Here is a 57,671-nt window from a genome sequence, read left to right on the forward strand (position 1 = left end):
AGGCGCGGGTTTTTATCCTGGGGTTTTAAATACAAAAATTTATGATGAAATAATTACCGTTGCCAATGCAGATGCGGCTGATATGACAAGACAGCTTGCCGTGAAAGAAGGCATTCTTGCAGGCATTTCCTCAGGCGCGGCCTTATGGGCGGCGCTTAAAGTATCGCAGAAAATCGGAAAAGATAAAAAAATTGTCGTTGTCTTCCCGGACCGCGGAGACAGATATTTAAGCACGGGGCTTTTTAATCCGGCGGGCTGATGCGGCAGTTAAGCCGCCGCGCTTTCCAGTGTCCACTTGACGCCATAGTTAGGTCATATTAACTCTCACTTACTGCTTTTGCTATTTGAGACAAAACAGCATCTATATCTGTAACTTTACCAGCTATGGCTTTGTAGATTGGCAAGCTACCTATTAGTAGCAGCTGCACATACACCACGAGATAATACTCATCATTTATTTCTTCGAGATTGACAGTCAGTTGATTGACTATGCTACTGAGTTCAGATTCTTTAATTCCACCTATATAGTGTGATATATATTCGTTGTCACCGAGTATAACTTCTGGAAGTAAAGATAAATACCCATTACCCCTTAAGACAGCAAACACATAGCTATGCGCAATTTTAGCAATCAAACGACACAGATCACCCCACATTGCTACGCAATCAATTTTTACACATGGATATCCAGATTCAGCCATCAATTTATCTAAACTTTTTTTATCTCCTTTCAGCTCAACCTTCATTTCTGGATTTGAATTCGACAGTTCCCTCCCTGCAATGAGACATGGCTCAGGAAGCAATAGAGAAAGATAAAAGTTAGGGTGTTCCTCAACCGGCAATTTTACCTTAACCTCGTTTCCATCATGCTTGACAAAGGTTATAGGAAACTTATTAGGTCTATCTTTCTTGCGGCGCGTAGGAAAGTTATACTTCGCCCTATATGGCCAATACATGTTCCTGGCGACTCTTTGCTCAAATTTTTTGGTAATATCAGCACAACTATTACAGCTTGCTTTCTGCAATACTTCCCATCCATGGAGTGAAAGCGGAATAATGTGCTCATCAGAAAGAGGTCTTTCTGATGAGCCACAGTAAACGCAAATATTGGCTGGAGGGTATATAGCCATTTTGACAACCTAACGCACAACTCACTGATGCAGACCACCGAATGACTTAAACGTGCCAAAAGACAATCCGCTAACTACAAGTCACTGCAAGCCTGAAAAGCGTCCTGTGGTCTGCATTCAGCGCAGTGACTTATTGTGCATTCTGTTTAATTTATGATTAACTTTGTTTGACTTGATTTCGTGTTCCCAGACTCTAATCACTTGCCAGCCCTTTGCCCTCAATGTTCTTGTTATCTTCTTGTCTCTAATTTTATTTTTTTCAATCTTGTTGTTCCAGTAGTTTTCATTTGAAGCTGGCATTCGGCAATGCAAGGGGCAACTATGCCAAAAGCAACCATCAATAAACACAGCGGTTCTCTCTCTCAGAAAAACAAAATCTGGATTGCCGATCAAAGGATAATTACGACGCCATCCTGTGATGCCCTTGTCCTTGAGGATAGAAACAAACTGAAGCTCTGTGGATTTATTGCCTCGGGACTTCACGCTTGCCATTATTTTTGAGCGTTCAGATTTTGAAAAGGTATCCATATTGTCACTTAATGATTTCTATCCAAGAATCATCAAATTTGATTGCCTTGAGGATGTCGGCGCGGTCTACTTGTGGAGGTTGCTTAATTCGTATCGCAAGTATGTCGTCAGGCACGTCTTCTATGATGGTAAACTGGGAACCGTGAGGCTGCCATGTGAAGATGTGCTGCTTGCTGTCCTTGCCAAATCCCTCAAGATTGTTTCTCTCGTTCCACTGCCACCAGAAGTTCTCAACTCTGTACAAAATAGTTTCAAACTCAAAGACTGCCGCTTCCAGCAGGTCATCGGACTTAATCAAAACCACTGTCCTGACGTGTTTGTAGAGTTTGCGAATACTTGCTACCCGTTCGTTCCAGATGGAGAGAATCTTCTCTCCGAGTTCATTCGGGTCGCACTCGCTAATTTCGCGGTCGCCAAAAGAATAAACAGGAGAATTCCGGCCAGATATCAGGCGGATTTTAGAAACTGTTGAAGGTTTTCTGTTCTTAACTGTCTTAGCTCCCCATGCTGTTTGTTGGAGAACTACATCGTCTAAACCGACATTTGAGGGTTTCCATTTTGCGCCGACAAGTCGAGCAAATATTTCTTCCCAATCTGGACCTTCCAGTCTTGCCGTCCCACGCGATGCAAGTAAATACACAAGCTCGCGTCCCAAATTAAGTGCAAATTCTTTTGGGAATTTATTTAGCAGATATGGCGGCTTGTATTTCTCTACCGTTCTTAATTTTGGACTTTTTGCCATATTTTGCCCTTTCTTCGAGCATCGTTACCTGTCCATTAACTATTGGATATTGAAGATTGTAGTAATCATATTCGTTGTAGCTGTTATGCCAGCTATGCGCTATGAATAAATTTCTTAGAACCGCTTTGGCTACAGGCACTGGAAGGCTGTTACCCGCCTGCTTTCTGGTTTGACTATAATTACATATGATGTTAAAGCTATCTGGGAATCCTTGTAACCGTAACATTTCACGCAGAGTAAGCCTTCTCTCGCCGTTAACTAACAAATAGTTGTATGAAGCTCCAGCACGCAAAGCGCAGGAATATGGATATGCGCTGATATGTCCCGCTTTATTTTCATGCCAGATTGTCGGTTCTTTTGTGAGCTTATGTTTTTTTAGTCGGTTCTTTCTGATATGTTCTGAGGCATAGTATTGTTCAGGCACATAGTCTTCTAAAATCTCATGCAACGGGGTCATGGATATGCCGCCTTCCGGCCAATCAAATGAACAAGGTTTTTTAAATCCGATGATAAAAATACGCTCTCTCTTTTGGGGAAGTCCAAAATTCAGCGCGTTTAAAACACGAAAATCAGCATAATACCCTAACTCTCTTAATGCCTGCATAATCCGCTTGAGTGTCTTGCCGTTATTATGTCCTGCTAACAACTTAACGTTCTCTAGTAAAAATACAGATGGCTGCTTTGCTTTAAGTATGCGGGCAATATCAAAGAAAAGAGTGCCACGAGTGTCTTTAAATCCATGTCTGTGTCCAATAATGCTGAAAGGCTGACATGGAAAACCAGCAAGAAGAATGTCATGGTCTGGTATATCCTCGGCGTTGATTGCTGTAATATCTCCGATGGGTTTCTCTCCGAAGTTTGCTTCATAAGCTTTCTGGCAATCTTCGTCTATATCACTGGAAAACTTACATTTAATAGGTATTCCTAAATCAGCAGCAGCTTGCTCAATTGCCAAACGAAATCCACCAATGCCACAGAATAAATCAATGAATCTAATTGCCTTGCCGTTTTTCTTAATCAAATTTGACATGCTATAAGTTACCATTATCAGCGTAAGTTGTTCAATTACTTAAATGCATAACGCCTTGATGACTGACGAGTGCCACTGTATGACGTTGAAAAGCAAAAAACGATTTGCAAACCTAAAACTACCACTGGCTAAAAAAGGGACCTGTGGCATTCGTTTAGCTGCACAACCTATTAAGCGTTCACTGAACATTACTGTGTAAATGTAAATGTAGACATAGAGTTAAATATAAAAGGAATAACACTTTGTCTTTGTGAATCATACATTCCAGTTTTAGCAAAATAATCTTTTGGCTCTATTTTCTTTAAATCCTCGTCACTCATCAAACAATATCTAAGAAGCCAAGTTAGCGGGTGTTTTTCATTTTTGCCTTCAAACCAATCGGTTACTAAATATTGCAAGTCAAAACTATCATATAGTTCTTCATACGTACACTTGCTTTCTCTTAATTTTTGGTAAATCCCTGGATTAGCAACCTTAACGATGGCAAGAAATGGGATAAGGATTTCATGATAGTTGTTTAGTGAGTACATGGTAGTTTTTACTAATATTATGTTGACTACTATTTGCTCCAGTTCTCTCAATGATAATGAGCAATGTCCTATATAATCTTTCATGAAATCGTTAAGATTTTCATCATGTTGTGAAGTAATTTGATAGTTGTGTAATTTCATTAAATGATGGTAGTACGTCCATAAATCACTTCCATATTTTGACGCATTTTTAGGAAGAGAGCACCAAATATTTACAAATTTTTGAAGATATTGATTAGCCTTAATGCCAGAACCATATTGACATCTTACTGATTCTTCAATTTGTTCACGATTCATTACTAGAACAAAAACAATCTTTTGTACGGAGAAGACATGTTTTATTTTTTCAAGGAGTTCAAGCGCAAATGTTGGCTTACACCTATCAAGTTCATCAATTATAAAAACTACCGGTTTACCATCGCTCGACACAGCACCAGCCAGCTCCTGTAAAGTCAAACGAAAATTATTAAGACATGCCTTATCTTCTTTGTAGTTATCAAAAACGTGTGATAAATATTGTTCGGTTGTTTTTGCTGCTTCGTCAGCAATATCTTTATCAGCGCCTAAGTTTTCCAATTCCGTTCCATCAAGTACACCTATCGTTAATGCTTTTATTCCTATTTTCATACCTGACTTTAGCAACACTTTGCTGGCTTGAACGGCTTTATCTTTATATTTCTTTATCTTTTCTTCTGGCACCTTCAGAGCTTTTGCCAAATCGTAAATCTCACCAGAAAGTGCGGTAAAGGGGTCATCCATGTAATCATTTGAGAAAGCGTCAAAATATATGCTTTTAATGTTGTTTTCAGTTAGGTAGCCTCTCCACATTTTTATGAATGTAGTTTTCCCCTCTCCCCATTTAGCGTCTAATGCAATAATTAGTTCATCCTCAATATTTGATATTAATTTATATAAGGCTTCTCCAAAAGGTTTTCGTTTAAAAATATCCTTTCCATTGGCAAAGCCCTCAGTTTCAGAAATTTCAAGAGGAGGTATTGAAAGTTTCATAAGCTTATATCTTTCTTTGCTTTGTACGCATAACATTTACATTTAAACTTATCCTATATTTAGCAGCATTATATGGCGAAAAAAGGGAGATGTCAAGCAAATAGCCTACACATTGAGTAATTTATTATTGGTCTCTATTGGGGAGTTCTGCATTTACAGCCGGCGGGTTAAAAAACCTCTTGTCAATAAAGTAATTCATAGCTATAATGTCAACATCTGACAACAGTCGGGAGTTAAGAGTTAGGAGTCAGGAGTAAAGAGTTAAGAATTGCGAAGAATATACGGAGGACAATAAATGATTAAGAAAGTGGAAATGGAAAATCTCTACAAATGCTGCGAACCGTCAGAACTGCCGTTTAATTCAACCGATGATATCCCTTCATTAAAAGAAACCATTGTACAGGAGCGGGCCTTAAAAGCGCTGGATTTCGGTCTGGGAATTGACAGCCACGGATTTAACATTTATATCTTAGGCGAGAGCGGCACAGGCAAAATGACTACGATTAAAGCCATCCTCTCTGAAAAGGCAAAGGACGAGCATGTGCCTGACGACTGGTGCTATGTCTATAATTTTAAAAATCCCGATGTGCCGAACTCACTGAGCCTTCCGCCAGGAAAAGGCATGTCCTTTCAGAAGGATATGGATGAATTGGTAAATATCCTGAAACAGGAAATACCAAAGGTCTTTGAATCAAAAGAGTATGAAAAGCAGAGAACCAAGACCTTTGAGGAATTCCAGCAAAAGCAAAAGGTGCTTTTTTCAGAGCTTGAGCAGGAGGTTAAGGAAAAAGATTTTTCATTACGCAAGACCGTAAGCGGTCTTGCGCTGGTCCCGGTAAAAAAGACAGGTGAATCTCTGAGCGAGGAAGAATACGAAAGCCTTGAACCAAAAGTAAGGAAAAAGGTAGAGGAGATCGGAAGACAGCTTCAGGAAAAGCTTGATGATGTCGTAAGGCTGGTAAGAGAAGCGGAAAAAAAGGTTAAAGAGAAGATAGTCCAACTGGAAAGACAGGCTGCGCTGTCGGCAGTCGGTCATTTAATTGATGAAATTAAAAATAAATATAAAGAAACCCCTAAGGTGTCCGGCTTTCTTGACGATGTAAAGGAAGATATTCTTGAACATCTTGATGATTTCAAGCCTCAGGAAGAACAGCCTGCGGTGCTGCCATTTATGAAGCCCGTAAAAACAGAGCCGTCATTCATAAGATACTCGGTAAATGTACTTATAAACAACAGCGGTCAGAAAGGCGCGCCCGTTGTAATTGAAAGCAACCCTACGTATTACAATCTCTTTGGAAGGATTGAACATAAACTCCAATACGGCATGGCTATAACCGACTTCAGTATGATAAAGGCAGGCTCCCTGCACAAGGCAAACGGAGGCTATCTTGTCATTGACGCCATGGACCTTCTCAAAAATATTTTTGCCTATGATGCTCTGAAAAGAACAATCAAGGACAGGGAAATACGGATTGAAGACGTCTGGGAGCAATACCGGCTTATCTCAACCGTAACATTAAGGCCTGAGGCAGTACCCTTCAACGTAAAGGTCGTGCTGGTCGGAAACCCATGGCTTTACTACATGCTTTATAACCTTGATGAAGAATACAGCGAGCTCTTTAAGGTTAAGGCTGATTTTGAAAACCGCATGAACAGGAATAATGAAAACATGCTGAAATACGCAGGCTTTATGCGGACAAAGTGTGCGGAAAAAGGGCTGCTGCCGTTTGACCGCAGCGGCATTGCAAAAATAGTTGAATACGGCTCAAGGCTTGCAGAACACCAGGGAAAGCTTTCAGTAAAATTTAGCGAGATCGTCGACATATTAAAGGAAGCAGACCACTGGGCAAAAAAAGAGAAAAGCACTATTGTAAATGCTTCCCATGTAAAGCAGGCGTTTGACGAAAAGGCCTACCGCCACAACAAGGTTGAGAAAAAAATACAGGAGGCTATTCAGGAAGGCACAATACTTATGGCTACAAGCGGCTCTGTAATCGGGCAGATTAACGGGCTTTCGGTCATTGACCTCGGAGACTACAGGTTCGGCGTCCCGTCAAGAATCACCGCAAAGACTTACATCGGCAAGGCAGGCATAGTAAATATTGAGAGGGAAACAAAAATGAGCGGGAAAATTCATGAAAAGGCAATAATGATCCTTATTGCCTACCTTGGCGGAAAATATGCAAAAAAACAATCGCTCACCCTTTCGGCGTCACTTACGTTTGAACAGCTCTACGGCGGGGTTGAAGGCGACAGCGCAACCTGCGCTGAAGTCTACGCTCTTTTAAGCAGCATCTCGGGAATCCCGGTAAAACAGTCGGTTGCCATAACCGGCTCTATGAATCAGCACGGAGAGGTTCAGCCGATAGGCGGTGTCAACGAAAAAATTGAAGGGTTTTTTGAAGTCTGCAAAATCTCCGGGCTTGACGGAATGCACGCTGTAATTATCCCGGGCAGGAATATTAAAAACCTGATGCTCAAAAAAGAGGTGATTGATGCTGTCAGGAACGGAAAATTCAGCATATACGCAATTGATAATATAGAAGACGGCATAGAGTACCTCACAGGTATCAAGCCGGGAGAACTGCAGCCCGACGGGAACTACCCTGAGGGTACGATGAATTCCCTCGTTGCAAAAAAACTCCAGGAGTTCTCTGAGGCCATGAAGGAGAAAAAAGAATCAGAGAATAGCAACGAGGCAGGAAAAGAAAAAAACAATAAGTAATGCAAAAGTCCCTCCGGAGGCAAACTATCCTGCGGCTTATTGAAGCCGCTTTATGCATTTTCATCATGCTGATTTTCGGAAGCCTCCCAAAGAGGCTGTCGCTTATGGCAGGTGAATTCCTCGGGCTTTGCTTGTTTTTTCTGCTGGGTAAACGGAGAAGAATTGCCCTTAAAAATATTGAGATAGCGCAAAACGGAGGATTAACGCTTTCAGCCTCCCCGTCAAAGACAGTGCGCAGTCATTTCATATCCCTCGGCAGGTCCTTTTCAGAACTTTCATTGATTTCATTCGGAAGGGATTCTCTTATGAAAGACATCACCTTTGAAGGCATCGCACACTATAAAAAAGCAAAAGAAAAAGGGCGGGGAGTCCTCATAATTACAGGGCATTGCGGGAACTGGGAATTATTGTCGCTTGCATGTTCACGGAATGGATTTCCGCTCTCTGTAGTTGCAAGACAGATGAATAATCCTTATCTGAACAGGTTTTTAGAAAGGCTCAGGACAAAATTCGGGAATAAAGTTGTTTACAAATCAGGCGCCCTTAAAGAGGTGCTCGGTATACTGAAAAAAGGCGGGACTGCCGGCATTCTCATGGACCAGAGCGTAACAGAAAACGAGGCCGTGATAACAGAATTTTTGGGAGAAAAGGTCTATGCTATGAAAATACCCGCACTGCTTGCAATAAAGACAGGCGCCGCAGTTGTGCCTATATTTATCAAATATCTCGGAGGAGGCAGGCACCGCGCATGGTATGAAGAAGAAATAACAATCATGGAAACCGGAAACATAGAGCATGATACTGTTTCCAACACAAGGCTTTTTTTAAGCAGTATAGAAAAATATATAAAGGAAACTCCGGCGGAATGGTTATGGATTCACAGGCGCTGGAAATTAAGTCATGGCAGACTGTACTAAAAAAATTCTCATAAGAGGAGTCAACTGGATCGGCGACGCCGTCCTTACTCTACCGGCAGTCCGCGCAGTCAGGGTGGCATATCCCGACGCCTACATCAGCCTGCTCGTAAAACCGTGGGGTTCAGGGATATTTGAAGAAAGCCCGGACATAAACGAAATCATCATCTATGAGGACAGGTTTAATACGGCTGCCGGGAAATTCAAACTTGCAAAGATACTGCGCGCAAAAAAATTTGATATGGCAATACTTCTTCAAAATGCCTTTGACGCCGCTCTTGTTGCATGGCTTTCAGGAATACCGGCAAGAATAGGCTACGGCACAGACTGCAGAAGTTTATTGCTTACAAAGATAGTGACCGTTCAGCGTTCAGCGTTCAGCGTTCAGCGTAAAAACGGTAAAAAAATTACTCGCCTGCATCAGGTTTATTATTATCTGAACCTGCTGAAAGAGGCATTAAACATTGAACCCTGCGGCATAGAACCCTATATTTATCTAAAAAAAGACGAAGCATACGAGGCAAGAAACCTTCTTAATTCATCCTTCATCCTTCATCCTTCATCCCTTATTATCGGCATCAACCCCGGCGCGGCTTACGGCTCTGCAAAGAGATGGGTGCCTAAGAAATTTGCCGGATTAATCCGCAGGATAATAGTTGAGTTAAATGGAAATGTAATACTTTTCGGGAGTAAATCTGAACTTGAAATCACAGACGAGATAATCAGACTGGTTAACGGTGAACAATCAGCCCCAGGTAAAAAACTAACAGTTAACAGCCCTCTACCATTCTCTAACCCATTACGCATTACGCATTACGCATCACGCATACTTAATCTTGCGGGAAAGACCAGCCTTAGACAGCTTGCGGCATTAATTTCAGAGTGTGATGCATTTATTACAAACGATTCAGGACCCATGCACATTGCATCTGCAATGTCTGTACCTCTGGTTGCAATCTTCGGTTCAACAGACCCGAATGCAACAGGACCACTCGGGGCAAGGCACAAAGTTATCAGCAAGGAACTTTCATGCAGTCCTTGTTTAAAAAGAAAATGCCCTGAAGGACATCTTAACTGCATGGAAGCTGTCAATGTTGACGACGTGTTTAACGCATTAACAGAAGTCCTGCCGAAAGAAAGGGCGGTATTCCTTGACAGAGACGGAACAATTATAGAAGATGCAAATTATCTGAATTCATTTGACAGGCTGAAAATACTACCGGATATCCCTGAAAGTTTAATGAAATTAAAATCAGCGGGGTTTAAACTTATCGGCATAACAAACCAGTCCGGAATTGCAAGGGGGATTGTGAGCAAAAAATTTGTAAAGGAGTCAAATGCCTACCTGCAGAAAACGCTCGGCATTGACGCATTTTACTACTGTCCCCATCATCCTGACGACAACTGTATCTGCAGAAAGCCGGAAACGAGGCTCTTAAGGAAAGCCCGCTCTGAACACGGAGTAAATCTGAAAGCATCTTATATGATAGGTGATAAACCGCTGGATGCGCTTGCCGCCAGACAGGCAGGCGCAAAAGGGATACTTCTTTTAAAAGGGTCCGAAGACTCAAGGGGTCAAGTGATTAAGGGGTCAAGCACAACAGCACAAGATGAAGAAACTGCGGATTATGTTGCAGTGAATTTTAAAGAGGCGGTAAAGTGGATTCTGGAACAGAAAGACTAAGAGAACTATTTCTCACGTGATTCTCAAAAACCTTTCTGAAATGAAAGCCGTAAATTGCCAGAGTGACCGACAGAGGGAAAAGTTTAGGCCGCCTGTACATAGTCCAGAGGAGAAGCTTCCAATATTGAAATCTCTCTTTCCCTACCACACCCAGAATCAAAATGGATTTGAAAAATGCGTTGAAATGATCAAGGCGCAATTGAAAAACCGCCCTGTTATCCAGAGGCCTGTACTCTCTTAAAAACGTCCTGACGCGCTCATAATAATGATTCGGCGAATAGATTTTATTGATGATTTTCTTATACCCGTCAACAAGAGTCTCATGCTGCATTTTGGGGATGAAATTTATTGAACAGTCCGTATTATCCCCGGTGACATCCTTTAATAAACGGTTTTCATCCTTAAGCCGGTGGTACAGCCTGGTGCCGCGGAGCGCATTTAACAAACCAACCATAGCAGTAGCAATCCCGCTTTCCTGAATGAATTTAATCTGTGTATGAAATATTGAGAGCGGGTCATTATCAAAACCAACGATAAACCCGGCCTGAACCTGAAGCCCGAAGTTCTGGATTTTTTTGACGCAGGATATAAGGTCGCGCATTTTGTTCTGTGACTTACTGCATTCAGACAGGCTTTCTTCATTAGGAGTTTCAATGCCGATGAATACAGTATCAAAACCTGCCTGCACCATCAACTGCATAAGATCTTCATCATCAGACAGGTTTATGGACAACTGTGTAATAAAGGTAAACGGATGCCTTCTTATTGCCATCCATTCTATAATGGCAGGCAGGATTTCTGTTTTTAATTTTCTCTTATTGCCGATAAAATTATCATCAACAAAAAATACTCCGCTCCTCCAGCCCATTGAATATATTGCCTCCAGTTCCGCTATAACCTGGTACTTGTCCTTGGTCCTCGGCGCATGTCCGTAGAGCATTGTAATATCGCAAAATTCACAATTAAAAGGACAGCCCCGCGAATACTGAAGATTCATAGACGCGTATTTTTTTATATCGGCAAGTCTCCAGAGCGGGATAGGCGTCTCCAAAACACTCGCCTTTATATCACCGGCGATGTAAATACGCTTGGCGCACCCGTTTTTCAAATCCTCCAAAAATTGCGGCAGTGTGATTTCAGCCTCATTCAAAACCAGATAATCCGCCTCAGGAAATTCATCATGACTGCTCGTGAAAAGAGGACCGCCCGCCACTGTCTTAACGCCTAATTTTTTACAGCGGGAGATAACCTCCCGTGCAGTATTTTTCTGTATTGACATACCGCTGATAAAAACATAATCAGCCCAATTAATTTCTTCATCATGCAGGTCTGAAATATTCATATCCACAAGCTTTTTCTCCCATTCCTCAGGCAGCATTGCGGCAACAGTCAGTAAACCGAGAGGAGGAAGGCTTGCCTTTTTAGAGATAAATTTTAAGGCGTGCTTAAAACTCCAGAAAGTATCAGGGGTCTTGGGATATACAAGAAGTATCTTCATATCGGACGGCTTATTCAATTTAGGGACCACTTAGCTTGCGGCGTCAAAGTAAGTAATATTACCACGTTGATTGAATCCCTGTCAATGCGTCCTGTTTAATTGGTCCCGATTTCTTCTGACAGGTCTGATATAAAAGCTATGGTTTCCTCCACGGCCTCTCTTACAAGCGGATTTTCATCATTGACAGCTTTTGACAAATAAGGCAATGCATTTTTATGGTTAATTACTCCTAAAAGATATGCGGCATCAGCCCTGATAATCGGGTTTACGGCATTAAGACTTTCCGCTATGTCAGGGATGGCTCTGGCAATTTCATTAATGTACATTTCCCGCAGTTCCTCAACAAGAGCAACAGTGCCGAGCCTCACTCTGCTTCTTTCATCTGCAATCAAACCGCCTAAAAATGTGAACAGTCTCCTGTCGTTCTTAAACATATCTATTATGTCGTTCAGAAAACCGTTTTCCATATAATCGGCAATCATCTCTTTAGTTTCAGTAGACTGTCCCATGAATCTATAATATCACAGGCCTGCCGGATTATGCCCCATTTCTCTCTCTTTTTGGTAAAATGATTACTAATTATGACTAAAGAATTCTTCATGAAAAAAGCCTTAGCCCTTGCCGCAAAAGGGACCGGCATGACAAGCCCTAATCCCATGGTAGGCGCGGTCATCGTCAGGGGCAATAAGATAATTGCGGCAGACTACCACAGGAAGGCAGGCATGCCTCATGCAGAGATTCTTGCCCTGAAAAAGGCAGGAACAAGGGCCAGGGGAGCAACGCTTTTTATAACGCTTGAACCCTGCTGTCATACCGACAAGAGAACCCCCCCATGCACTAAATCAATCATCAATTCGGAAATTAAAAAAGTAGTAGTGGCAATGAAAGACCCAAACCCTAAAGTCAACGGCAGAGGCATTAAAGAGCTTGCGAACGCAGGCATCAAAACAGAATACGGGATTATGGAAAAAGAGGCAAAAAAACTGAATGAGGCGTTTATTAAATTCATCACTAAAAAAGAGCCTTTTGTAATATTAAAAATCGCCCAGAGTATTGACGGCAAAATCGCAACGTCAAAGGGCCGGTCCAAATGGATTACAGGCGAAAATTCAAGGAGGTATGTCCACAAACTCCGCAGTAGCGTGGATGCTGTGCTCACAGGCATCGGAACTGTTTTAAAAGACAACCCATCGCTGACGTCCAGAATCAGGGGCGGTAAAAATCCTTACAGAGTAATAGTTGACACAAGTCTCAGGATACCGCTTAATGCAAAAGTAATAAAACATAAAGACCTGAAAACAATCATTGCTGCAATCCCCCCTCACCCCTGCCTACCGGACAGGCAGGCCCCTTTGTCAAAGGGGGGAATAAAGGGGAGATATCAGAAAAAAGTTGACATACTAAAGAACCTTGGCGCTCAGGTACTGATAGTCAAGGCAAAAAACGGGAAGGTTGATTTGAAAGCGCTTATGAAAGAACTTGGTAAATTAAATATTATGAGTCTGATGATTGAGGGCGGCTCATCAATAAACGCCTCTGCCCTTTCAGATAAAGTCGTGGACAAGGTTATGTTTTTCATTGCGCCCAAGATAATGGGCGGCTCAGACTCTATTTCATCTGTCGGCGGAAAATCGCCTGCCCTGCTAAAAAATGCGTTCAGGATAAAGAATCTACAGATAAAAAAAATGGGGGAGGATTTGCTTTTGGAAGGCAGCCTTTAAAAAACCGTAATTCGTAATGCGTTATGCGTCACGAATTTTGAACCCTATTTATACCACTCTGCTTTATTCTTAGGAACATACCAGTTCAGATGCCAGTCGTGCGCAATGCCGAGCGCGGTCTTTTGCACACCTTTAAACCGCTTATGCAGTATCGGCAATGCATCAGGCACATAAAGAAAAGTATAAGGCTGGTCCTCTGCCAGCATCTCATGTATTTTGAAATAAATCTTTTTTCTTGCTTCAATATCAAACGTCCTTCTTCCCTCAAGCAGGAGCCTGTCAACCTCGGGGTTTTTGTATGAAATAAAATTAAACTCCCCTTCCTTTGTCTTTGCGGAATGCCAGATATCATACATATCAGGGTCCCTTGAAAGCGCCCAGCCCAGGATAACCGCCTCAAACTTTTTCTTGTCTATAAACTCATGCAGCATAGTCTGCCATTCAAGCACTGAAATCTTCACGTCTATCCCGACCTTTTTAAAGTCCTGCTGTATTATCTGGGCGGACTTAAGTCTTACGTCATTGCCCTGATTTACAAGGATGGTGAATGAAAACGGCTGGTTGTCTTTTTCCAGAAACCCGCTTTTGCCTGCAATCCAGCCTGACTCTTTAAGCAGCGCCTTTGCAAGTTCAGGATTATAATCAAATGTCTTAACCTTAGGATTGTATGCCCATGATTCAGGAGGAAAAGGCCCGGTGCAGGGGGTGCCGTATCCGAAAAGCACTCCGTTGATTATCGCCTCCTTGTTGATGGCATGTGACAATGCCTGTCTTACTTTTTTATCCGCAAAACGGGGGTCCAGAAGGTTATATCCGAGGTAAGTGTAAGAAAATGCCGGATAGTTAAACTTTTGAAAAAATTTTTTTATAAGCGTCTTCTCGGACTGAACTTTAAACTGAGTAGGCGTCAGGCTCATAAAGTCTATAATGCCGGCCTGAAGCTCAAGAAACATTGCCGACTGGTCAGTGGTTATTTTGGCGGTATACTGGTCAATCTTAGGCCTGCCTTCAAAATAATTGTCATTTGCATCAAGGACAATCTTCTGACCCGTTACCCACCCCTTCAGTTTATAAGGCCCGGTGCCCACAGGATTGCGGTTAAATTCATCGGTATTAATGTCTTTGCCCTGAAGAAGATGCCTTGGGATTATGCCCATGCCCCATGATTCAAGCGCAGGCGCATAAGGCTCGGAATACGTTACCCGCACTGTATATTTATCAAGCGCCTCAACTTTTTTTACGGGTCCGTAGTTACTGCTGTAAGGTGTGGCAACTTTTGGGTCTGTAACCTTTTGATAGGTAAACAGGACATCATCAGCGGTAAACTCAACCCCGTCCTGCCACTTTACTCCCTTTTTTAAATTAAATGTGATAATAAGCCCGTCAGGTGAAATGGTCCACGAATCAGCGAGGTCTCCGGTTATTTTGATGTCTTTGTCGTACTTGGTCAGGCCATTAAATATAAGCCCGCTGATTTCACCCGATGCGCTGTCAGAGGCAAGCACAGGCAAAAGCCTTTTTGCATCAGCCAGAAAGCCGGTAGTAAGGCTCTGGGTTTTTTTTACAGGAGGCTCTTTAACGCAGGCGGCAAACAACAAGGCAAAAGTTATCAGGGCAAAAGCATAAAGAGTTAGAGGCCTCAGGGATAGAATATTACGATACAAGATGCAAGATGCAAGATGCAGGGGAAAAGACGATTTTTTTATATCATGACTCATGTATCAATTTTTTCTCACTTGACCCCTTGACCCCTTAAACACTTACTTTGCCGGTTGCGCCGGTATCCCTTGTGCAGGAGACTGCTGAGCAGGTGCGGTTTCCTGAATAGGTCCTCCGGTTGTCCCTGAAGGTTTTGCAGGGGAGGTCTTAGAAGGCTGTTGATCTTTTATAACCGACCCGCTTTTTGCAGATACTATTGTCAGGGACAAAGATGTAAGCATAAAGAGTATTGCCGCCGCAGTCGTGAGCTTGCTCAAAAATGTGGCAGCGCCCCTGCTTCCAAAAAGGGTCTGCGTAGAGCCGCCGAAGGCAGCGCCCATTTCAGCGCCCTTGCCGCTCTGAATCAGGACTATAAAAATCAAAAACAGTGAGGCAATCAGATGAATTACTACCACTAATGTAAACACTTAAATCCTCCTATTGATAATTGAGAACCGGGAAATACGAGCTTAAAAAATTAAGTTCTCACTTCTTACTTCTTAGTTTTATTTTTGCGCCTTCTACTATTTTACCAAAACTGTCGGGTTTTAGGCTTGCCCCTCCGACAAGTGCGCCATCCACCTCGGGCTCTAACATTAGGGAATCAATATTTTCAGGGGTCACGCTCCCTCCGTAAAGGATCCTGATATTATCAGCAGCCTCGCCATATTGTTTTTTGAGCCTCTGCCTGATAAAGGCATGCGCCTCATTTGCCTGAGCAGGCGTGGCAGTCTTTCCCGTGCCGATTGCCCAGACCGGCTCATAAGCAATTGTCATCCCCTCAAGAGACACATCTTTTAAAGAGCCTGAAATCTGCCTTTCAAGGACTTCAAATGTCTTGTTTTCCTCCCTTTCCTTAAGCAGTTCGCCTATGCAAAGGATGACCTCAAGACCGTTCTTTCTGGCAGTTTTAATCTTCTTATTCACAATTTCATCGGTTTCAGAAAAATACTGTCTTCTTTCTGAATGCCCTATGATTACTAAACTGCATCCTGCATCAATCAGCATGGAAGAGGATATCTCGCCGGTAAAAGCCCCTTTCTCTTCATAAAATACGTTCTGGGCTGCGAGCTTGACAGCAGACGTCTTTAAAAGCCGGGATGCACTTGCCAGAAACGTAAACGGCGGAGCAATGATAACATCCACGCTTGAGGCTTCTCTGACTGACGGCAGAAACGCAAGAATAAAAGCCTCTGTCTCTCCGGCGGTCTTGTTCATCTTCCAGTTTGCTGCTATAAGCGGTTTGCGCATGAGATGTAATTTAGTGGAATTTGCCTAAGAAAGTCAAGGCGGGACTGTGAGGGAAAATATAAATATGCCCTTATGGTGATTTGCATCACTTTCATTCTGCCCTTTCTGTCGCTACGGTGATTTGCATCACTTATATTTCACTTTTCCTGCAATATTCTAAAGTCGTAACAAGGAGGATACTAAAAATGAACAAGCCAATAATTAAAATTTTTTTAATGCTAATCATTGCTGTCGTCATTAGCGGGTCTTTTGTTTTGCAAAAAACCGTTTACCCGGCATCCGTAGCGGAAACGCCTGCCGCAGAAAATATTTCTCCATTCGGCATAATGGCAGCTTTTAGCGGGTCAACTCTTTTGAACATAAGCGCCTTAGATAAAACTGCATGGGCAGGTGAAAAATTCAGGAGTCTTGGCGCTAAATGGTCCAGGGCAAACGGAGATAATATCATGTGGTATACTGCGGAACCTCAACTTGGAGGTGGTTATAACTGGTCACAGACAGACGCAGCGTTAAAAGGAATTTATCAAAACGGCGGTGAGGGGTTTAATACAGTTTTGATAGTGTCTTCTTCAAGAGCAAAAGGGACAAATTATAATATTGCTCAAGAAAACGAGACCTATTTTAAAAACTTTGTAAAGGCCCTCGTTGAAAGGTATAACGGCGACGGAATTAACGACTGTAATCCAAATGATTGCGGTTCAAATGTAAAAGTAAAATACTGGCAGGCAGAAAATGAGCCGTTTCCAAATGCGTGGTTAAAATCAGGAGGAACACTTGATGGATATGTAAGATTTGTAGAATTACTTTCTCAATCGGCAAAAGAAGCAGACCCGGATGCAAAAATTGTCTTGGGCGCTTTTTCAATGCTAAATGGAATCAGTGTTCCGGATTTTTCTTATGTTGTCTCATCTCTGAAAGCTAAAAACATTTCATTTGAAGCAGTGGATACTCATCATTGGCAGTACGGAAAAAACTATCAAATACCAGTCAGCAGCATGAGAAGCATTCTAAATTCAAACGGCTATAATAATGTTAAAATATTTTCATTGGAATATGGTTCGCACGCAGGCGACCCGACAGTACCTGACTGGCCGCCTCAAACAGAAAGAGACCAGACAAAATTTCTTATTGAAGGATATGTCTACAATATTGCCAATGGCGTTTCTCTGATAAATTGGAATAACCTCGTTGAATGGAGCAATTTTGGAAATGTTCCGGGCAGTATGTATAACTTCATGGGTCTTATTGCCGATGGGCAAAACGGAGATGCAACAGGGGCCGGGGTGCCGAGACTGTCCTATTATACGTACAAAAAAATGGCGGATGTTCTGGGGGGCAGCGACTGGAACAACATACAGATTATCAATGAAACAAACAATATTTATATCTATAAGTTCACTAAAAACAATAAACCGGTCTACGTTGCATGGTGGGAATATCTTAATGAGCCGGCATATAATTACGGTAATCTAAAGACCGTTACATTTGCTGTTGATTTTACGGGAAATGTCACGGTCACAAAGGCCGTTCCAAATACAGACACAGGGGCATATTTAAATGAGAACGACTACCCGAATTTTTTTGAAACCGGAACAACCGCTGTGGCCTACGGGGAGATTACTTTAAGTTTAGGCGAAAGTCCGGTGTTTCTGGAAGGTTCTATATGCTCTGATAATGACGGTGACGGGTATGGTACACCGGGCGATTCCTCATGTCCCAACGGTGGGACAACTGACTGCAATGACAATAATCCCCAGGAGCATCCTAATCAGATATGGTATCAGGATATAGACGGGGACGGCTATTCAAACGGTAATATTATTGTGCAATGTTCAGTTCCAGCAGGTTATAAAACATTGTCTGAATTGACAGCCGTTTCAGGTGATTGCGATGATTATTCTGCATTAAAATATCCGGAAGCATCAGATGTAATTTGTGACGGTGTTGATAATAACTGCGATGGAATCCCGGATGACGGCTATGTGCCTGTGCCGACAACCTGCGGCATCGGCGCATGCGCTGCAGCAGGTACATCAAGCTGTCAGGGTGGAGTAATGGTAAACACCTGCACCCCGGGCGCGCCATCTGCCGAGTTATGTGACGGGATAGACAATAACTGTAATGGTCAGGTAGACGACGGCTTAGCATCAATACCAACCACCTGCGGCATCGGCGCATGCGCTGCAGCAGGTACATCAAGCTGTCAAGGTGGAGTAATGGTAAACACCTGCACCCCGGGCGCGCCGGGAACAGAGGGCCCGTTTGCTAATTCTACATGCAGTGACTTAATAGACAATAATTGTGACGGATTAACTGATGCATCCGATTCAAACTGTCAGCCGGCGCCTGCTGATTTGATCATCACTTATCTATTTGTTCCCTCAACTGCGCGGTCCGGTTTAACTATTACTGTAAAAGATACTACCAAAAACAATGGTACAAACCCGGCAGGGGCTTCATATACTAAATTTTATTTATCTGCTAATGCAGTATATGATGTCGGGGCAGATACCTATTTAGGAAAGAGGTCTGTAGCATCACTTGCCGCCGGAGCATCAACCACAGGAAATACTTACATAACCATCCCGACGGGATTGCAATCAGGCACATATTATATTATTGCCGTAGCAGATGCCGATGAAGTTATCATTGAGGTAAATGAAACAAATAATAACAAGTTTAAGTCAGTAAATATAACTAAATAACAATTGTATTTTCAGATTTGGTATTACAGGCAGGTCTGACAGTTTATGGAGGCAGCCGTAAAAATTAAATTTTATGAAGGTGGTATATCTTCTTTCTTACAGGGCAATTGCAGACAACAGATTCCCCGAAGTGCATGCTGTAATCACAATGCCTGCGGGTGTCAGGCCTCCTGATAAACAGGACATTCCCGTACATGTCTTCAACATCGCAAAGGCAGTCCTTTGAGTTCGCCAGACATGAAAAATTATCACTGCATTTAGTAGCGCTCTTCTTAATATTTTCCGTTATATCAATCATTAACAACATCTCCTTATTTCATAAGTATTTACTGACATAATAAAATCAGCATTAAATACATAGCAATTTTTGCGCTAAATTTATGTAATATCTCAAAAATAGTTTTATCTCCCCCAAAATCAAGTGGTTATATGATCACTGTCATTCAGCAAGGTTTTCAATATAGGTGCGACAAATTTTTACATCAAAACCGCTAATGATTCTATATTTAGCTTTAAATACAAGTAGTTATACGACTAATTAGTCGGTTGCAATTATCAAAAAATGTCGCACCTATATTTTAGCCGGCTCTTCAGCCATTCCTGTGGATACCCCTTATGTTTCCCTCCCCCTTGACGGGGGAGGGATAGGGTGGGGGTGTTTATATATTTTCACCCTCTCCTTAATCCCCTCCCGTCAAGGTAGGGGAGATTGTGGTTGTTGATTTTGAAAATGAATTTCATTTTCCTTGACAGTAGCATCTCTGATATGTTAAAAAACAAACAGGCATTGCAAGCCTGAGACCCCAATAAACTGCGGGCGTTAAATTTGTTACAGTGGGCTAACACATGAAAAATTTTAAAAAAAATGATATCAGCAACCCCCATGTATCCGGGAAAAAAGAGCGCCTGCGGGCTTTTATTAAAAAAATGGGGTTTAAAGCCACAAGGCAAAGGGACCTCATTGCAACAGAATTCCTTAAAACAGCAGGGCATATAACAGCTGAAGACCTTTATAAAAAAATCAGCAGGAGACATAAGGAAATCGGTTTTACGACTGTTTACAGGACACTTAAGCTCCTCTCAAAATCAGGGCTTGCAACTGAACGCGTATTCGCCGACAACCTGACCCGCTATGAGCCTGTTTCCGCCGGCGAGCATCACGACCACCTCATATGCATGGGCTGCGGCGGGATTACGGAATTTGAAGACATACAGATAGAAAAACTGCAGGATGCAATAGCATCTGAGCTCGGTTTTACAATCATAACTCATAAGATGGAGATTTACGGCTACTGCAAGGAATGTAAGGCTGGTCATGCAGACGGCGGAATAGAGGACAAAAATGCACGCGCATAATCATAAAACCAATGAACAGGAAAAATCAGTGAAGGTTTGCCTCGTGGGCAACCCGAATGTAGGCAAGAGCGCCATCTTCGGACTGCTCACGGGACGCTATGTAACGGTCTCAAATTATCCCGGCACAACAGTGGAAGTGACAAAAGGCGGCATGACCATAGACAAGAAAAGTTTTTTGATAGTTGATACACCGGGCGTAAACAGCATCATGCCCATGAGTGAAGATGAAAAGGTCACAAGAGACATACTCCTTGATGAAAAGGCTGCGGCAGTTATCCACGTAGCCGATGCGAAAAACATGAAACGCTCTCTGTCCCTCACCCTTCAGATTATAGAGACCGGACTGCCGGTGGTACTTGATTTGAATATGAAGGATGAGGCGCACAGCAGGGGTATCGGCATCAACGAGGCTGAACTTAGAAAAATCTTAGGCATTGAAACTGTATCAACAATCGCAGTTGAGAAAAAGGGCATAGGCACCCTTAAAAAAGCCATGACCGCCCCTAAAATTTCAACCTTTAATTTCTCCTATGACAATACCATTGAGGAGTATATTAAAAAAATTGAGCTTCTGCTCCCTGATGCAAATATTTCAAAACGGTCCATATCGCTTATGCTGCTTTCAGGGGATGAGACCTTAAAAAACTGGCTGCACAAAAATATTACTCCTGAAAACATACGGATTATTGAATCTCTGAGAAATAATGCCGCAGTCCTGTATTCAATGCCTTTAAGCTATGTTATCAACCAACAGCGTCTGGCGGTTATTGATAATATGCTGCAGAAAATATTAACTAAAAGCGAATCGCCGGCAAAGGGTTTTTCAGTTATTTTAAGCGAAGCGGCAACCCATCCTTTCATGGGATTTATTTATTTGCTCCTTGTCCTTTACGGACTGTATTTATTTGTCGGAAAGTTAGGCGCCGGAGTTCTGGTGGACCTGATTGAACACGGCGTCTTTGGTCAATATCTAAACCCGTGGGCGGAAAAGATTGTAACGGCAGTCATACCGGTAAAATTTATTCAGGAACTTTTAATCGGACCCTACGGCGTAATTACTATGGCGCTTACCTATGCAATAGCAATAATACTCCCGATAACTGCGACTTTTTTCATTGCATTTGCAATGCTTGAGGACAGCGGATACCTGCCGAGGCTTGCCGCAATGCTGAATAAAATATTTACGTCCATAGGATTAAACGGCAAGGCAGTCCTGCCTCTCATACTCGGGCTCGGCTGCGGCACAATGGCAACCATGACGGCAAGAATCCTTGACACGCCCAAGGAGAGGATTATCGTCACCCTGCTTATTGCGCTGGGCATTCCGTGTTCGGCACAGCTCGGTGTAATCTTAGGCATGTTCGGCAAACAGCCGGCAGCGGCGTTCATCGTGTGGCTGTCAGTAATAAGCGCCGTAATAATACTTGTCGGTTTTCTTGCGGCAAGAATCATCCCCGGTCAAAGGGCTGATTTCATCCTTGAAATACCTCCCATGAGACTGCCTAAATTTTCAAACATAGCGATAAAAACACTGGGGCGCATTGAATGGTATCTCAAGGAGGCAGTGCCACTTTTTATCCTCGGCACCCTGATACTTTTTACGGCAGACAAAACAGGCATCCTGCCGTTGGTTGAAAAAGTCACTTCTCCTGTGGTAGTCAACATCTTAGGACTGCCCTCTGTAACTGCCGCGTCTTTCATCATGGGGTTCCTCAGGAGGGATTACGGCGCCGCAGGACTTTTTGCATTACAGGAGCAGGGGCTTCTAAACACAGAGCAGGTTGTCGTGAGCCTTGTGACCATTACGCTTTTCATCCCGTGCATTGCAAATTTCTTTATGATAGTTAAAGAGCGCGGGGTGAAGACGGCTGTAGCCATGGCCGCATTTGTGTTTCCGTTTGCCTTTTTCGCAGGCGGATTACTGCACAAAGCGCTTACGGCATTAAGGGTTTTTTGATTAAATTTGTATTTTCCTGTCATTCCTGCGAAAGCAGGAATCCAGTTCCTTGTAAAAAGACCCTGGATTCCGCATCAAGTGCGGAATGACAATATCTTTTACCCGTTAACTTTCCTTGCCCCACTCGGTCATTGCGAGGAGTCCCGAAAAGTCGGGACGACGAAGCAATCTCAGCAAAACCGGACATTTCTATTGTGGCTTGACAGTATAGTTGTTTTTCCTTGACAGAAGATTTATTAATAGTATATTTTGCAAATATTAATAACATCCTTTAATCGTTATTGAAATCTAAAAATATGCAATGCCGTAGATAAATGTTAGACGTAGGAGATTAATGCATAAACGATACGACTATTGACTTATTAATAAAGCGTGAAGCATCTGCATCTGTTGGAAATTCAACCTTAAGAAGTCAAGGAGCAAAAGACGTAGTTGAATCAGCGAGAAAATCACTTGCAAAAATAAAGATTGAAAAATATTCTACAACATCAACGCAAAATGAGTTTATTGAAATTTTAGATAAAGATACTCAAAAAATTATGAGGTCTTTACCATCGGGAGCGCAGAATTGGGGAGCGGCCAGAAAGGTAATAAATATATTTCTCCGAAATTTAATCTACAACAAACATATTTGTCAGAAACATAAAATTGATCATATTGAAAGTTGGCTTGAAATCCCTCTTGATAGCCATGTTGCAGAAGGATTGAGTGAAACAGATTCTGGACGCAATCTTCCTCGCTGGAATTCTATAAAGAGATTAACTAAAGCTGATAGTGATCAATATCAGTTTGTAGCTTATACAATTGCTAAGAAGTTGAAGATAAACAGAATATATCTTGACATCTATCTATGGCGTAAAATTGGAATTGCATTATTAAAAAACGTCTAAATGAAGGGGCAATGCGGGTTGTTTTTATCCGCGCTGTTGGAATCAAAGAGAGGAATAATGTTAAAATTGGTAAAGAGGTGATAAAATTATGAAAACTGTTGAAGCCGCAAAAGCAACGCTGCCGCTTTCTGATTACGCAAAAAGAATTAAAAAAGAACCGGTGATTATTACAAAAGAAGGCAGGCCTGTCGCTGCCTTGGTAAGTATAATCAATGCAGATATTGAAACTGTCTCTTTAGGCAATAATCCAAAATTTATTGCCCTTATAGAGCGGTCACGGTCAAGGCAAAAATCTGAAGGCGGGATTTCATCGGAAGAAATGCGTCAGCGGCTCAACAGGCCAAAATGTACAGCAAGTGCCCGGTAATATCAGGCATTGAGACACTCCGTAGAAGCAAGGAAAAGGATACTCCACATAACGCTGCAAAAGACTTACGCTCAATCCTTTAATGAAAATTAAAAACTCCAAACAAATTCTTAGCTGGTGTTTTTTTGATTTTGCGAATTCCGCTTATTCCGCCGTTATCTCGGCAGTTATTTTCCCTGTCTACTATGTATCTGTAATCGTCGGAAATGAAGCGGGACAGGGGGATTTATGGTGGGGGCGCGCCGTATCCGCAAGCATGGCTTTTGTGGCGCTTACGTCCCCGTTCTTAGGCGGCATTGCGGATTACAGCGGAAAAAGGAAACGCCTGCTTTTTATCTACACCCTGCTCTGCGTTTTATCTGTGGCGTGTTTTTCTTTTTTAAGAAAGGGAATGCTTATTGAAGGTTTTTTCCTTGTCATGCTTGCAAACATCGGCATGGAGGGCGGGCTTGTTTTTTACAACTCATTTTTGCCTGAGATAGCGGACAAAGAACACCAGGGAAGGGTGTCTGCATGGGGATATGCCGTGGGTTATGCAGGCTCTATTTTGTCATTGCTGATTGCCCTTCCGCTTGTTAGCAAAGGGAATTATAGCGGAACCTGGTTTATGACTGCAATGTTTTTTGCATTATTTTCTTTGCCTGCGTTTATTTTCCTGCCGCATGATAAAAAAACTTCGGCAGGCCTGATGCCTTCAGCAGTAAGCGGAGGCAGATATTCATGGCTTACTTTAAAGGATATGTGGAAGCAGGCTGAACTGCGGAAATTTCTCCTTTCATTTCTCATCTATGAAGACGGTGTTAATACAGTTATCGTATTTTCAGGCATCTTTGCCGCAACCACACTCGGCTTTAATGTAAAAGAGATGATAGGTCTGTACCTTATCGTGCAGATTACAGCGCTTGCAGGGGCCTTTATCATGGCCAAGCCCATTGATTTATGGGGACCTAAAAAAGTACTGATGCCCTCGCTTTTAATGTGGTTTTTTGTAGCTGCCGCCGCATATTGTATAACTTCAAAATCTCATTTCTTTCTGCTCGCAAGCTTTGCAGGATTAGGGCTTGGTATAATTCAGGCGGCAAGCCGGGCCTTTTTTGCGCAGTTTATCCCGCATGATAAAGAGAGCGAATATTTCGGAGTATATTCGCTTGTGGGGAAATCATCGGCTGTAGCAGTGCCTATCATGTTCGGATACATCTCCTCGGCATTTGGAAGCCAGCGTCCCGCAATACTTGCAATTTCGGTTTTTTTTGCGGCAGGGCTTGTTTTAATAGGGCGTGTGAAAGGCGGGGGAACTAATATTAACAACCGAGTGAATAAAGGCATGAATGCCTGAGAAATCTTTAGTGCAACACCCTAAACATGCCATGCTGGAGTACCCAGCTTTTAAATAAACGATAAATACCTAAAATCACAGCATAGCATCTGATAATCATTGCCTGCCGGCAAGTTGCTTTCTAAAGATTTTGAAGGCGTTTATGCCTTTGTAAGACGATTCCGGATCCCGAAGCATCGGGAGAATGACAATAATACACACCCCTTAGTCCCCTCTTATTGGAGGGGAAAAGACTGCTTCCTTAAATTTTTGTTATTTTAACCTTTTCAATTTTCTTTTCTTCCATTTCAAGTATCAGAAATCTCAGGTTATGATAGCGAAGCTGTTCGCCGGCCTTCGGAAGCCTGCCGAACAAACCGAATAAAAACCCGCCGATTGTATGAAAGTCTTCACTTTTAAGCTCAGTCCCCACAAGGTCATTTATCTCGTTAAGCCCTGTGGAGCCGGAGACTACAAATGTGCTTTCATCAACAACCTCAACCTCTTTTTCAGCTTCAATCGCCTCAAATTCATCCTGAAGCCCGCCGACAATCTCCTCAATTATATCCTCAAGTGTTATAAGCCCAGCGGTCCCGCCGTGCTCATCAACGACAATCGCTATCTGGAATTTGTTTTTCTGCATTTCATCAAGCAGTCCGGTCACCATCTTGCTTTCCGGAATATAGTAGGCCTCTCTTATAAAACTTGTAATAGACATCTGATGAACAACCTCCTCCTCCGCCATCTTCCTCAAAATGTCTTTTACATAGAGAATGCCGGTAATGTTGTCCACCGTCTCCTTTATGACCGGGTAGCGCGAATATCCCTCTTTTGATACAAGCTCAAGAACATCGGCAACAACGGCATCCTCAGGGATTGCCACTATCTCGGTTCTCGGCACCATTGCCTCAGACACTCTCTTATCGCCGAATTCAAACACCTTGTGAAGCATCTCTTTTTCTTCTTCCTCAAGCGTGCCTTCCTCTTCGCCCATGCTTATCATTGTCTTCATTTCTTCCTCTGTCAGAAACTGCGGGATGGGCTTTGCTTCACCGCCGAAAAGACGTATTATAAGGTTTGATGATGTGTGAAACACCCAGACGAGCGGTGAAATAACCTTGATGAATATTTCAACGGGTCTTGCCAGAAACAGCGAAACACCCTCTGCATGCGTAACGGCAAATGTCTTAGGGGCCAGCTCTCCAAATACCACCGTAAGGTAGGTCATGACGGCAGTTGCAATTATAACGCCGCTTTCCTCTCCAAAGAATTTTAACGCAACTGCAGTCCCGATAGATGTGGCAAGGACTGTAAATAAATTCCCTGACAATATTACTGCACTGAAAAGCCTGTCGTGCTGGTCCCTGATCTTCTGCACAATCATGGCATTTCTGTCGCCCTTTTCAATTAAGTGCCTCAGCCTGATTCTGTTAACGGCAATAAAGGCTGCCTCTGAACTTGATAGCATTGCAATCAAGATAAGGCAGAAAATAATGATTATGAGGCTTATAAGGTTGGATTCCATAGTATTGTTAAGTGAGTTTTGCAATGATTGCGTCTGCAGCCTCTGACGTAGTTGCGGCAGAAGGGTCGTCAGGCGCGGGTTTCATGTCATACGTTACATACTTCCCTTCCCTGATTACTCCGGCAACAGCACTATCCAGTTTCTCAGCCGCCTGCGCCTCGCCGAGATGCCTCAGCATCAGGACGCCGCTTAGAATCATTGCCATGGGGTTTACCTTGTTGAGTCCATTATATTTAGGCGCACTGCCGTGGGTAGGTTCAAAAACTGCATATTCATTCCCGATATTTGCTCCGGGCGCAAGACCAAGTCCGCCGATAAGACCTGCCGCAAGGTCTGAGACTATATCACCGTAGAGATTGGGCAGGACCAGCACATCATAAAGGCCCGGTTTCTGGACAAGCTGCATACACATATTATCAATGATTTTGTCCTCAAATTTAATATCAGGGTAACCCTTGGCGACTTCCCTTGCCGTTTCAAGAAACAAGCCGTCAGAATATTTCATGATATTTGCCTTGTGCACGGCAGTTACTTTGCGTCTCTTGTTTTTCCTTGCATATTCAAATGCAAAGCGGACAATCCGCTCAGTGCCGAAAACAGATATGGGCTTTATGCTGATGCCGGAATCACTCCGTATAGTCTTTTTAGTGGTGTCGTGTATCAGCTTGATAATGGATTTGGCGCCGTCCGAGTCCTTCTGGTATTCAATGCCTGCATAAAGGTCTTCGGTGTTCTCTCTTACAATGACAAGGTCTATGTCTTCATATTTTGTCTTTGCGCCAGGGTAACTCCTGCAGGGCCTCAGACAGCAGTAAAGCTCAAGGGTCTGCCTTAAAAGGACATTAACGCTGCGGAAACCCGTGCCAACGGGAGTTGTGATCGGACCCTTAAGGGCCACCTTGTTTTTCCTGATAGATTCAAGCGCCCTGTCAGGAAGGGGTGTGCCTTCTTTATTAAAAACCTCTGTGCCTGCATTCTGGATATCCCACTGGAAGGGGACTCCGGTGGCTTCAAGGACTTTCCTTGTCGCTTCTGTTATTTCCGGCCCTACGCCGTCACCCGGGATAAGAGTTATTTTATACATTATTCTGAAATTTGAGGTATAAGCGTGAGAATTTTACGGACTATTTCAGGATGCCCCGCTATTAACTTGAGTTCATCATCCGTAAGAGGCTTCTGGGTATGGAGGTTTGCATACTGGACCAGCTCCAGGATTTTTCTTGCCTCTTTATCATTGTCAAAGTGAATGCCGAGATTATCATACACATGCATAAAGCCTTTAAGCCCGCCGTATTCGCCGGTTGTTATTATTCTTCCTGTCTCACATAATTCAGGCTCTCCCCTGCCTACCTCTTCAGGGTCATAAAGCTCATAGTTGCGCCGGTCCTTAAGCGCTCCGTCTGCGTGTATGCCTGACTCATGCGCAAAGGCATTGGCGCCTACGCCTGCCTGATTTATGGGTATCGGCAGACCAAATGCGTATGAGGCATACCGGGCGAGCCTCCATGCCTTTTTCAGGTCCACGTGCTCATCAAGGTTTATCTTGTCGCCAAAGCCGTGAGAGAATTTAAGCGCCAGAATCGTAGAAACGAGATCGCAGTTCCCGGCCCGTTCACCGTAGCCGTTTATCGTTGTATTTATATATGCGTCAACACCGCTTTCAATGGCCCCCTGCGCTCCTGTAAGAGACACTGCCTCAGCCATGCCGAGGTCATTATGGCAATGTGTCTCTACCGGAAATTTTGTTACTTCCGCAATGTGCTTTATCCTCTGATAAATCGTTATCGGGTCGTCTGCGCCGAGCGTATCGCAGTAACGGAACCTGTCAGCCCCGTTTTCCCTGCCTGCCTGCGCAAATTCAATTAGTCTCTCAACATCTGTCCTTGAGGCGTCCTCGGCATTTATTCCCACGGTCTCAGCACCAAGCGTCTTTGCCGTCTTTAAAGCCTCTATCATTGAATTCAGCACATCTTTCCAAACCTTTCTTCCCTGAAACTTGCCCTGAATCATTATCTCGGATGTTGAGATGGATATATTAAGGTGTTTTATATTCGGGCAGTTTTTAAAAGTCAGTTCCACGTCATCCTTCACTGCCCTGCACCACCCTTCAAGGTGCATTCTTTTTATTACGCCTGCCTTTGCAAGCTCAAGGTTTGCGTTTATGTAATTTACCTCGTGCCTGATGGTAGGAAATCCCACCTCGCTTTGAAACAGCCCCATTTCATCAAGATAGATATTGAGCATTGTCTTGGCAAGCTTGCTCAAAAGGATGCGCGAGGTCTGTACCCCGTCCCTGTTTGTAACGTCTATCAGATAAATCTTTTTCATAGTCTAATATATAAACATATTTTATGGGGATTTACAACACCTTACCTCATTCTTGAAGCATGGGTATTCTAAGTGTTATATTATCTCAATGAAAAACATACAAGGAGCAGATAAGGTTAATGCGCCTTATAAAATAAGTCTCCTGCATAAACCAATAGTCCATCTTTTGTTAATTTTTATAGTTGGTTTGATTGTATACTCCAACACCTTCCATGTGCCGTTTCAGTTTGATGACATATCCAATATTGTAGAAAATCCCATTATCAAAGACCTTCAATATTTTTCAGAACCTTCAAATGCAAAAGCATTCCCCTTATACAACACTTTTAAAAATCGGTTTATAGGCTATCTTACTTTTGCACTTAATTATAAACTGCATGGTCTTGATGTCACAGGTTATCATGCGGTCAATCTCGCAATCCATATCATAAACGCACTGCTTGTCTACTGGCTTGTCCTTCTGACATTTAAAGCCCATAGCTCATGGCTCATGGCTCATAGTAAAAAAATAAATAACCATGGACTATCAACTATGAGCTATGACCTATCAGCTATCATTGCTTTCTTCTCCGCACTGCTCTTTGTCTCCCACCCTATTCAGACGCAGGCAGTCACTTACATTGTCCAGAGGTTTACATCACTTGCAACTCTCTTTTATCTACTGAGTTTGGTGATGTATGTGAAATTCAGAACACAGAACCTGCCTACCGGACAGGCAGGCACAGAGCACAGAGCCTGCCTACCGGACAGGCAGGCACAGAACACTGACAAGAGGCAAAAAATCTTTAGTCTGTCATCTGTGTTCTGGTATCTGACATCTGTATTCTCTGCTGTCCTTGCCATGAAGACTAAGGAAATTGCCTTCACCCTCCCAGTTATCATTGTACTTTATGAATTTTTCTTTTTCAGCAAGTCTCAAATTCAACCTTCATCCTCACGCCTCACACTTTACGCCTTACGTTTTCTCTATCTAACCCCCTTTCTCCTAACCCTGCTCATCATCCCTGTTTCCTATATCGGGGCTGACACATCTGCCGGAGATTTGCTAAGCGATGTATCTGAGACAGCAAGGCTTCAGACTGATATGTCAAGGCTGGACTATCTCTTTACCCAGTTCAGGGTAATTGTGACTTATATCAGATTATTGTTTCTGCCAATAAACCAGAATCTTGATTATGCCTATCCAATATCTAACTCTTTTCTAAATCCAAACGTGTTCCTGTCGTTTCTGTTTCTTTTGGTTGTTTTTTGCCTTGGTATTTATTTTCTTTACGCATCACGCATCACGCGTTACGCATTGCGAATAATGGCTTTCGGCATTTTCTGGTTCTTCATAACCCTGTTTGTTGAGTCAAGTGTTATCCCCATTATAGATGTGATATTTGAACACAGACTTTACCTGCCAGGCATAGGTTTAATAATTGCCTTTGTTTGTTTTGTTTTTTTTCTTTCGTCACGTTTTAAACATCGTCTTCCCCTTGCTACTTGCTACTTGCTACTAACTACTATCCTTGTTGTTCTCTCCATCGCCTCTTATCAAAGAAACGCTGTCTGGCAGGATGCAGTGACCTTGTGGGAGGATGTGGTAAGAAAGTCACCATTACTATCCAGACCCCACATACACTTAGGGCAGGCATTAGCCGAGAAGGGACGCTGGGATAATGCCGAATATCATTTTGCCAGAGCAATGGAATTTAAAAAATCAGGGGGGTTAAAAAAACATATGACTATTGATTTACTTTCTCTTAATAAAGAAGACATTTTGAATTTTCAGATAGCCAGAGCAAAAAAGGATGTAGAAAATCAGCCAAGTGATAAATCATTTACTCATTTAGGATTCCTCTACTTAGATGCAAGACAGTATGAACAGGCAATGGGACAGTTTGAAAAAGCGATTGAGTTAAATCCAACTTACATTGAAGCCCATGAAGGCATGTATGTGAGTAAGGGTATGGTGTACACTGCTAAGGGTATGATTAAAGAAGCTATAAACGCATACAGGAATGCTATTATGCATAACCCTAAAGATTATAGAGTTTATATCTTTTTAGGAATCCTTTATGCTAAAAATGGTCAGATAGATGAGGCTATTGAGATGTTCGAACAGGCATTAATTGCTAATCCTTCTTCTTTTGAGGCCCACAAAAATATAGGTGTCGCTTACAATAATAAGGGATGGACTCATAAAGCTGAAGAGCATTTTCGTCGGGCCAAACAGTTGAATCCCGCGTTAGAATAAAGGAAGAAAGGGGAAGGAGGTATTTATCCTTCCCCTTATATCACTTTTTACACAATTATACAGTTTTTAGGCTATTGAGTAGGACAAGTGTTTGGATAAAATGCATAGTTTTCATCATATACTCCTGCACATGTAACATTACCTGTCACCTGTCCATCAAGCATCGTGCTACCGACATAAGCGGTTGCGCCTGCCCCGCTGTTTATCGCAAACGAACTCCCTTTTATCATAGAATTGTTTATCTTTGCAGTACTCCCACTAAAATTCTCAACACCAGCATATGTAGCATCTATTGCTACATTTCTCATTATAAGAGTACCATAGTTATATATGCCAGTATGACCACCACTAATTATTATATTTTCCATTACAGGGGAACATTCCTGCTGAATAGCCACGCCTACAGCAGCATTAATAGTTAAGTTCCTCATTATTGGAGAACCCGAGTACATATTGAATACACCGGTTGATGTGCCAATGCCTTCAATTGTTACATTTGTTAAAATGGCATTAGAATAGGAATTCAAAATACCAAACTGTGCGGTAGTAATAACTGTAACATTACTAATCCGTGGGGACGTCTGGTAGTTGACTATTGCTGCATTTTGACCTGTGCCGAGGTTGACAACCTGAATAGTCAGAAACCTTAATTCTGCATTTGAAGAACCCATTACAGGAGCAGGAGATGAACTACCTATTATTTTAGTTGTATTCTCTCCAGACCCTTCTATATCAACATAAGACTTCATCTGCACACTACTTGTGTCTATGTTATAAACGCCCGGCATGATCTTTACCAGATAGGGATTAGTTGCTGAGGCATCTGTAATAGAATTCACAGCATCTACTGGATTGGTAAAATCACCGCCGCTTGGAGCTACTATAATCACATTATTATAAAACCCAATTTTAGACGGCGTCACCGCTCCGTCAGCAAGCTTAGATGTCGTAACTGTCCCATCACTAATATCTGCCCCGGAATGGCTATGGCTTCCAAGTTTTGACCCCGATATTGGACCTGTTATTTTCGTATCCGTCACTGCGCCGTCTGCTATTTTGTTTGTTGTTACTGCTCCATCAGCAATCTTAGAGGTTGATACTGCACTATCCTGAATTTTAGCACCGGTAACTGCACCATCTGTTATTTTGGGCGTAGTCACTGCTCTGTCCTGAATATGTCCTGTCTTTATTCCGCTTCCGCTGTTTGTATTCTGCCCACTTGTTCAGTCTGCTTCTTTAATATGCTGGGATATAACAGAATCGTCTTGCAGTGCAAAAGCATTTATACTAAATAACACACATACAAACATTACAATTAACAATAAACTCATTTCTCTTTTTTCTATGGGAAATTTCTCCTTTATTTTTGATTGTTATCTAAAACCCAAAAGATCACATGTATCCCTTGGCCGCTTCAAGGCGGAACTCCAGAGTAAATACGAAGGGTTTTATTAAACGACTTCAAGACAAGCCCCCCGAGAATGGATTTTTGAACAAAAATTCTTTTATAAAAGATGACTGACTGAGCAATATTGGGGCGGGGTTAATTAAGATGAACGGTTTGATATAACATAAGATAATGCACCTTCTCAATAGTTCTCCCCTTATTGGATGTTAGAAAAACATACATTTTTTAGCATACAGAAAGTTACTGTGTCAAGGGGAATATTAAGGGTGTGATGTTACTATTTAAAAATGTCACACACCAACAACGGTGTCAAGCTAATAAATGGTTTTACCCCACTACATCCAGCCTTCTTACCCGTAACTCCACTCCAAGCTCCTCTGCAATAGCCCTGCATTTCTCAAGATTTATTTCAGGCAAATCAACAACTGTGATTTTGACTTCAGGTATATATTTTTTTGCCTCTCTGATAAAAGCAATGACTGCATCAAATGCGCCTTTAAACTCGGGCTTGCAGACTTTTTCATATTTATCTTTGTCTTCAGCGTCAAGACTCACTGAAACGCAGTCCGCAAGACCCTGAAGTTCAGGAAGTATGTCTCTTCCATGAATTAAACTGCCGTGTCCGTTGGTGTTTATCCTGACCTTGCCGCCTTTTTGTTTTACCCATGCGGATACCTTCTTAACAACATCAAGCCTGAGGAGAGGCTCACCGAGCCCGCAGAAGACAACCTCTTTATAATTTTTAGGCTCGCCGACTGTTTTGATTAATTCCTCTGCAGAAGGCTCACTTTCAAGTTTCAGGTTATGCCCCTTGACATAGCGCGCCTGAAACCTTATACAGAATCCGCACCTGTTTGTGCACCTGTTTGTGATATTCAGATAAAGTGAATCCCTTATCTGATAGGCAATCTCGCCTTTTGCAGGCAATTCGCCTATCTTAAAAAGTCTCATGGCATTGAGTGTCGTAATCCTTGATATGTCTGACAGGGTTATACCCCTTATGCCTGCAATGGCTTCTGCGGTATATTTTAAATAAGCAGGCTCATTTCTTTTCCCCCTTACCGGCACAGGGCTTAAGTAAGGCGCGTCGGTTTCTATCAGGAGGCGTTCATCAGGGATTAATCTTGCAATTTCCTTCAACTGAATTGCCTTTTTAAAAGTCACAGGGCCTGCGATTGATATATAAAAACCCATGTCCATTGCCTGCCTTGCCATATTCATATCGCCTGAATAACAGTGGAGGACTCCCCTATGCGGAGCGGTCTTTTTGAGGATTCTGGTGGTGTCTTCCTCTGCCTCCCTGCTGTGGACTATGACCGGGAGATTAAGACTTTTTGCAATGACAAGCTGTCTCTTGAAGGCCTCAATTTGAAGGTCTTTCGGAGAATGAAGGTAATGATAATCAAGCCCTATCTCTCCTATTGCCGCTACCTTCGGCTTCCCCGCCCATTCTTTAATTTCCTGATAAAGTTTTTCATTAAGGGTCTTTGCGTCATGGGGATGAATGCCGACGGAAAGATACACCTGAGGAAAATCAGCGGACAGTTTAAGCCCTTTTACATTGCTCTCCCTGTCAGAGCCGATGTTGACAATGTATTCAACGCCGGCATCTTTGGCGCGTTTAAGCGCCTCTTCCCTGTCCCTGTCAAAATCCGCCATCTCAAGATGGCAATGCGTGTCAATAAGCATTTATTCTCCAATTCTAATTATGAATAAGGCCGGTTGAAAAAAACTAAAGACCTAATCTCTCCCTAAAAAACTTTCGCACCTTTCGCATGGTTTTCAGCGCCAGTCTTGAATCTTCTATTATTGCGGTTTCTCCGGGATAACGAAACTGCACTGAGAATGGGTTCAGAATTCTTAGGTCAGGACGATAAATATCCATTAACGGTTCTTTTACAATCGCTATCTCAAGAAGTTTAATGAGGTCGTGTGTCTTAGGGAACTCTATTCTCTTTGCAACAAGATATGCTTTTAAATATTTTTCTATGCACTGCTGGCTATGGAAGCCCACAACATCCGGCGCTGGTTTTTTCCGTTTTCGCGCCATGGTCTCGGCAGTTTGGCAATCCTGTTCTGCCTTTGAAATCCATTCAAATACATCAAGCCGGTTTTTCATAAAGAACTTTTCCGGCTTTTAGGATGTTTCTTATAAATGGGTCAAACATTCTGGTTCTTTTTTTTATTTCTTCAGGGGTTTTGACAATTATATCCATTGGCATAGTTCTTGGTTCTAACAGCTCGCTTACCATGGCATAACGCTTCAATCCCTTTTCCTTGGTATTTACAATTACAAGAAGGTCAAGGTCGCTGTCTTTATTAGGCTTGCCGGACGCGTAAGACCCAAAGAGGATAATCTTCACGACATCAAGATTATTAACCAAGCGCTTTATTAATGCATTGCTCAAAGATTTTTTTGATGGTAGCTGTAATATCTCTTTCATTTTAGAACCCATGTAATTATAAAAGTAGGATAATGTTAATAGTTTAATATTTCAAGGAAAAAATTGAAACATCGCCGAAGCTCAGGGCGGAATTTCAGCAATTGGGGTTGTTATTCCCCCTTAGAAAAGGGGGCGCAGGGGGTTGTTATCAATCCATTTCTCAATAGCACCTACTACCCCACATATATTCTTCTTAACATCTAAATCATAAAATCTTAAAACACTTCTGTGGGTTCAATTTTGCAAATTGAACCCTGATATCCGGGCAGGTAGCTAATAACTTATATGAATATTAGGTTCTAGTTACAAACCTGAACCCGCTTGAGATTCCCCTCTAATAAGAGGGGTGCAGGTGTGTGTTTATCGTGAATTTATAACATCCCCCTGTATCCCCCTTTGCTAAGGGGGAATTTGTTGAGATTTTTTATAAACTCCTGAATATCATTCCAGCTTACCTGTTCCACAGGGCAGTTGTCCCCGCAATTTTTAAATTTTGATGGATTATTGCCCATCACACTTTCCCACTGCCCTTGTGTAACCTCATACTTCCCTATATAAAAATCATCCACGCAGACTTCATGCACGGGCTTCGAATCAGCGTATGAATACCCATCACCGAATGTATCACCCATCTGATAGCATCCGCCTTTGACAATGATAAACTCCATGCCAGTAACAGGGTCTTTGATTGCACCCTCATTGTCAAGGGTAGAAACAGAGGGCACGGTGTCTGTTGTCTCTATTTCTTCTTCAATTATTTCTTTACTGTTGCTTTGAAATATAAAATCCCCGCCTTCATGCCCTGAGTTTCTTATATCGCTATACTCAGGCACCTGCTCTGATTTGCCTGCTACCATCTGTTTTATCCGTCCATGAAAAATCTCTTCTGCCGTAAATACGCCTTTGTCAGTCTCACTAAGCGCTGTCAGAAACGCCCTTGCAAAGACAGAATGTCCGCTTCCTCCTGCATCTGATACAGGCTCATTGCCTCCGCTTGCCATCAAGGTCCTTGAAGGTCGCCCCATCATCTTTTTAAGAAACTCTGTCCTGCTGCCTTTTGATGAGGTGTCTATTGACGCCCCTCTTGTGAGCGTGCCTGAATAACAACTGTCTGCCACTACCAGTATGTGTCTTGATGTAATCCGCTTAATGTTTGTTGTTATATCATCCGCCATTATCCAATCCACAGGGTTGTCCCTCTGTGCGTCCACAGGAAGCCAGTAGGCTTTATCCGCTGTCTTGTCAAATTCCCCATGCCCTGCATAGTAGATTAGAAGGCTGTCGTTTTGTCCTAATTTCTTCCTGAATTCATTGATACCTGAGAGGATGTCTTTGCGGGTTGCATCAAGAAGTAACTTTGTCTTAAAGCCGTATTTGTTCTTTAATATCTTTTCAACATCAACTGCATCAGCGGCAGGGGTTTTTAATTTCGGGAAATATTTGTAGTTATTGTTCCCGATGATAATGGCATAGTAGTTTGTATTAAGCTGAATTGCGGCTTCGCCACTGTTTTTAGGCTTGACTGTAACGCTTCTGTCGGCAGGATACGCATTTCCAGTAATTAGGAAGATTGATAAGAACAGGAAAAACAGTTTTGTCTTCATGTACCCCCCTGCTGCGTACTATTAAGCAAGCCTTGATTAAGATTATCCTGATATTGGTCTGATTTTGCAAATTTATTTAATGATTTTGAAAAAATTATATCAGCTTGCAAGCATTTTTAAAAGGTAATTTTCACAACTGCAAATATAAGCATATTTTGGTATAATTATCCTGTTAATCAAAAACAATTCACCACTGAGGGCACAGAGGGAATCTTTATTCATTTTAAATTGCAAAATTATCAATTATCATTTCAAATTTAAACAGGAGGGATACAACTATGGAATGGCTTAAAGGCGTTGCGGAAATTAAAGACGGTTCTGTTTCAATAAAAGACAAGGCAGGCGTCAGAAATAAGATGGACAGTCTTATTTATGACGCTGTTTTTGAGGCTGACGACGAAAAAAGAAAGGCGCGTTTTCTGATTGTCAAAGAAATTGCAAAGGCATGCGGTGCAGTACCCGCCTCCATACAGGGGCTTTACGAAGAACTTGGAAAGGGTTACCGCGGCTTTACCGTGCCTGCCATGAATATCAGGGGGCTTACCTATGACACTGCTAAGGCAATCTTCAGAAAGGCGCTGAAGATGAATGCAGGCGCAATGATTTTTGAAATCGCCAGGTCAGAGATAGGCTATACAAAGCAAAGGCCGCTTGAATATTCCACAGTCGTCCTTGCTGCAGCGGTAAAAGAAGGATACGAAGGCCCTGTCTTTATTCAGGGCGACCATTTTCAGTTTGTGAGGAAAAATTATCTCAGTGATGCCAATGCCGAAACAACTTATGTACGGGGGCTTATTTCAGAGGCGGTAGAGGCTGAATTTTACAACATAGACATAGACGCCTCAACCCTTGTGGACCTGTCAAAAGGGCCGCTGAAAGAACAGCAGTCGCCCAACTATACAGTCACGGCAGACATGACCTCCCACATCAGGAGCCTTGAGCCTAAGGGCGTTACTATATCAATCGGCGGCGAGATAGGCGAAATCGGAGGCAAAAACAGCACGGTTGAGGAGATGAGCGCATTTTTAAGCGGCTTCAGGGAGACACTTGATAAAAAGCTCATAGGTATCAGCAAAATAAGCGTGCAAAGCGGTACTACTCACGGCGGGGTCGTACTCCCGGACGGCACCCTTGCCAAAGTAAAGATAGACTTTGATACCCTCACTGCGCTTTCAGATGCGGCGCGCAAGGAATACGGGCTTTCAGGCGCCGTACAGCACGGCGCATCCACACTTCCCGAGGAAGCATTCGTTAAGTTTCCTGAGACAGGAACCGCGGAGGTGCATCTTGCAACAGGATTCCAAAATATAATCTATGACAACCCATCCATGCCGTCTGCATTAAAGTCAGAGGTTTATGATTACCTCCATAAAGAATGTGCAAAGGAAAAGAAAGAAGGACAGACCGAAGAGCAGTTTATTTACAGCGTTAGAAAAAAGGGCTTCGGCCCGTTTAAGAAAAAGTGGTGGGACATGCCCGCAGAAGCCAAAAAGCCCATTGTGGTTGAGCTTGAGGACAAATTCGGACTGCTCTTTGACAGGCTGAAGGTCGTAAACACCATGGATATCGTCAAAAAAACAGTTAAGCCGGTCAGCGTCAGAAAAGACCTGGCAGACTCACTAAAAAAGCTCTCATGAAAAAAAGGCTTGCCATCCTGGTCGGCGGCGGTCCTGCGCCCGGCATAAACGGCGTGATAAGCGCTGCAACAGTTGAAGCCGTAAGCAAAGGCCTGCAAGTCATAGGCATTATGGACGGCTTTAAGTGGCTTTTCCGGGGAGATGTAAGCAAGACAATCCATTTAACTGAAAAAAATTCATGGCATATACATAACCGCGGCGGCTCCATACTAAGAACCTCAAGAGATTTTCCTGATAATCCGGAAAAACAATTCAAAAACATGGTAAACGCATTGAAGAAATTGAACATCAAATTCCTTATCACAATCGGCGGTGACGGCACGGCATATATGGCCAGAGAGATAGAAAGAAGAACCATAGGGCTGATTTCTGTTGTTCATGTGCCAAAGACCATAGATAATGACCTTCCCCTGCCGGGAGGAAATCCGACCTTCGGATTTGAGACAGCAAGGCACTGGGGGACTGAAATAGTTGAAAATATTATAGAAGACGCCCGTACAACAGGCCGGTGGTATTTTGTGACAACAATGGGCCGATATACAGGGCATCTGGCGCTCGGTATAGGGAAAGCTTCAGGAGCAACAATTACACTTATCCCTGAAGAGTTCAAAGAAAAAAGACTGAAATTCACAAAAGTGGCTGATTTGCTTGAAGGCTCTATCATAAAACGGCTTTCCCATGGACATCTTCACGGCATTGCAATACTCGCAGAGGGAGTTGCAGGCAAGATTAATGTTAAAGAACTTTCCCGGTATGAGCATGTTGGGAAAGACGATAAAGGAGATTTGCATCTCTCAGATATCCAATTTGGAAGAATCATGGAGCAATTTGTAAGTAAAAGCATGGAGTCGCGCGGAATAAAAGTCAAAATTATCCATAAAAACATCGGATATGAGTTAAGGGCTGCTGACCCAATTCCCTTTGATGCGGCATATACGAGGAATCTCGGATACAGCGCCGTGAAGTTTCTTCTGAATGGCGGGAAAGGCGCAATGATTACGTTTTTTGAAGACAGATTAATCCCTATTCTTTTCAGAAAAATGATTGATCCTGTCACTAAGAAGACACGGCTCAGATATGTTGACATTAAGTCAGAGCCGTATCTGGTCGGCAGGGAGTACATGATAAGGCTTGAAAAGGAAGATTTCACTCCCCGGAAACTCGCAAGGCTTGCAAAGGCAGGCTGCATGAGCGCCACTGAATTCAGGGAAAGGTTCTCTTATCTGGTATAACCTCTGTTCAGATTACAGATGCCGCTCTATTGGCATCTTGGCCTCTTCAAATTCATAGCTGAATTTCTGAGGTTTTCTTCCGAAACATGTGCCAAGGTTTTCAAAAAGTGCAATCTCGTTAACATCAACTCCCCTTCGTTTTATTGCCTCTGATGTCGGCATATAAAATATCTTACTGCCCTGTACATTGACTACTGTATTCCCTGTCCTGCCTGAGAGCAGGAGAAGTACTGCTGCCGCTCCGGCCCTCTGACCAAAATTGACATCAAATGCTGATGACTGCCCTGAACGTACAAGATGACCCGGTGTTACTTCCCTTGCCTCCGGAATCTCATAAATACTGGGGATATACATGCCGACCCTCTTCATAAATTCCTTTACATCAGGGTCCGCCTTTAACCTTTTCTCAAGCTGCTGTCTCACATATTTGCCGGCTCCTGCAAGTTTTTTATGCCCGAATGCGTCAATGCCTGCAGATTCATCATAAAGCATTTCTCCGCTTGCGGTCTTAATCCCTTCGGCAACAACAATAATGTATGTACCCGCTTTCACATCGCTTCTGTCTACCCTCGCAAAATAAGTTGCCTTCATGTGTTCATATACAACATCAAAGTCTACAAGCACCTCAGGGAGCAGAATACAGTCGGCTTCTGCGCCTATTCCGCCGCATAAGGCTGTATGCCCTACATATCTTCCAAAGACCTCAATTACAAGAATGCGGTTATGGCTCATGCCTGTAGTTTTAAGGTCTCTTGTAAAAACAGCTATCCTGTTGATTGCAGAATCGCCTCCTACACTGTAAGGTTGAAGGTCAAGGTCCATGGTTTTAGGGACATGAATGCATGGAATCCCCTGAGAAGACAGGTCCACAACAACACTTCCGGTATCATCGCCGCCGCTTATAATCAAGGCGTCTATAGCAAATTTCTTGAGTCCGTTTTTTATGCGTTCATATTTGTCAGGGTCGGCAATCTTGCTTATTTTTACCCGTGAATGACCTGCTTCAGAACCTGCAAGCGATGCCTCTATGCGGCTCACTCTCTCCGCATTAAGAATAACAACTTCTTTTAAATCAGCAAGATTATAAAGACCTGCATATCCATTGGGGATTACAACTGATTCTATGCCGTGAGCATATGCTTCCCGCGCAACACTTTTTATAACTGCATTGAGACCGCCGCAGTCTCCTCCGCTGGTGATAATGCCTATTCTTTTAATTCCCATATCAATACACCATCCTTTCAGTTTTTTATATGTTTGATAGTTCGTTAATTTATAATTATACCTCAATTCCGGCAAAAATTGGCAGTGACAAATATTTAAATAAAATATATAATTCAGGCAGACGGCGCGGGAGAAAAAGTTAAATAGTAAAGAACTTTAATATTGCTGATTCTGAATAAAAGGCTTTTTTTGACTTAAAATTTTATAATTAAATTATGCGCAGGCGGCTGTATCTTAAGCTGGGCGATAAGGTAAGGCATCTGAAATATGATATATGGGGCACAGGAGAAGTCATTGAAGAAAAACATTCCGACCTTTCCGGCGGCTTTTGCATGGTGAAGGTGCTTTTTGAAGACGGCAATGAGCGGTCCTTTATCAATGATCTGGACCACGAACACTGCTGCTGCTATGCAGGGCTTAAACTGATTCCCTGAATCAATGGCAAACACCCTTATAAATCATTCCAGCCTTCTTTTAATATAACCATGCACTACGTCATTCTCGGCACAGCAGGACACATTGACCACGGCAAAAGCTCGCTTGTAAAAGCCCTCACAGGCATTGACCCGGACAGGCTGAAGGAAGAGAAAGAGCGCGGCATCACCATTGACCTCGGCTTTGCGTACCTCTCATACCCTGACGGGATTAAAGTCGGCATAGTAGATGTGCCGGGTCATGAAAAATTAATAAAAAACATGCTTGCAGGCGTAGGCGGGATTGACATTATGCTTATGGTTATTGCCGCTGATGAAGGCATTATGCCCCAGAGCAGGGAACACCTTGCAATATGCGACATGTTAAAGGTTAAAAAGGGACTGATTGCGCTTACCAAGTCAGACATCGTTGAAAAGGACTGGCTCAATCTCGTCGCCGGTGAAATAAAAAATTTTGTAAAAGGCAGTTTTCTTGACGGCGCTGAAATAATTCCGGTCTCTGCAAAAACAGGGGATAATATTGATCTGCTGAAGGAAAAAATCAGGAAGGCGGCAGGGAATATTGATGCAAAGCCTGCAAATGGTCTGTTCAGGCTCCCGATAGATAGGGTATTTACGCTCAAAGGGTTCGGCACTGTTGTAACAGGGACGGCAGTCTCGGGAAGCCTCTCTGCGGATGCGGCTGTTGAAATCCTGCCAAAGGGCATAAAGACAAAGGTCCGGGGGCTTCAGAGCCACGGTGAAATGTTAAAGACAATATATGCGGGACAGAGGGCTGCGGTAAACCTGCAGGGAGTTTCAAAGGAAGAAATCCGGAGGGGAGACGTGCTTACCCTGCCCGACATGATAAAGCCTGCATCAGTTATAGATGCCTGGCTTGAGATTCTGGGGGAAGCCCCGGCTGTCAAAAGCAGGAGCCTCGTGCATATTCATACAGGGACTTCAGAAATCATGGCAAGAGTTATAATTTATGACAAAGAGAAGCTTAATCCCGGAGATAAGGCATACTGCCAGTTCAGGCTTCAAAGTCCTGCAGTGGTCCTGTCTGGAGACCGATATATCATCAGGCAGTTCTCGCCTCTTCTTACCATCGGGGGCGGTGAAGTGCTGGACCCTTCTCCGAAACGAAGAAAAAGAAAAGAAGGCATTGAAGACCTCAATATCCTCAGGTGCGGGACGCTTGAGGAAAAGCTCCTGTCAAAAATCCTTCAATCAGGCATTAACGGCATAGCTCCCCTGAGCCTTCACGGCTGGATTAAGGCAGAAATACCGGAAATAAAAAATGCGCTCAATTCACTTGTCAAAAAAGGCGCAGCGGTCAATTCAGGCGGGAGGCTTTTTCATAAAAGCTCCTGTGAGGGTTTTACAAAAAAAGTCCTTTACGCCGTAAGCGATTTTCACAAGAAAAATCCTCTGAAGGCAGGCATGCCCAAAGAAAATTTAAAGACGCTCTTTAAAGGGCTGTGCCAGAAAACCATAGATGAACTCATGGCTTTAATCAAAGACCTTGCGGTTGAAAAGGAATTCCTGAGATTAAAAACATTTAACGTCTCCTTAAGCGATGACAAGAAATTTTTAAAAAACAAAATACTGCGCGCGCTTGAAAGCGCCGCCTTTCAGCCCCCCATGAAGGATGAGCTTGCGAGAGCCGTTGCCGCCGGTGAAAAAGAAGTAAATGAATTGTTAAAAATCATGGCGGCTGAGAAAAGCCTTGTGCGGATAAACGACTCGCTCTACATCCCCTTGTCAAGCTATGAAAAAATGCTTAGCAGTCTCGGAGATTTCTTTAAGAAAAAACAGGAATTGACCGTTGCGGAATTCCGCGACATCCTCGGCACCACAAGGAAATACGCCCTTCCATTTCTTGAATTCCTTGACAGCAGCAGGGTCACCCTGCGGGTCGGCGACGTCAGAAAATTTATCCTGAAAGGCTGACAGTAAAAAAAACTGTTGAAAAATTTCTTAAAAACGTGCACAATCTTACATAGCGTTATTAACCAATAACCTTTTTTAAAAAGGAGGAGGCAGATATGCCAACCAAAAAAGCGGCAAAGAAGTCTGTGAAGAAGAAGGCGGCAAAGAAGGCAGTAAAGAAAAAAAGGACTCCGAATGCAGCGTTCATGAAGCCGATGAAGATCAGCGATGCGCTGTCAAGCGTTGTAGGCAGCAAACCGCTCCCGAGGACAGAGGTAACAAAGAAACTCTGGCAGTATATCAAGAAAAACAAGCTTCAGGACAGCGTCAATAGGAGAATGATCAATGCTGACGCAAATCTGAAGGCGGTGTTCAGGGGTGCAGGCAAGGTCTCAATGTTTGAGATGACCAAACTGGTCAATAAGCATCTTAGTTAAAAAGTTTTTAGCAGTCTGACAGAAAGCAGACACAACCCTGTGTGACGGTTATGTCTGCTTTCTGTTTTGGTCCGGTGTTTAAATGAATATATCATATGTGTATAGACATTTAAGGCAATAAAGATTTCACTCCCTCTTCCCATGCCTTGAGCATACCCTTGCCGACCGGAGAAAATTCAGAATGATCTTTTATATATCTCTTAAGTTCGGGTTTTATGTCCTGAACCGCATCACCTGATTCACTTATCAACTCGGCAGCCCGGGATGCAGAAAGACCGCAATGCGCTGTAGCAAATTTCTCAAGCGTTTTCCTGTCCCACCACTTTTTCGTACCGCCAATAGTCAGCGCAGGAACGTCCCTGCTGATATACGCAGTTGTCGTCACGATATCATACACCGGTGCAAGCTTTGTTCCCCCCCTTGTCGGGTCCGCATACAGCACGCCGAAATTTTTCAGATGGGCGTCGCCGTTCCGCAGCATTACCGTAAGCGCCAATGCCGCAAAAAACTGCTCACGCGCTATCTGCCGGTATCTGGGTGACACATAGTCGTTGATTGTTCTAACCACGCGCTCATAACTGCCGGTGTACTTGTCTTCAGTCCCAAGCCCCTGCAGCGCGCACATATCTTCAAATCCAACGTATTCTCCGGCATCCGTCATATCAAACCGTTTCATCACAAACAGCTTTCCATTATCGGAAAGAAAATTTTCTGGCGTAGGCAGACCTGCCCTCCGTACTGCTTTCATGCAGAAATACTCGTTTGCGGCGAGATAAGGATAATCCGAGCCCCATGATTTGACAATATAGGATAAAACATGCACAGTGGCGCGGTCTTTAGCGTCAAGCAGCACCTTTGGCTGAATTCCTGAAATACCTGAATGCATGGCATACTTTTGCAGCAATTCATTAAAAAGTTCTCCTGTATCAGGATAATGAAGAATGTCCTCAAGCGACTCCGGCGATAATTTAAAAGCCGGAGATTGTTCTTCAGTCAGGGTAAAACGGTTGCGGCCAATCTGATTCGTACCCACTACACTGAGCAATGTCAGATCATCCACACGGGCGATTTTTGCAAGCGCATTTTTGATGGCGGCTAACAGCGCCCCTTCAGGCAGATTCATCTGAAAAACCGGATGCAGGGTCTTATGAGTCCAGCTTTGCAGACGCACCGGCATGGTCAGGGATACAGCATACCTGTCTGACACATCCGGGAGATAATTAAAAACGTATTCCTCGTCCTGTTCAATGATGCCGCTTCTTTGTCCCGCTGTCCACACAGCCAGAGTGTTTTTCATGAACGCCTCTTTTCTGCTTCCATCTCTTTCTTTAGTTCATCCAGGGTAGGAGGCGCCCCTGCCGGACGGACTGTCAATTCCAATCCGAGATATTCAAGAATTCTCATGACCTTCCGTATGCCGATATCTGTAATTGCACCGCTTTCAAGCTGGCTGAGCGAAGTCCGGCTGATGCCGGTCTTTTGGGCAAGCTCTGCCTGTGAAAGTTTATAACGTTTTCTTTGACCTTGAATTTTTTCACCTAATTGTTTCATATATTTAACATTTTGCCATTTTTAAGCATTAATGTCAAGTATATTTAACATAAATTGGGATGAATTTAGTTTAACGCATCGTATTAAAAATTAGAAATTCGGCTGAATAGAGATAAAACTGAGGCGCAAAACAATACTTGACAATTATACTGCTGAGTTGTACAATTAAATCATGGAAATCGTAGCGGATGCGAGCGCATTTCTTGCCGTTGTACTTGATGAGTCCAATAGGGATTGGATTATTAATAAAACACTTGAAGGTAAAATAATCTCACCTGAAATTTTGCCATACGAAATCGGGAATGCATTGATTGCAGTCAGAAAAAAAGGACGGCTTACTGATCGAGAAGTAATAAATGCCTATGATATATCTCAGAGGATAGCCGTCAAGCTAGTGCCTGTAAGAATACATGATGCTTTAAAAATTGCTACAAGATTCAATATATACGCTTATGATGCATATTATCTGCAATGCTGCATTGAAAATAAATTGCCGCTCATCAGCCTTGATGACCGCATGTGTGATGTGGCAAGAAATCTTAACATAAAGGTGGCTAAATAAATGAAGACATACACTTACTCTCAGGCCCGGGAAAAATTGTCAGACGTCCTTGAAGAATCTAAAAAAGAGGAAATTGTTATTCGTCGCAGAAAAGGGGACATGTTTTCCATTGTGCCAAAGACTCCTGCTCGCCGCTCACCATTTGACATATCTGGTTTACATAAGAATATTTCACGCAAGGAAATATTAGAGGCTATTCGTGAATCTCGAGAAAGAGCATAATACAGCCTTTAACCAATAATCATCAATTTTTTAATCAATACGCTCTCGCCATATCCCTTTAAGTCTTAGCAGTTGACTAAAAATTTAAAGTAGGGACTTGATGTTACTTGCAGGACGCCTGAAAAATGCGGTAATATTTCGTAGAAAATCAGCGATAATGTCACAAAGCAGCTAAAGGAATGGTTTCCGCATCAATAATAGGTATTGGGTATCTTATGGTTATGTTTACTTCTAAACGACAAGCTCTTCACAATATGATGTCGGGTTGCGTCCTAATACAACTGAACCCGTTTTACTTTCCTTGGTAATCACATCCGGGATGCGAGGGTCAAGTCTTTACTTTTAGCATTTATAAAATTTGACCGGCTAAAGTAATTGTACGGCAAGACCGCTGCAAATAGAATATATAGGTGTGATATCCCACGTATTTTTTAGCAAAAAACTATTGACAAAACATTACAATGTAGTTATATTGTAGTTATGGCAGACATATCTTTTGAATGGGACGGAAATAAAAATTCCCAAAACAAAAAGAAACATGGTATATCCTTTGAGGAAGGGCAAACAGTATTCGTTGATGAAAATGCCTTGCTTCTTCATGACCCGGACCATTCAGAAGAAGATAGATTTATACTTCTTGGTTTAAGTTCCAATCGTCGCATTCTTGTTGTTTGCCACTGTTATCGAAAGAACGATGAAGTAATAAGAATTATATCTGCCCGCAAAGCAACGCGTTCAGAACAAAAACAATATTGGAAAAGGTGGTGAAATATGAGAAAAGAATACGATTTTTCAAAAGCTAAAAAAAATCCTTATGCCAGTCGCCTAAAACGACAGGTTACAATCCGGCTTGATGAGGAAACAATCAAGTATTTCAAAAAACTCTCGAAAGAAGCAGAAATACCATATCAAACTCTGATTAACCTCTATTTGCGTGATTGTGCTGTTTCAAGCCGCAGGCTTTCTTTGCAATGGAAAGCGGCTTAATAGAGTGACGAGGATCCGGTCTTTACTTTTAGCATTTCGTGGTGGCAGGTCTTGTTTTTTGCATACATGAAAAGACTGGATTCCTGCCTCCGCAGGAATGACGAATTTTTGTTGGTATCATTTTTTTAGAACAAACCCCACCATACTTAATTCTGATTCAGAATATTTGTCATGATTTTTTTAGCTCTGTCATGAGTTCCTGAAACCGCATCTCAACTAATGTACGGCGTCCGGGGGAGTTGATTCGCTTAATCATACGGCGGGCATTCATAATGTTGAATTTTTTCGGGAGATCAAGTTCAGGCAGGGAACGGAATAATTTTGACTTTGCCGGTCCCATATAAAAGAAATCAAGAAGCGCCTTTTCAGGAACTGCCATTTTGATTCCGGATTTGCCGGCCGGCTCATAGCCGAAGAAAAACTCCGGGGTGACATGATGTATGGAGAAGGTCCCCAGAGGTGTTTTGAAAAGATGCGTTCTTGCCGGAGAAACAGAATAAGTTATTGCAGGAATTTGAGAAATCATGCCATGGTAATAAAGCGCGCTTTGCATGGATATATAGCTTGGAAAAGGCGCAGTGAGATGCTCAGGCAATGCCAGCGGTTCCAATGCCTCAGGGAATACCCATAATCCCCGCTTAATACAGACAATATGATTGGAATCTTTCAGACGTGTAAGCAGCCTGCTTGCATGGTCTTTCCTTATGTCTAAGTACGCCATTACATCGGCAGTCCGGAAAACAGGCGCTTCTAATTTTTTAAGGCGCGCAAGCACATCTGTAAGTCTCATGACTCTTCCCCTTTAAGGGCTTCAGCAACCTTTAGCACTATTTCATCCCAGACGTCCTCTGAATTATACTGTTTTTGGTAATCCGGGTGAAGGTAAGAAAGCACCTGGCTTTTAAATACATCAAAGGCAACTGACATGACATTTGATTCAGCAATGTAGAGATGGCTTCTCAGTTTGCTGTTTGATATGTTTTTGTCTACCCCTGCATTCAGCAGTAAATTAAGGTCAAATATGTCTCTTGCCTGCGGTGTACTTCTGGTTACCAGGGCTTCCACTTTTTGCTCATAAGCGCTGTGAATGTCATAATGATTAGACATAATAGACGAGAGATTGTATGTCCTTACAAGTTCAGGACCTACAGGCTCAAATACAGTGTTCCCCTTCATTCCTCTTCTTGAAAACTCTATTTTTGTAGGGAGTACGATGCCGGAACCGGAAACAGCCAGCCCGACTTTCCATCGCTGAGTTGTCTCAGTTTGTTTCGGCTCAGACCAGCGGTCAATAATGATCCCGTGCACCTGAAGGATTTGTACAAAAGGTTTTGATTTTAAAATACTCACCACCGTATCCCGAAGCTTGTCTTTTGGAAGGTCATAGACATCCATATCCATGTCCTCGGAATAGCGGATACTTTTCAGATAAAAACGTAAGTTGCACCCTCCTTTCAGGGCATAGAACCTCTTATCTGTTTTCCGCCCCAACTGGTCAAGGAAAAGCAGGTGAAACAGCTCCACATATTGCATAACTGTATACTTGGTCATAGTCAACCCTCCATATTTCATAATACCTGCAGTTGTCATATATGTCAACTACAGGTATTATGAAATAACTGTTTTGAGATAATCGGCTCTAACAGGATTATAGGTTACTTGCAGGACGCCTGAAAAATGCGGTAATATTGAGCTGCAATGGGAGTGCATAGGGTTCTGGTGTCCCTCCCGGACTTCAAATCCGGTGTTTCCCGACAAAATCGGGAAGGGTGGGTTCGATTCCCACACGCTCCCGCCAGTAAAGACAGTGAATAGTGAACAGTAAACAGTTGTCAGTGGGAAAACAAAACAACAATAAAAGCATACTCTTTTGCAACTGTTACTACAGAACGCTTTATCCTGATTGAAAATCCGCTGATTACATGTTATTATTATATATTCGCTCAATAGATACTCTTTGGCTGAATAAATCCGTAAAGGAGGTAGTTACGAAGCGCATTCATTTCCCGCTCTTTTTGTTCCTTTTCTTATTACTGCTGATACCGGCATACTGCACGGCAGCTCAGGATGCTATGACCTCTCAAAACAGACCTATCGTTGTCCGTATCCCGTACTCAAGCTGGGCTGAAAAGGCTGAGCTTGCCGGCAGATTTACACTGCTGGATGCGCCTCCGGGACAGGGATATGTCGTTGCGATTTTATCGTCAGGAGAACTTGCAGAGCTTCAGGCGCAGGGAATCCGAATTGAAATTGAGTATGAACGCACCTCACAGGTTCAGTCGCCGCCGGGTTATACCTGCTACCGCACACCGGCAGAGATTGAAACTGCGTTGTCAGCTTATCAGTCTGCCCATCCAACGCTTGCGCAGGTGATTGACATAGGCGACAGTTGGGAAAAAATTCAGACCGGAGGAGTATCAGGATACGACCTGTGGATGCTTAAATTGACAAATCAGGGCATACCGGGACCCAAGCCTGCCTTTTTCATGGTAGGAAATATTCACGCCATTGAAATGGCAGGAGCAGAGGCGGCAATGGCTTTTGCCGACTGGCTGCTCAGCGGTTACGGTACTAATGCCGATGCCACATGGCTTCTGGACCGGCGCGATATATACATAGTTCCAATGGGCAACCCCGACGGCAGGATGATGGCTGAAACAGGCGCATACTGGAGAAAAAACATAGACAACAATGACGGCTGCAGCAACCCCGGTTTATGGGGCATTGACATTAACCGCAATTTTGCATCCAACTGGGGCGGCCCTGGATCAAGCGCCAGCGCCTGCTCGGGAACTTACCGCGGACCGGCTGTAGAGTCAGAGCCTGAAACAAAGGCAATCTCCGATGCACTGCGCGCCATTTTCCCTGACCCGGCAGACACAAGCGGAAGCATGATTACGCTTCACCAGTCAGGGCATTACATAGTATGGCCGTGGGGCAATGGATATTCACAGCCGCCATGGAATATGGTACCGCCCGACAAACCCGGCTTATCAGCGCTTGCTTACAAATACGCAAGCTACAACGGTTATACATCCATAATGGGCGACAACTGGTATCCTGCCGCAGGCGCTACCGAGGACTGGGCATACGAGGAACTTAACATAGCCGGATATACATTTGAGATAGGCTCAAGCCAGCCGTCTTCCTGCACTGAACTGCTGAACGAAATATCCCTGAATATGCCGGCGTTCATTTACGCCGCAAAGAGCGTTGACCCTGACCCTTATGAGGTCACACGCGGACCTGACTCTCTAAGAGTCAGCGCATCACCGGCTGAAGTGCCGCAGGGAAGCACGGTCGCGCTTAATGCAACAGCAAACGACACAAAAACAGGCTGGATGTCAGATCCGAATTTCCCCGGTATTGTGCCTGACCGTGCAATGCCGGTTTCGGCAGTTGAATACTACATTGACCTGCCACCCGCCGCAGGCGGCACACCACAGCCGATGGCGGCAGGCGACGGCATATTTGACGAAGTAGTTGAACCGGTCACAGCCAATGTTAATACAACCGGACTTGCTCCGGGCAAGCACTTATTGCTTGTGCGCGCACAGGACAACAAAGGACACTGGGGTGCATTTTCCGGAGTATTTTTCACAGTCAGCGATACCCTGCCTGCCGTTTTTGTCAACAGCATCATGATGACCTACCGCGGAACTTACAAGGTACAGGGACAAGTTCAAATCTACAACGAGGCTATGCAGGCAATAGCCGGAGCTTCTGTTACTGCCCAATGGACAAAACCTGACGGGCAGACATCAGTTCAGACAGTTACTACTAATACCGGAGGTCTTGCTTCCTTCAGGCTTAACTCCACACAACAGGGCGTTTACACCTTGACAGTGCAGAATGTTACAAAAAGCGGCTACATCTATGACCCAAGCCTGAACATTGAGACAAGCGAACAGCTCCAGGTGCCGTAACTTTAAAGACAGTTAACAGTTATCAGTTGACCATTGACAGTAGAAAAACAAACAACTGTCAACTTACTTTAAAAGCCCGTAGTCCGCAAGTGTCTTTTTTAACTTTTCTTTATTTGCATCGCTCATCGGGCAAAGCGGGAGTCTGAACTCCTCCTGAATTTTACCCATCATGCTTAAGGCGGTCTTTGCAGGAATAGGGTTTGTCTCTATAAACATGACCTGATTTATGGGTTCCAGTTTAAAGTGAAGCCTCCTTGCCTCCTGTAAATTGCCTGAATCCCATGCCTTGCACATGGAAGCGACATCTTTTGGCGCAACGTTTGCTGAAACAGAGATTACACCCTTTCCTCCGAGTGCAAGCAGGGTTAATGTCGTAAAGTCATCACCTGATATAACAGCCATTCTGTCCCCGCAGAGGCGTATCACCTCGCTTACCTGTTTCATGTCGCCTGTTGCCTCTTTGATGCCGACGATGTTTTTAATTTCTGCAAGCCTTGCAACCGTAGGCGGAAGCATATTTACGGCTGTGCGTCCCGGGACATTGTATAAAATCTGCGGTATGTCAACCGCCTCTGCGATTTTTTTATGATGCCTGTAAAGCCCTTCCTGTGTGGGCTTGTTGTAATATGGAGAAACAAGCAGTGCGGCATCCGCGCCTAATTTTTTTGCCTTCTCCGTAATCATAATGGTCTCATCAGTTGAATTTGCGCCTGTGCCTGCAATGACAGGCACCCGCTTATTAACAGCCTTGACCGTTATTTCAATCACCCTGTAATGTTCTTCATAATCCAGAGTGGCGGATTCTCCGGTAGTGCCGCACGGGACAATGGCGTTTGTGCCTTCGGCAATATGCCATTCAATCAAATCACCGAGCGCCTTTTCATCAACCTTGCCGTTTTTAAACGGCGTGACTATTGCAACAATTGAGCCTTTAAACATGACAACCTCCTTTAATGCCCTTAAGATTCCGTTTATTTTACATCAAGAAGGGTGAATTTTGCTTGCAGATTTTAGGGCTTTTCGTCTAATATTGCAAATCAGCATTTTAAAAGAACTTTTTTACAGAAGGAGTCTGCATGCTTTCCAAAATTTTAAGCGCTGCGTTAATCGGCATTGACGCGCATGTGGTTGAGGTTGAGGTGGACATCACTTCAAAGGGACTTCCCCATTTCTCCACCGTAGGACTGCCTGATACGGCAGTTAAAGAAAGCAAAGACAGGGTTAGGGCGGCGCTTAAAAACACAGGGTTTAATTTCCCGCTAAAACAAATCACTGTAAACCTCGCGCCTGCCGACATAAAAAAAGAGGGCTCGGCATTTGACCTGCCTATTGCGCTTGGGATAACTGTGGCAGAAGGCATAATTGAACCGGATGCTACGCGGGGATTTATGCTTTCAGGCGAGCTGTCATTGGACGGGCGGCTGAAGCCTGTAAAAGGCGCCATTTCAATGGCAATCAGGGCGCGGGAGAAAAATTTCAGGGGGTTAATCCTTCCGAATGAAAATGCCAAAGAGGCCGCGGTTGTAAGCGGCATTGATGTCTATGGCTTTGAAAGCCTCCCCCAACTCATAGAATTTTTCAGGGACTCAAATGCAGTTCAACCTACGGCGGTTAACATAGAGTCTGTCATGCAGGAGAACTCCGTTTATCAGGACGACTTTGCCGATGTCAAAGGACAGGAGCATGTAAAGCGCGCGCTTGAAGTTGCGGCTGCGGGAAATCACAATGTCCTGATGATAGGGCCGCCGGGCTCGGGCAAGACCATGCTCGCAAAGAGAATCTCAACTATACTGCCTGACATGACATTTGAAGAATCGCTTCAGACAACAAGGATTCACAGCGTAATGGGGCTGCTCAGAAACGAGCAGTCCCTTGTTGCGACAAGGCCGTTCCGCTCTCCGCACCATACGCTTTCAGATGTGGCAATGGTGGGTGGAGGACAAATTCCAAAACCCGGAGAGGTGAGCCTTGCGCATAACGGAGTTTTATTTCTTGACGAGCTTCCTGAATTCAAAAGAAATGTGCTTGAAGTCCTGCGCCAGCCCATTGAAGACGGTTCAGTGACCATCTCAAGGGCGGTAAGCTCCATCACCTACCCTGCATCAATCATGCTTGTATGCGCCATGAACCCCTGCCCCTGCGGATACACAGGCGATGCGCGGCATCAGTGCACATGCCCGCCTTCACACATACAGCGCTACAGGCAGAAAGTCTCAGGCCCCCTGCTTGACAGGATTGACATACATGTAGAAGTTCCGGCGGTTCCGTACAAGGAACTTTCAAAAGACCTCTCCGGCGAGCCGTCCAAAGACATCCGCCGCAGGGTTCAAAATGCAAGAAAGACTCAGGTGGGGAGATTTAAAAAAGACAGCATTTATTCAAATGCCAAAATGCGCTCAAAGCACATCAAAAAATACTGCACGCCCAAACAAGAGGCTCAGGGCATACTTGAAACCGCGATGCAGAAACTCGGTCTCTCTGCGCGGGCTTACACAAGGATACTGAAAGTCTCCCGCACCATTGCGGATCTGGAAGGCTCGGCGGATATTCAGGCGCATCATGTTTCAGAGGCTATTCAGTACAGGACCCTGGACCGGGGGATGTTTTAGTTGAAAATAGCCGTCAAAAAAAATCCTTGACAAAAAACTAAATTCCGGTTATTCTATGATTATGAAACTAACGAACTATACGAAAATCTTCAAGGCCCTGTCAAATGAACAGCGATTGAAGATATTTATGATGCTTTACAAAAACTGCTGCGTACCCGAAGGGTCCAAGGCTATGGCGGAGTTTCACATAAAAGGGGAGCCGTGCTGTGCTGTAAAAGGAGGCATGGAGAAGGCATTTACAAAAATCTGCGACTGCATGAAACTTTCAAGGTCCACAATCTCGCATCATTTCAAAGAACTCCAGAATGCCGGATTAATAACATGTGTGCGTGAGGGCCAGCTTTTTCGCTGCAGGGTAAATAAGGACGTGGTCAAGACCATAAAAGATTTTCTGAAGTAATTTTTTTTGGCAGGTATGTTCTATTGTTTTAAAATACTAAAAGGCTGAAAGGAGGTGAACAGAAATGGAAAAAGAATGCTGTAATATCAAGATTACCGGCACCGAAGACGGACTTCGCATTGATATCAAAGGCGAAGGGCTCAAAGAAAAATGTGAAGCTGTGTTCAAAAACTGCTGCTCGGACGACACGAAAAAGTCAGGGTTTCAATCCTGCTGCGGTTCCGGCAAGTAATCAGCGTTCTATCGGCTTATCGGTATGGCGCTAATCAGAAGGGAGGGAGGGCTTATGAAAGCCGTCCCTCCCCTCTGCCCCTTTAGATAGGCAAAGGCATAGGCCGCGGCACTCTTCATAAAAAGAACTTGACAAGTTTAAATCAATCACTTAAAATAAGTGAGTGCTAACTTATAAATAAAAGGGGGCAACAATGGGAAGACGAAAGATTATCAGGGATGAGCAGTTGCTGCAGCACGCGCGGAAAGAGTTTCTGAAAAAAGGCGCATTCGGGTCAACCAAGGAAATTGCCCGCAGGGCCGGGGTTTCCGAGGCAACTATTTATCAGCGATACCCGACAAAGGCCACGCTCTTTCTGGCCGCGATGGTCCCGCAGCAGGTCGATATTAATGCCGTAATCAATTCATTTACAAAAGAGACTGACCCGCGCCGCGTCCTGACTGAGATCGGGCTTAAGATTTTGGCTTATTTTCGCACGCTCATTCCGGTCGTCATGCATCTGATAACCAATCCATCAATAAGCATGGCTGACGTGAACGCCCACTTTAAGGGCAAGCCGGTAGTAGAACTCTCAGAGGCCCTTGCAGCACACATGAATGAGGCTAATTCGCGGGGAACAATTAAGGCCGATAATCCCATGGCCGCGGCCAGCCTTTTCGTTTCAGCAATACACAGCCTGGCGGTATATGAGTTGATGGAAGTTCACGGCGGCAAGAGCATGGACCATGCTGTAAAGCAATTTGTTGAGGCGCTCTGGAGCGGCATAGCGCCGATTAGCCTGAAGCGCAAAACCGCATCATATAAAAAAGCAGTGCGTAGACATTAAGGAGGTTGTCAGGCATATGTCAAACTTTATTCAGTTCAATCAGGTTTCCAGATGGTTTGAATCAGCGTCAGTTCGTTTTGACGCTCTGAAAAACATCAATCTCCAGATTAAAAGAGGGGAGCATGTGGCGATTGTCGGAAAGTCGGGCAGCGGCAAATCCACTCTTCTTAATATGCTGACAGGCATTGACCATCCCAGCCGGGGGACGGTCAAGATTAATTCCACCGATGTCCACACATTGAACGAAAGCCAACTGGCAAAGTGGCGTGGAGAAAATGTCGGCATAGTCTTTCAGTTCTTTCAGCTTATTCCAACCCTCAGCATCAGGGAAAATCTGCTGCTTGCAATGGACTTCGTAAGTATTATCCCAAAAAATGAGCGCAGCAATCGGGCTGAGGCGCTGCTTGCGCAGGTAGGCATCTCGCAGCATGCGGACAAGCTGCCTGCCGGATTGTCCGGCGGCGAACAGCAGCGGGCCGCCATTGCCCGCGCGCTGGCCAATGACCCGCCGATTCTGGTCGCGGACGAACCTACCGGGAATTTAGACAGCATAACCACAGAGGCTATTCAAAGACTGTTTGCCGATCTCGTAAGAAACGGCAAAACAGTCATAGTAGTGACGCACGAAAACATATCAAATTCTAAATACAGCCGTATCATATCGCTTAGCGACGGTGCCGTCATAAGCGACAGAAAGAATTAACAGGGGGTTTATATGCATGCGGCCATTATCATCATCATTGCGGCAGTCGCAGCTAAATTGAAAGGAGTCGCTCCCATGAACATGAAATTGAGAAAAGTTATCGGCGATTTGCGGGTCAATCCGGGCCGCATAATACTTGTCATCTTTGCATTGATAATCGGACTATGGGGCGTCGGATCTATCCTGGTGTCATATATCATCTTAAGCCGCGATCTAAATGAGAATTTCGTAAGAACCACCCCTCTTCACGCTGCCATAACATCCGGAGATTTTAATAGGCTGGATTTGACGGCATTGAGAAGCCGGCCGGAGATTGAGAATGCAGAATTTAGGGATTTTGCTACGCTGAGGATTGAAACGCATCCGGATGAATGGATCCCCCTATGGTTGTTCGGCGTTGAAGATTTCAACAATTTCAAGCTGGCGCGAATATTTGACCAAAAGGGCGGCGGCACGCCTGCGGCGCCTGAAGACGGGGCAATGTTGGTTGAGCGCGACGGACTTCGCTTCTCTGATTTGAATGCCGGTTCTCCTGCGCACGTTCGTGCAGGAGGCAGGAACGTTGATGTTCCGGTTGCCGGAATAAGTTTTGATCCGTCTCAGGCTCCGGGCACACAGGACCACCTGATTTATGCGTATGTAAATAAGAAAACCTTCTCGGAAATTACCGGCGGGGCAGCCAACCGGCGATTGATTATTCGTTTTAAAAATGTGAAGACAAAACAGGAGGTTCAGACCGCGGCAGACGGTCTTGTAAATTATTTTAAAACATCGGGCATTGGGGTTGATACCGTTAAAATACCAAAATTTATGGAGCATCCCCATCAGTGGCAGTTAAACACCCTGCTGTTTATGGAAGGGAGTATCGGTTTCCTTGCATTCTTTTTAGGTGCCGTGCTGGTATCTCAATTAATAGCGGCTATACTGGCAGGGCAAATAAGGCAAATAGGCATTCTCAATGCCATCGGCGCATCGCGGTTCCGGGTCTTTCAAATCTATTTAACGATGGTGCTGGTCCTGGGAGTTATATCCGGAGTGATTGCAATACCGCTTGCAATTAAGTCCGGCTACGCATACGCATACTTTGTGGCGAATATCCTTAATTTTGAAATCCTAATCACATCCTTGCCGCATTATATGTATTTTTATCTCACAGCCGCGAGCCTGTTATTGCCCGTCTTACTGTCCCTCCCGGCAATTGTAAAAGGGACGCGGATATCGGTCCGTGAGGCGTTAAGCGATTACGGCATTCAACAGGATGCCGGCGCCAAAAAATCCAAGTTCATTAATAAATTGCCGCTTCCGCGAAATTTCAGATTGGCTTTTGAGAATACCATGCGCCGCAAAAAACGCCTTGCAATCACAGTAGCCGCCATGGCGCTCGGCGTGGCAATTTTCAACACAGGGTTCAATGTGCAGCAATCACTCAAGGACCTCCTGTCGGACGTGAACAACAGCATGAAGCATGATGTTCAGGTAGTGCTTATCAACCAGATGCCGAAAGATGAAGCGCTGAAATATTTCAGCGGCATTGACAACATAAGCAGAATAGAAACATGGAATGGCGGCCGCGGCGCAATGCAAAATATGATCGTCTCAACAGATTCCGGAGTGGGAATTATCGCCCTTCCCTATAACAGCGATCTCTTTGCCTTCAGGTCCATTAAAGGGCGCTGGCTGAGCGGTCCTGCCGAGCCTGAGATAGTGATGAATCAGGAGGCGGCAGTGATATACGATAATCCGGCAATCGGCAGCTACCATATGCTGAGCGTCAGGGGGAAACAATTAAAGGCAAAACTGGTCGGGATTGTTGATGAATTTGAAAAGCCGAAGATTTATATGGCCCAGGAACAGTATGATGCGGTCGCTAATCCAGATCACTACATTAATAGTTTAATGTTTGTCGCCAAGGATAAAAGCTATGACAAGGTAATAGCCCTGAAAAAAGATATAGAGAAGGCGATTAAGCCGTCCACCCTGCAAGTCCTCTATGTCATGATGCAGGCTGAGCGTGTCAAAATTATCTACGACCACCTAAAAATAATCTTAGTGACAATCGTGTTCTTTGCCCTGCTGGTGCTCGTGGTCAGCGCCATAGGAATGGCATCTGCCACGGGCATTAATATAATGGAGCGGACCCGTGAGATTGGCGTGCTGAGAGCCATCGGGGCCACTCCT

53 protein-coding genes and 1 tRNA gene (1 of these 54 running past the window's edge) are annotated in these 57,671 nt (G+C 43.7%); 29 read left to right on the forward strand and 25 right to left on the reverse strand.

Annotated features, from left to right (window positions below):
- Positions 1-259 (forward strand): pyridoxal-phosphate dependent enzyme (locus tag HZA10_08960; GenBank protein ID MBI5196438.1); only part of this gene is annotated, 259 nt, incomplete at its 5' end.
- Between the two features lie 58 nt (positions 260-317).
- Here the strand turns inward: HZA10_08960 and HZA10_08965 are convergent.
- From HZA10_08965 to HZA10_08985, 5 genes are all read right to left on the reverse strand, one after another.
- On the reverse strand, positions 318-1,130 hold the full coding sequence (locus tag HZA10_08965; protein ID MBI5196439.1) for a hypothetical protein: 813 nt from the start codon (positions 1,128-1,130) through the stop codon (positions 318-320).
- A gap of 117 nt (positions 1,131-1,247) precedes the next feature.
- Positions 1,248-1,658, reverse strand: coding sequence for a very short patch repair endonuclease (locus tag HZA10_08970; GenBank protein ID MBI5196440.1), 411 nt, complete (start codon positions 1,656-1,658; stop codon positions 1,248-1,250).
- A gap of 4 nt (positions 1,659-1,662) precedes the next feature.
- A complete protein-coding gene (locus HZA10_08975) occupies positions 1,663-2,400 on the reverse strand; it encodes a hypothetical protein (GenBank protein ID MBI5196441.1) in 738 nt (245 codons plus the stop codon).
- Positions 2,339-3,430, reverse strand: a complete 1,092-nt coding sequence (gene dcm / locus HZA10_08980) for a DNA (cytosine-5-)-methyltransferase (GenBank protein MBI5196442.1) — start codon at positions 3,428-3,430, stop codon at positions 2,339-2,341. Before dcm ends, HZA10_08975 begins: the two co-directional genes overlap by 62 nt.
- Before the next feature lie 188 nt (positions 3,431-3,618).
- Positions 3,619-4,968 carry a hypothetical protein gene (locus HZA10_08985; protein ID MBI5196443.1) on the reverse strand — a complete coding sequence of 450 codons (1,350 nt, stop codon included), beginning with the start codon at positions 4,966-4,968 and terminating at the stop codon, positions 3,619-3,621.
- A 295-nt stretch (positions 4,969-5,263) separates the two neighbouring features.
- On the opposite strand from HZA10_08985, the gene HZA10_08990 reads away from it, so the two are divergent.
- The 3 genes from HZA10_08990 to HZA10_09000 are packed head-to-tail and all read left to right on the forward strand — an operon-like array spanning position 5,264 to position 10,291.
- Complete coding sequence (locus tag HZA10_08990) at positions 5,264-7,693, forward strand: AAA family ATPase (protein MBI5196444.1); 2,430 nt, start codon at positions 5,264-5,266, stop codon at positions 7,691-7,693.
- On the forward strand, positions 7,693-8,610 hold the full coding sequence (locus HZA10_08995) for a lysophospholipid acyltransferase family protein (protein MBI5196445.1): 918 nt from the start codon (positions 7,693-7,695) through the stop codon (positions 8,608-8,610). The genes HZA10_08990 and HZA10_08995 overlap by 1 nt, the downstream gene beginning before the upstream one ends.
- Positions 8,594-10,291: an HAD-IIIA family hydrolase gene (locus tag HZA10_09000; GenBank protein MBI5196446.1), complete on the forward strand. Its 1,698-nt coding sequence runs from the start codon at positions 8,594-8,596 to the stop codon at positions 10,289-10,291. The genes HZA10_08995 and HZA10_09000 overlap by 17 nt, the downstream gene beginning before the upstream one ends.
- Here the strand turns inward: HZA10_09000 and HZA10_09005 are convergent.
- Both HZA10_09005 and HZA10_09010 read right to left on the reverse strand, forming a co-directional pair.
- A complete protein-coding gene (locus HZA10_09005; GenBank protein MBI5196447.1) occupies positions 10,251-11,789 on the reverse strand; it encodes a B12-binding domain-containing radical SAM protein in 1,539 nt (512 codons plus the stop codon). The two genes, HZA10_09000 and HZA10_09005, sit on opposite strands and share 41 nt — an antisense overlap.
- 95 nt (positions 11,790-11,884) lie before the next feature.
- Positions 11,885-12,298 carry a HEAT repeat domain-containing protein gene (locus HZA10_09010; protein MBI5196448.1) on the reverse strand — a complete coding sequence of 138 codons (414 nt, stop codon included), beginning with the start codon at positions 12,296-12,298 and terminating at the stop codon, positions 11,885-11,887.
- A gap of 90 nt (positions 12,299-12,388) precedes the next feature.
- Here HZA10_09010 and ribD point away from each other — a divergent pair, with 90 nt between their 5' ends.
- A complete protein-coding gene (gene ribD, locus HZA10_09015) occupies positions 12,389-13,510 on the forward strand; it encodes a bifunctional diaminohydroxyphosphoribosylaminopyrimidine deaminase/5-amino-6-(5-phosphoribosylamino)uracil reductase RibD (protein ID MBI5196449.1) in 1,122 nt (373 codons plus the stop codon).
- Positions 13,511-13,554: 44 nt separating this feature from the next.
- Here the strand turns inward: ribD and HZA10_09020 are convergent, their stop codons facing one another.
- The 3 genes from HZA10_09020 to HZA10_09030 are packed head-to-tail and all read right to left on the reverse strand — an operon-like array spanning position 13,555 to position 16,459.
- Positions 13,555-15,228, reverse strand: coding sequence for a peptide-binding protein (locus HZA10_09020; protein MBI5196450.1), 1,674 nt, complete (start codon positions 15,226-15,228; stop codon positions 13,555-13,557).
- A gap of 42 nt (positions 15,229-15,270) precedes the next feature.
- The gene (gene secG, locus HZA10_09025) at positions 15,271-15,636 is read right to left on the reverse strand and encodes a preprotein translocase subunit SecG (protein ID MBI5196451.1); all 366 of its coding nucleotides are present in this window, start codon (positions 15,634-15,636) and stop codon (positions 15,271-15,273) included.
- Between the two features lie 58 nt (positions 15,637-15,694).
- A complete protein-coding gene (locus HZA10_09030) occupies positions 15,695-16,459 on the reverse strand; it encodes a triose-phosphate isomerase (GenBank protein ID MBI5196452.1) in 765 nt (254 codons plus the stop codon).
- Between the two features lie 185 nt (positions 16,460-16,644).
- Here HZA10_09030 and HZA10_09035 point away from each other — a divergent pair, with 185 nt between their 5' ends.
- Complete coding sequence (locus HZA10_09035) at positions 16,645-19,164, forward strand: hypothetical protein (protein MBI5196453.1); 2,520 nt, start codon at positions 16,645-16,647, stop codon at positions 19,162-19,164.
- Between the two features lie 64 nt (positions 19,165-19,228).
- Here the strand turns inward: HZA10_09035 and HZA10_09040 are convergent, their stop codons facing one another.
- The gene (locus tag HZA10_09040; GenBank protein ID MBI5196454.1) at positions 19,229-19,462 is read right to left on the reverse strand and encodes a hypothetical protein; all 234 of its coding nucleotides are present in this window, start codon (positions 19,460-19,462) and stop codon (positions 19,229-19,231) included.
- 548 nt (positions 19,463-20,010) lie between these two features.
- On the opposite strand from HZA10_09040, the gene HZA10_09045 reads away from it, so the two are divergent.
- From HZA10_09045 to HZA10_09065, 5 genes are all read left to right on the forward strand, one after another.
- On the forward strand, positions 20,011-20,520 hold the full coding sequence (locus HZA10_09045) for a transcriptional repressor (protein MBI5196455.1): 510 nt from the start codon (positions 20,011-20,013) through the stop codon (positions 20,518-20,520).
- Positions 20,507-22,477, forward strand: a complete 1,971-nt coding sequence (feoB, locus tag HZA10_09050) for a ferrous iron transport protein B (protein ID MBI5196456.1) — start codon at positions 20,507-20,509, stop codon at positions 22,475-22,477. The genes HZA10_09045 and feoB overlap by 14 nt, the downstream gene beginning before the upstream one ends.
- Before the next feature lie 539 nt (positions 22,478-23,016).
- Positions 23,017-23,367 (forward strand): hypothetical protein, encoded by a 351-nt coding sequence (locus HZA10_09055; GenBank protein MBI5196457.1) that lies wholly within the window; start codon positions 23,017-23,019, stop codon positions 23,365-23,367.
- 88 nt (positions 23,368-23,455) lie between these two features.
- On the forward strand, positions 23,456-23,734 hold the full coding sequence (locus HZA10_09060) for a type II toxin-antitoxin system prevent-host-death family antitoxin (protein MBI5196458.1): 279 nt from the start codon (positions 23,456-23,458) through the stop codon (positions 23,732-23,734).
- 82 nt (positions 23,735-23,816) lie between these two features.
- Positions 23,817-25,070 (forward strand): MFS transporter, encoded by a 1,254-nt coding sequence (locus HZA10_09065; protein ID MBI5196459.1) that lies wholly within the window; start codon positions 23,817-23,819, stop codon positions 25,068-25,070.
- A gap of 241 nt (positions 25,071-25,311) precedes the next feature.
- Here the strand turns inward: HZA10_09065 and HZA10_09070 are convergent, their stop codons facing one another.
- Genes HZA10_09070 through HZA10_09080 form a run of 3 tightly spaced genes read right to left on the reverse strand, consistent with a single transcriptional unit; the run spans position 25,312 to position 28,902 of the window.
- Positions 25,312-26,598 (reverse strand): HlyC/CorC family transporter, encoded by a 1,287-nt coding sequence (locus HZA10_09070; GenBank protein MBI5196460.1) that lies wholly within the window; start codon positions 26,596-26,598, stop codon positions 25,312-25,314.
- A complete protein-coding gene (locus tag HZA10_09075) occupies positions 26,582-27,661 on the reverse strand; it encodes an isocitrate/isopropylmalate dehydrogenase family protein (GenBank protein ID MBI5196461.1) in 1,080 nt (359 codons plus the stop codon). The genes HZA10_09070 and HZA10_09075 overlap by 17 nt, the downstream gene beginning before the upstream one ends.
- The gene (locus tag HZA10_09080) at positions 27,658-28,902 is read right to left on the reverse strand and encodes a homocitrate synthase (protein ID MBI5196462.1); all 1,245 of its coding nucleotides are present in this window, start codon (positions 28,900-28,902) and stop codon (positions 27,658-27,660) included. Before HZA10_09080 ends, HZA10_09075 begins: the two co-directional genes overlap by 4 nt.
- 88 nt (positions 28,903-28,990) lie before the next feature.
- On the opposite strand from HZA10_09080, the gene HZA10_09085 reads away from it, so the two are divergent.
- The gene (locus tag HZA10_09085; GenBank protein MBI5196463.1) at positions 28,991-31,141 is read left to right on the forward strand and encodes a tetratricopeptide repeat protein; all 2,151 of its coding nucleotides are present in this window, start codon (positions 28,991-28,993) and stop codon (positions 31,139-31,141) included.
- A 71-nt stretch (positions 31,142-31,212) separates the two neighbouring features.
- Here the strand turns inward: HZA10_09085 and HZA10_09090 are convergent, their stop codons facing one another.
- The 5 genes from HZA10_09090 to HZA10_09110 form a co-directional block, all read right to left on the reverse strand.
- Positions 31,213-32,301 carry a hypothetical protein gene (locus HZA10_09090; protein MBI5196464.1) on the reverse strand — a complete coding sequence of 363 codons (1,089 nt, stop codon included), beginning with the start codon at positions 32,299-32,301 and terminating at the stop codon, positions 31,213-31,215.
- 575 nt (positions 32,302-32,876) lie between these two features.
- On the reverse strand, positions 32,877-34,238 hold the full coding sequence (locus tag HZA10_09095; protein MBI5196465.1) for a YchF/TatD family DNA exonuclease: 1,362 nt from the start codon (positions 34,236-34,238) through the stop codon (positions 32,877-32,879).
- A gap of 43 nt (positions 34,239-34,281) precedes the next feature.
- A complete protein-coding gene (locus HZA10_09100) occupies positions 34,282-34,668 on the reverse strand; it encodes a HEPN domain-containing protein (protein MBI5196466.1) in 387 nt (128 codons plus the stop codon).
- Entirely contained in the window at positions 34,652-34,993 is a 342-nt protein-coding gene (locus HZA10_09105) for a nucleotidyltransferase domain-containing protein (protein MBI5196467.1), read from the reverse strand. Before HZA10_09105 ends, HZA10_09100 begins: the two co-directional genes overlap by 17 nt.
- A 371-nt stretch (positions 34,994-35,364) precedes the next feature.
- A complete protein-coding gene (locus HZA10_09110; GenBank protein ID MBI5196468.1) occupies positions 35,365-35,850 on the reverse strand; it encodes an SUMF1/EgtB/PvdO family nonheme iron enzyme in 486 nt (161 codons plus the stop codon).
- 1,025 nt (positions 35,851-36,875) lie between these two features.
- Here HZA10_09110 and HZA10_09115 point away from each other — a divergent pair.
- Together HZA10_09115 and HZA10_09120 are read left to right on the forward strand one after the other, a co-directional pair.
- Positions 36,876-38,234: a class II fructose-bisphosphate aldolase gene (locus tag HZA10_09115; GenBank protein ID MBI5196469.1), complete on the forward strand. Its 1,359-nt coding sequence runs from the start codon at positions 36,876-36,878 to the stop codon at positions 38,232-38,234.
- Positions 38,231-39,466 carry a 6-phosphofructokinase gene (locus HZA10_09120; protein MBI5196470.1) on the forward strand — a complete coding sequence of 412 codons (1,236 nt, stop codon included), beginning with the start codon at positions 38,231-38,233 and terminating at the stop codon, positions 39,464-39,466. Before HZA10_09115 ends, HZA10_09120 begins: the two co-directional genes overlap by 4 nt.
- 12 nt (positions 39,467-39,478) lie before the next feature.
- Here the strand turns inward: HZA10_09120 and HZA10_09125 are convergent, their stop codons facing one another.
- Positions 39,479-40,684, reverse strand: coding sequence for a 6-phosphofructokinase (locus HZA10_09125; protein ID MBI5196471.1), 1,206 nt, complete (start codon positions 40,682-40,684; stop codon positions 39,479-39,481).
- Positions 40,685-40,905: 221 nt separating this feature from the next.
- Between HZA10_09125 and HZA10_09130 the strand changes: the two genes are divergently transcribed.
- The 3 genes from HZA10_09130 to HZA10_09140 all read left to right on the forward strand — a co-directional run bounded on the left by HZA10_09130 (position 40,906) and on the right by HZA10_09140 (position 43,475).
- The gene (locus HZA10_09130) at positions 40,906-41,124 is read left to right on the forward strand and encodes a DUF3553 domain-containing protein (GenBank protein MBI5196472.1); all 219 of its coding nucleotides are present in this window, start codon (positions 40,906-40,908) and stop codon (positions 41,122-41,124) included.
- Positions 41,125-41,175: 51 nt separating this feature from the next.
- Entirely contained in the window at positions 41,176-43,059 is a 1,884-nt protein-coding gene (gene selB, locus HZA10_09135) for a selenocysteine-specific translation elongation factor (protein MBI5196473.1), read from the forward strand.
- Positions 43,060-43,154: 95 nt separating this feature from the next.
- Positions 43,155-43,475 carry an SWIB/MDM2 domain-containing protein gene (locus HZA10_09140; GenBank protein MBI5196474.1) on the forward strand — a complete coding sequence of 107 codons (321 nt, stop codon included), beginning with the start codon at positions 43,155-43,157 and terminating at the stop codon, positions 43,473-43,475.
- Between the two features lie 109 nt (positions 43,476-43,584).
- Here the strand turns inward: HZA10_09140 and HZA10_09145 are convergent, their stop codons facing one another.
- Positions 43,585-44,772 carry a type II toxin-antitoxin system HipA family toxin gene (locus tag HZA10_09145; GenBank protein ID MBI5196475.1) on the reverse strand — a complete coding sequence of 396 codons (1,188 nt, stop codon included), beginning with the start codon at positions 44,770-44,772 and terminating at the stop codon, positions 43,585-43,587.
- Complete coding sequence (locus HZA10_09150) at positions 44,769-45,026, reverse strand: helix-turn-helix transcriptional regulator (protein MBI5196476.1); 258 nt, start codon at positions 45,024-45,026, stop codon at positions 44,769-44,771. Before HZA10_09150 ends, HZA10_09145 begins: the two co-directional genes overlap by 4 nt.
- A gap of 172 nt (positions 45,027-45,198) precedes the next feature.
- On the opposite strand from HZA10_09150, the gene HZA10_09155 reads away from it, so the two are divergent.
- The 4 genes from HZA10_09155 to HZA10_09170 all read left to right on the forward strand — a co-directional run bounded on the left by HZA10_09155 (position 45,199) and on the right by HZA10_09170 (position 46,797).
- Complete coding sequence (locus HZA10_09155; GenBank protein MBI5196477.1) at positions 45,199-45,588, forward strand: type II toxin-antitoxin system VapC family toxin; 390 nt, start codon at positions 45,199-45,201, stop codon at positions 45,586-45,588.
- Positions 45,589-45,810: a type II toxin-antitoxin system Phd/YefM family antitoxin gene (locus HZA10_09160; GenBank protein MBI5196478.1), complete on the forward strand. Its 222-nt coding sequence runs from the start codon at positions 45,589-45,591 to the stop codon at positions 45,808-45,810. It begins immediately after the preceding gene.
- A 480-nt stretch (positions 45,811-46,290) separates the two neighbouring features.
- Positions 46,291-46,578: a BrnT family toxin gene (locus HZA10_09165; protein ID MBI5196479.1), complete on the forward strand. Its 288-nt coding sequence runs from the start codon at positions 46,291-46,293 to the stop codon at positions 46,576-46,578.
- Between the two features lie 3 nt (positions 46,579-46,581).
- Positions 46,582-46,797 (forward strand): BrnA antitoxin family protein, encoded by a 216-nt coding sequence (locus tag HZA10_09170; protein MBI5196480.1) that lies wholly within the window; start codon positions 46,582-46,584, stop codon positions 46,795-46,797.
- Positions 46,798-46,966: 169 nt separating this feature from the next.
- Here HZA10_09170 and HZA10_09175 read toward each other — a convergent pair whose 3' ends face one another.
- Together HZA10_09175 and HZA10_09180 are read right to left on the reverse strand one after the other, a co-directional pair.
- Positions 46,967-47,587, reverse strand: coding sequence for a hypothetical protein (locus tag HZA10_09175; protein MBI5196481.1), 621 nt, complete (start codon positions 47,585-47,587; stop codon positions 46,967-46,969).
- On the reverse strand, positions 47,584-48,348 hold the full coding sequence (locus HZA10_09180; GenBank protein ID MBI5196482.1) for a nucleotidyl transferase AbiEii/AbiGii toxin family protein: 765 nt from the start codon (positions 48,346-48,348) through the stop codon (positions 47,584-47,586). Before HZA10_09180 ends, HZA10_09175 begins: the two co-directional genes overlap by 4 nt.
- 149 nt (positions 48,349-48,497) lie before the next feature.
- On the opposite strand from HZA10_09180, the gene HZA10_09185 reads away from it, so the two are divergent.
- A tRNA-Sec gene (locus HZA10_09185) sits at positions 48,498-48,595 on the forward strand.
- Between the two features lie 124 nt (positions 48,596-48,719).
- Positions 48,720-50,723, forward strand: coding sequence for a hypothetical protein (locus HZA10_09190; protein MBI5196483.1), 2,004 nt, complete (start codon positions 48,720-48,722; stop codon positions 50,721-50,723).
- Positions 50,724-50,786: 63 nt separating this feature from the next.
- Here HZA10_09190 and HZA10_09195 read toward each other — a convergent pair whose 3' ends face one another.
- On the reverse strand, positions 50,787-51,662 hold the full coding sequence (locus HZA10_09195; GenBank protein ID MBI5196484.1) for a 4-hydroxy-tetrahydrodipicolinate synthase: 876 nt from the start codon (positions 51,660-51,662) through the stop codon (positions 50,787-50,789).
- A gap of 137 nt (positions 51,663-51,799) precedes the next feature.
- Between HZA10_09195 and HZA10_09200 the strand changes: the two genes are divergently transcribed.
- The 6 genes from HZA10_09200 to HZA10_09225 form a co-directional block, all read left to right on the forward strand.
- A complete protein-coding gene (locus tag HZA10_09200; protein ID MBI5196485.1) occupies positions 51,800-53,332 on the forward strand; it encodes a YifB family Mg chelatase-like AAA ATPase in 1,533 nt (510 codons plus the stop codon).
- 61 nt (positions 53,333-53,393) lie between these two features.
- A complete protein-coding gene (locus HZA10_09205; protein MBI5196486.1) occupies positions 53,394-53,732 on the forward strand; it encodes a helix-turn-helix transcriptional regulator in 339 nt (112 codons plus the stop codon).
- A 64-nt stretch (positions 53,733-53,796) separates the two neighbouring features.
- A complete protein-coding gene (locus HZA10_09210; protein MBI5196487.1) occupies positions 53,797-53,964 on the forward strand; it encodes a hypothetical protein in 168 nt (55 codons plus the stop codon).
- Positions 53,965-54,157: 193 nt separating this feature from the next.
- Positions 54,158-54,790, forward strand: a complete 633-nt coding sequence (locus tag HZA10_09215; protein ID MBI5196488.1) for a TetR/AcrR family transcriptional regulator — start codon at positions 54,158-54,160, stop codon at positions 54,788-54,790.
- A 16-nt stretch (positions 54,791-54,806) separates the two neighbouring features.
- Positions 54,807-55,493, forward strand: coding sequence for an ABC transporter ATP-binding protein (locus HZA10_09220; protein ID MBI5196489.1), 687 nt, complete (start codon positions 54,807-54,809; stop codon positions 55,491-55,493).
- Positions 55,494-55,505: 12 nt separating this feature from the next.
- Positions 55,506-57,671 carry the 5' portion of an ABC transporter permease gene (locus HZA10_09225; GenBank protein MBI5196490.1) on the forward strand. 270 nt of this gene lie beyond the right edge of the window, so only the first 2,166 of its 2,436 coding nucleotides appear in the window; its start codon is at positions 55,506-55,508; the stop codon falls past the right edge of the window.

It is taken from the genome of Nitrospirota bacterium, assembly GCA_016212185.1.
Classification (GTDB): Bacteria; Nitrospirota; Thermodesulfovibrionia; order UBA6902; family DSMQ01; genus JACRGX01.

Bases quoted from the DNA above. Each gene is read 5' to 3' on its own strand.
- HZA10_08965 (MBI5196439.1), bottom strand. From the start codon at position 1,130: ATGGCTATATACCCTCCAGCCAATATTTGCGTTTACTGTGGCTCATCA.
- HZA10_08970 (MBI5196440.1), bottom strand. From the start codon at position 1,658: ATGGATACCTTTTCAAAATCTGAACGCTCAAAAATAATGGCAAGCGTG.
- HZA10_08975 (MBI5196441.1), bottom strand. From the start codon at position 2,400: ATGGCAAAAAGTCCAAAATTAAGAACGGTAGAGAAATACAAGCCGCCA.
- dcm (MBI5196442.1), bottom strand. From the start codon at position 3,430: ATGTCAAATTTGATTAAGAAAAACGGCAAGGCAATTAGATTCATTGAT.
- HZA10_08985 (MBI5196443.1), bottom strand. From the start codon at position 4,968: ATGAAACTTTCAATACCTCCTCTTGAAATTTCTGAAACTGAGGGCTTT.
- HZA10_08990 (MBI5196444.1), top strand. From the start codon at position 5,264: ATGATTAAGAAAGTGGAAATGGAAAATCTCTACAAATGCTGCGAACCG.
- HZA10_08995 (MBI5196445.1), top strand. From the start codon at position 7,693: ATGCAAAAGTCCCTCCGGAGGCAAACTATCCTGCGGCTTATTGAAGCC.
- HZA10_09000 (MBI5196446.1), top strand. From the start codon at position 8,594: ATGGCAGACTGTACTAAAAAAATTCTCATAAGAGGAGTCAACTGGATC.
- HZA10_09005 (MBI5196447.1), bottom strand. From the start codon at position 11,789: ATGAAGATACTTCTTGTATATCCCAAGACCCCTGATACTTTCTGGAGT.
- HZA10_09010 (MBI5196448.1), bottom strand. From the start codon at position 12,298: ATGGGACAGTCTACTGAAACTAAAGAGATGATTGCCGATTATATGGAA.
- ribD (MBI5196449.1), top strand. From the start codon at position 12,389: ATGAAAAAAGCCTTAGCCCTTGCCGCAAAAGGGACCGGCATGACAAGC.
- HZA10_09020 (MBI5196450.1), bottom strand. From the start codon at position 15,228: ATGAGTCATGATATAAAAAAATCGTCTTTTCCCCTGCATCTTGCATCT.
- HZA10_09030 (MBI5196452.1), bottom strand. From the start codon at position 16,459: ATGCGCAAACCGCTTATAGCAGCAAACTGGAAGATGAACAAGACCGCC.
- HZA10_09035 (MBI5196453.1), top strand. From the start codon at position 16,645: ATGAACAAGCCAATAATTAAAATTTTTTTAATGCTAATCATTGCTGTC.
- HZA10_09040 (MBI5196454.1), bottom strand. From the start codon at position 19,462: ATGATTGATATAACGGAAAATATTAAGAAGAGCGCTACTAAATGCAGT.
- HZA10_09045 (MBI5196455.1), top strand. From the start codon at position 20,011: ATGAAAAATTTTAAAAAAAATGATATCAGCAACCCCCATGTATCCGGG.
- feoB (MBI5196456.1), top strand. From the start codon at position 20,507: ATGCACGCGCATAATCATAAAACCAATGAACAGGAAAAATCAGTGAAG.
- HZA10_09055 (MBI5196457.1), top strand. From the start codon at position 23,017: ATGAGGTCTTTACCATCGGGAGCGCAGAATTGGGGAGCGGCCAGAAAG.
- HZA10_09060 (MBI5196458.1), top strand. From the start codon at position 23,456: ATGAAAACTGTTGAAGCCGCAAAAGCAACGCTGCCGCTTTCTGATTAC.
- HZA10_09065 (MBI5196459.1), top strand. From the start codon at position 23,817: ATGAAAATTAAAAACTCCAAACAAATTCTTAGCTGGTGTTTTTTTGAT.
- HZA10_09080 (MBI5196462.1), bottom strand. From the start codon at position 28,902: ATGAAAAAGATTTATCTGATAGACGTTACAAACAGGGACGGGGTACAG.
- HZA10_09085 (MBI5196463.1), top strand. From the start codon at position 28,991: ATGAAAAACATACAAGGAGCAGATAAGGTTAATGCGCCTTATAAAATA.
- HZA10_09095 (MBI5196465.1), bottom strand. From the start codon at position 34,238: ATGCTTATTGACACGCATTGCCATCTTGAGATGGCGGATTTTGACAGG.
- HZA10_09100 (MBI5196466.1), bottom strand. From the start codon at position 34,668: ATGAAAAACCGGCTTGATGTATTTGAATGGATTTCAAAGGCAGAACAG.
- HZA10_09105 (MBI5196467.1), bottom strand. From the start codon at position 34,993: ATGAAAGAGATATTACAGCTACCATCAAAAAAATCTTTGAGCAATGCA.
- HZA10_09110 (MBI5196468.1), bottom strand. From the start codon at position 35,850: ATGGTAGCAGGCAAATCAGAGCAGGTGCCTGAGTATAGCGATATAAGA.
- HZA10_09115 (MBI5196469.1), top strand. From the start codon at position 36,876: ATGGAATGGCTTAAAGGCGTTGCGGAAATTAAAGACGGTTCTGTTTCA.
- HZA10_09120 (MBI5196470.1), top strand. From the start codon at position 38,231: ATGAAAAAAAGGCTTGCCATCCTGGTCGGCGGCGGTCCTGCGCCCGGC.
- HZA10_09130 (MBI5196472.1), top strand. From the start codon at position 40,906: ATGCGCAGGCGGCTGTATCTTAAGCTGGGCGATAAGGTAAGGCATCTG.
- selB (MBI5196473.1), top strand. From the start codon at position 41,176: ATGCACTACGTCATTCTCGGCACAGCAGGACACATTGACCACGGCAAA.
- HZA10_09140 (MBI5196474.1), top strand. From the start codon at position 43,155: ATGCCAACCAAAAAAGCGGCAAAGAAGTCTGTGAAGAAGAAGGCGGCA.
- HZA10_09145 (MBI5196475.1), bottom strand. From the start codon at position 44,772: ATGAAAAACACTCTGGCTGTGTGGACAGCGGGACAAAGAAGCGGCATC.
- HZA10_09150 (MBI5196476.1), bottom strand. From the start codon at position 45,026: ATGAAACAATTAGGTGAAAAAATTCAAGGTCAAAGAAAACGTTATAAA.
- HZA10_09155 (MBI5196477.1), top strand. From the start codon at position 45,199: ATGGAAATCGTAGCGGATGCGAGCGCATTTCTTGCCGTTGTACTTGAT.
- HZA10_09160 (MBI5196478.1), top strand. From the start codon at position 45,589: ATGAAGACATACACTTACTCTCAGGCCCGGGAAAAATTGTCAGACGTC.
- HZA10_09165 (MBI5196479.1), top strand. From the start codon at position 46,291: ATGGCAGACATATCTTTTGAATGGGACGGAAATAAAAATTCCCAAAAC.
- HZA10_09170 (MBI5196480.1), top strand. From the start codon at position 46,582: ATGAGAAAAGAATACGATTTTTCAAAAGCTAAAAAAAATCCTTATGCC.
- HZA10_09175 (MBI5196481.1), bottom strand. From the start codon at position 47,587: ATGAGACTTACAGATGTGCTTGCGCGCCTTAAAAAATTAGAAGCGCCT.
- HZA10_09180 (MBI5196482.1), bottom strand. From the start codon at position 48,348: ATGACCAAGTATACAGTTATGCAATATGTGGAGCTGTTTCACCTGCTT.
- HZA10_09190 (MBI5196483.1), top strand. From the start codon at position 48,720: ATGTTATTATTATATATTCGCTCAATAGATACTCTTTGGCTGAATAAA.
- HZA10_09195 (MBI5196484.1), bottom strand. From the start codon at position 51,662: ATGTTTAAAGGCTCAATTGTTGCAATAGTCACGCCGTTTAAAAACGGC.
- HZA10_09200 (MBI5196485.1), top strand. From the start codon at position 51,800: ATGCTTTCCAAAATTTTAAGCGCTGCGTTAATCGGCATTGACGCGCAT.
- HZA10_09205 (MBI5196486.1), top strand. From the start codon at position 53,394: ATGAAACTAACGAACTATACGAAAATCTTCAAGGCCCTGTCAAATGAA.
- HZA10_09210 (MBI5196487.1), top strand. From the start codon at position 53,797: ATGGAAAAAGAATGCTGTAATATCAAGATTACCGGCACCGAAGACGGA.
- HZA10_09215 (MBI5196488.1), top strand. From the start codon at position 54,158: ATGGGAAGACGAAAGATTATCAGGGATGAGCAGTTGCTGCAGCACGCG.
- HZA10_09220 (MBI5196489.1), top strand. From the start codon at position 54,807: ATGTCAAACTTTATTCAGTTCAATCAGGTTTCCAGATGGTTTGAATCA.